The sequence below is a fragment of the Pantoea endophytica genome, from assembly GCF_002858935.1.
In the GTDB taxonomy this organism is placed as follows: domain Bacteria; phylum Pseudomonadota; class Gammaproteobacteria; order Enterobacterales; family Enterobacteriaceae; genus Pantoea; species Pantoea leporis.
The window spans coordinates 115344-171306 of the sequence record NZ_PJRT01000005.1; the positions used below are offsets into that span (position 1 = coordinate 115344).

The window sequence follows — 55963 nt, forward strand, 5'->3', positions numbered from 1 at the left end:
ATCTGATTAAACAGAGCGGCAAAGACAATCTTGGCGTGGTGGTGGATTTCTGGCACCTGCATGCCGGCGGCGGCACCACGCCTGCTGAAGTGGCGCGCATGGATAAAGATCTGATTTACGGCGTGCATTTCTGCGATGGCCGCGCGGCCAAGCCGGGTGAAGCCTGGGATGAGTGGGTACAGCGCGACTACGCACCAGGCCAGGGCGATGTGGATATTGCCGCCTGGGTGGCGGCGGTAAAAGCTACCGGCTACGACGGCGTTTGGTCACCGGAATTATTAAGCCCGCAAAACTGGGAAGACGATTTATGGGATATTTCCCGTCACTGCTATGAAGATATGAATAAATATATTCATTAACATAAAGGGAGCCCGATAAACGGGTTTCCCGTAAATACGGTCACCATAAATGGCGACCGTATATTTACCCTACCTCTGAAAAAACAATAACGAACGCAGATTCGTCGCTAGCGCCTGCGCGCTATTTGCGCACGGTCATTGCGTCTGAAATATCTGAACGTCGTGCTCTGTCAATATTCATCTATTGAAGTTTAAGGGATAAAAAGTATGAACCGAAGAGAAGCGCTCTTTTCGCTCAGTGGAATTGTGGCATCCCTCGCCGTCGCGCCGCAGCTGCGGGCGAAAGAGCTGCACAATGTCCCGCTGGAAACCCAACTCAGCACCGATCACCTGCCGCAACCGGCATGGCAAGACGGTTATCAGGTGCTCACCAATCCGCTGGATCGCCTGAATCTGGCAGCCATTTTTGACCGCCTAATCCCCGCCGATGACCTTGGCCCTTCCGCCAGTGAAGCGGGCGCGATTGAATTCCTCGATAACCAGTTAGCCGGTGATTATGGCTCTGGCGCGGCGCTCTATTTGCAGGCGCCGCTGCATCCGGAAAATGAAGCGGCATTGATGGGCAGCCCGCAATTTCTTACCCCGCCAAAAGCGCGCTACTTAACCGGTTTAGCCGCGCTGGAAAAGTGGGCGCAGCAACAGCATCAGGCTTCATTACATACCTTATCAGCTGAACAGATCGATACATTCCTGACAGCAATGGAAGACGGCAAGATCGATTTAGGAAAAGACGTGAATAGCCAGGCGCTGTTTGAATTAATGCTGCAAAACGCGCGCGAAAGCTATTTAGCGGATCCGATTTATGGCGGAAATAAAAATATGGTGGGTTGGAAGATGATCGGTTTTCCCGGCGCACGCTATGACTATCGCCCTTATATCGAACGCCGCAACGAAAATCTGGCGCTTATTCCCGTCAGCCTCATTCCTAACGATTAAATAGCCGGAGCTGAGTCAATGTCATTAGTTAGAAATAAAGCTGACGTGGTCATCGTCGGCTTAGGTTGGGCCGGTTCGGTAATGGCGGAAGAGCTTACCCGCGCGGGACTTAACGTGGTCGCCATTGAACGCGGTGCCTGGCGCGATACTTCGACCGATTTCCCGGTCGCCATTGATGCCGATGAACTGCGTTTCCACACGCGCCGCAAAATCCTGCAGCCGATGAGCGTGGAAACCACCACCTTCCGCAACCGCAGCGATCAGCTAGCAGCGCCGGTGCGTAACTGGTCAGCGTTTCAGTTTGGCTGGAACGTTGGCGGTGCAGGCACGCACTGGGCCGGCATGTCATGGCGCTTTACGCCGTGGGATTTTGAAGTGGCGAAGCAAACCCGCGAACGTTACGGCGCGAAAAAGATGCAGGGTTTGCAGCTGCAGGATTGGGGCGTGACCTACGACGAAATGGCGCCGTTCTACGATCGCTTCGAGCGTATTGCGGGCACTTCCGGTATCGCGGGCAATCTCAACGGCCAGCCACAAAAAGGCGGCAATATCTTCGAAGGCCCACGTTCGCGCGACTATCCAACCCCGCCGCTGAAAGATACGCACTGGATGAGCAAGTATCGCAAAACCACCGAAAGCATGGGGTATCACCCGTTCACGGTGCCGGCCGGTAATCTGTCGCAAGCTTATGTCAATCCGCTCGGCGTCAGCATGGGTCCGTGCACCTATTGCGGCTTCTGCGACTTCCACGGCTGCGGCAACTTCTCCAAGTCATCGCCGCAAGCGTGCATTCTGCCGGTACTGATGCGACGTCCAAATTTCACGCTGCTGACCGAAACCGAGGTGTTGCACGCCGTAAAGCATGACGACGGTAAAACGGTGAAAGGTGTGAAATTTATCACCCAGGATGGCGTGGAGGGCTTCCAGCCGGCGGATATCGTCTGCATCACCGCTTATCAGATGGATAACGTGCGTCTGATGCTGCTCTCCGGCGTGGGTGAACAATACGATCCGCTGACCGGTCGCGGCACCATTGGCCGTAACTACAACTATCAAACCTGCTCCAGCGTCACCGGCTTCTTCGATAACGAATTTATGAACCCGTTCATCGGCGGCGGCGCATTGGCGGTGCAGATTGATGACTTCAACGGCGATAACTTCGACCACAGCGATCTCGATTTCATCGGCGGCGCGGGCATCATGGGCTTCTCCACCAACGGTCGTCCAATTCAGAACATGAACGGCCTGCGTCCCGGCACCAAACGCTGGGGCAGCGAGTGGAAAGCGGGCTACAAGCGCGATTACCAAACCGCCGGTACCATCTTCTGTCAGGGCACCTCGATGCCGATGCGCGAAGCCTATCTCGATCTCGATCCCAACTACAAAGATCGTCACGGCCAGCCGCTGATCCGCACCACATTCGACTGGAACCAGAACGATGTGCGCATGGCGAAATTCGTTACCGATCGCGCCATCGACATCATGAAAGAGACCGGCGGCCAGCATATCGTGGTGGATAACCAGGCGGAGAAGAGCTGGAATCCGTACCAGCAGCACAGCTCGCACACCATTGGTGGCGCGGTGATGGGCAGCGATCCCAGCACCTCCGCACTCAATCCCTATCTGCAAAGCTGGGATGCGCACAACCTGTTTGTGGTCGGCGCATCCGCCTTCCCGAACAACGGTGGTTATAACCCGACCATCACCATTGGTGCGCTGGCGGTGCGTGCTGCGCAGGCGATCCACCAGAAGTACATCCATAATCCGGCACCGCTGGTGGGGGCGTAATCATGGCGAAAGCAAAGAAGATAACTTATACGCTCGCCGCATTGGCGGTGATTGCGGGCATCGCGGCGTCGGGCCGTTTGTGGGTGGTGTTAGACAGCGCGCGCTCAAACGTTGCCGACGACAACGTGCAGTTGGCCGATTTCCACAGCAATGACGATGCCGCTATTAAACGCGGTGAGTACGTGATGCGCCTCGCCGACTGTGCCGCCTGTCACAATGCGGACTTCTCCGGCGGCTACACAATCGATACGCCTTTTGGCGCGCTGCAAACCTCGAACATTTCACCAGACAGTGAAACCGGCATCGGCAACATGACCGAGCGCGATTTCTTTAACGCGGTGCGTCAGGGACGCGGCGAACACGGCTTCCTCTATCCGGCGATGCCGTACACCGCTTATACACAGATGAGCGATGATGATATGCACGATCTTTGGGCCTATTTTTCGGCACAAAAACCGGTGCACAACGCCATCGATGAAAATGCGGGCATGAATTTCCCCTACAACATTCGCCTGGCAATGGCTGGCTGGAACCTGTTGTTCTTCGATAACAACGCGTTCAAGCCGCAAACCGCGCAGAATGATGAGTGGAATCGCGGTAAGTATATTGTTGATGGTCCGGCGCACTGTAGCGTTTGTCACACCGCGCGCAACGCGCTGGGCGGCGAAATCAGTAGCCACTATCTGCAAGGTGGCAATCTGGGAAGCTGGTACGCGCCGGATATCTCGCCGAATCCTCATGCTGGCATTGGCAAATGGAGCGACGCGCAGATCGCTGACTACCTGAAAACCGGTTCGAACGGTGCAAGCGTGGCGGCGGGTCCAATGGCCGAAGCGGTCGAGCACTCGACGCAGTATTTTAACGATCGTGATTTGCACGCTATCGCCACTTATCTGCGCAGCTTACCGGCTTCTTCCACGCCGCAAGCCGCCGGATTCGTGATGGATAAAACGCGTCACGATCGGGCCGCACTGCGCTATGAAGTGGATTGCTCGGCTTGTCACGGGTTGTCGGGTGAAGGTATCACCGGCATGGTGCCCGCCTTTGCGGGCAATGGCGCGATGCAGAACGATCCCACCAACATGATCCACGCACTGCTGGACGGTGCCCGCGCGCCGCACACCGCAGGCCGCCCAACGTCCGCAGGCATGCCGGCATTCTCCTGGAAGCTTAACGATCAGGAGATGGCAGATGTACTGAACTACGTGAGGAATTCGTGGGGTAATCAGGCTACCGAGGTGAAAGCCAGCCAGGTCGCCGATCTGCGCAAAGCCACCGGCGCAGGCGCTAAGCTGAAAGTACCGGTGATGAAATAGCGTTTCTTCACCGAGCTTCTGGTTACCTTTCAGAGTCGTTGCTGGTCGCTAACCAGCAACACTTTCAGGATACAAGGGTTGCCATTTATGGCGACCTTTTTATCGATGCCTCAACGCAGCAGCTGAGTAATCCCCCACAGCGCTAACGCATGATCGTCTGCAGACGGTAAACCGCTGATGGTGACTGCACCAATAATCGCGCCCTGAGCAGTGAGCAGCGGGAAAGAACCACCGTGATCGGTGTAATCTTCCTGGCGGATATTGCGCTGCTGCGCCATACGCTCGCCCTTCTGTTCATTCAAAAGCCCCACATACATCGAAGAGTGGCCGGTCAACAGCACGGTATTACGCTTACGACGCATCCATTCCAGATTTTCTGGGGCGGATCCTGGCAACGCCGCCAGAAACAGCACCTGACCAAACGCATTGACTTCAATAGCCACAGGCGCATTGTCTTCACGCGCGCGCTGCTGGATGCTTTGGCCGATTTGCCACGCTAAATCGAAATCAAACTGCGGTAAACGATGCTCGGCTTCCTGCTGCTGCAAGGTTTCTAAGGACGGCAGCGATGACATGATAGAATCCTCTCAATTTGAAATAAATTTTCCATATTTTATATCATGGAATGAATTTTTCGCATGTGATGAGGTTCTCACTTCAGATTGTGCTAACCGGAATCGCACCGTAATGCACCGCGAGCCACACCGTTGGGCCCTTTCTGTCGGTCCAGTTGACGCGATGGCGGCAGCCAGCTGGGATCTCGACAAAATCACCGACCTGCATGTGACGCTCCTGCGTTTCCCCTTCCAGCTGCAATCCTGCCGATCCTTGTAACACCAGCACCCATTCCCCTTGCGTCTGGCAGTACCAGAAATCGGGCGGACTGGCTTGTCCGGTAGAAACGATGCGTTCAATATGCAGATTGGGCTGCGTCAGCAGCGCTTCAAACGTCTCTGCGTTGCCGTTCTGTGCGGCGGCGGGGAAATCGCGAAACAGGTTAGTTATCATCGCGCGGGCTCGACATTTAATGAAATCAGCCCGCACTGTAACGCAGGCTTCACCCAGAAGGCTCACAGAATTTTGCGCCGCCGATTGACGCGCTGCGCGCTAATCACCATCATCCTGGCCAATATTGGTTACACGGAGTGTGAAGGTGTCGGAACTCAGTAATGCATTGCTAGAAGAGATTGTCAGCGAAGTTCGTCCGCTCACCCAGCAGGGAAAGGTGGCGGATTACATTCCGGCGCTGGCCGACGTGGATGCCGATCAGCTCGGCATCGCCATTTGCACGCCCGACGGACGCTGTTTTCAGGCGGGCGATGCCGCGACGCGCTTCTCCATTCAATCGATCTCCAAAGTGCTGTCGCTCAGCGTGGCGCTTACCTTGTATGAAGAGGGTGAAATCTGGCAACGCGTCGGCAAAGAGCCGTCGGGACAGGCATTTAACTCGCTGGTGCAGCTGGAGCTGGAACAGGGCAAACCGCGTAATCCGTTTATCAATGCCGGTGCGTTGGTGATGTGCGATCTGCTGGAAAGCCGCCTGACAGCACCACGCCAGCGCATGCTGGAAATTGTGCGCCGTCTGGCGCAGCAAAATGACATCCATTACGACCGCGTCGTCGCGCGCTCCGAATACGAACATTCGGCGCGCAACGCTGCCATCGCCTGGCTGATGAAATCCTTCGGCAACTTCCATAACGATGTCAGCAAAGTGATGGAAACCTATTTTCACTACTGCTCGCTGGCGATGAGTTGCGAAGAACTGGCGCGCACCTTTCTCTATCTCGCCAATCATGGCCGCACGCAGGATGATGAATCGGCGGTGATCTCACCGCGCCAGGCACGTCAGGTGAACGCGCTGATGATGACCAGCGGCATGTACGATGGTGCCGGGGAATTCGCCTGGCGCGTGGGCATGCCGGCGAAGTCGGGCGTCGGCGGCGGCATTGTTGCGGTGATCCCCGGTGACATGAGTATCGCCGTCTGGTCGCCGGCGCTGGATCATTCGGGCAACTCTTTAGCGGGCACCGCAATGCTGGAGAAACTTACCGAGCGATTGGGAAGATCGATTTTTTAGACAATGTGGTTAGTGCGATCCGAAGAATGCGCGCAATTGGTTTGCCAGATAAGGCACTCCGGCTTCGCCAGTTGCTGCCATGACCGTCAATTCGACTAATTCAGGCCGGTCATGTACGCGTATTCCATTACGCTTTAAAAACAACATGGTTACGTTAAGCGAGGTTCTCTTATTCGCATCGGCAGAAATATACCCGCGTGAGATTGCCACCCACAAGGTTGCTGTAAGCTCAAAAATATCCTGAATCCCTTCGTAATATTCACGATTAATAACGCGGGCAACAATAGCTTCTGCTCTTCCGGGATCGGGCATTCCTGCAACACCGGCATAACGCTTTAAAAGGTAATCGTGAAGTGCGATAACCTCCACAGCAGAAACGTGAATCATCTATCTGTTAACGCTTTATTAGATGCATCAAACTCACCCATTAACTCTGCGAATTCAGCATCCAGTACGGCTTTTCGATACGCCTCGAAACTGGCTTTGCTGATGACAACCGCTGAGTCACCGCTGCGTCGAGTAATTTCAACGGCCTCGCCTGCAATCGCCTGGTCCAAATCCTGAGATAAATTCTCTCTGGCGCTGGTATAAGTAAACTTGTTCATAATACCTCCAACATGTACAGGTGAAAGGTACTTCTCTTGACCTTTGTCATCAATGGTATTTTCCTGACGCGATATTATGTTTCCGCTCTGTTTTTATCAGGTTGCATTAACGTTAACAGCCGCATCTCTTTAAGTGACTATTTTCAAAAGGTGCGAATTTTTTCTTAAATAGCCTCTATTTTTTAACCCATCAACGTCAATCGCGTTACACTTCCGCCTCATTTACGGAATCATCCACTAGCAACCATGACGTTTACACACCACTTCCGCCAGCGTTTGACTGCCTGCGTCGCCATTGTGGCGGTGCTGCTGCTGTTCGTTGCGCCGATTGTGTCGAAAACGTTGATGGAGCGTCAAAGCCAGCTGCTGGCGATGCCGCAGCACAGCATGATGGATAGCTCAATGAGCCATCATGAAATGATGATGGCGGATATGCCGATGCCCGGCATGAGCCATCACATGATGGACGACGGCGAGTTTGCCTGCGGCTATTGTGATCTGCTGGTGCATGTCCCGCTCCTGATGTGGGTGTTTATTCCGTTTATCTGGCTGATCATGGTGATCTCGCGCGCCCCGCCGCTGCCCCACGTGGTTGCGCCGATTGTGCGTCGCGTTAGCAGCATTCATCGTCCGCGCGCCCCGCCTGCACCGCTTTCCTACTGACCTCATTTATTGCAGCGCACGCTCAGCCTGAGCGATGTGCTAAGACAATTTCTTTTTGGAAGGAAGACGGCTTTGTCTGCTGCTCACTCTGCAGCACCGCGCGGCGCGGTGCTTAATTTGCTACGTCGCTTACATTTTTATATTGGTCTGTTTGTCGCCCCGTTCATCTTTGTTGCGGCGCTCAGCGGCACGCTTTATGTGTTGACGCCCCAGCTGGAAAACCTGATTTATGCCGATGCGCTAACCGCTGAACCTCAAGGCAACGCGCAGCCGCTGTCGGCACAAATCAGCGCAGCCCGTGCCTATGCGGGCGAAAATCAGCACATCTACGCCGTGCGTCCTGCGCCGGGCACAACGGATACCACGCGCGTGCAGTTCAGCGACGCCACGCTCGGTGCATCACTGTCGCGCGCGGTGTTTATTGATCCCTACAGCCTGAAAGTGAAAGGCGATATGCCGGTTTACGGCACCAGCGGTGTGTTGCCGCTGCGCACCACCATCGACTTACTGCACAGCAGCCTGCTGCTAGGCGATTTCGGTCGTAACTACAGCGAACTGGCGGCGTCCTGGCTGTGGGTGGCCGCTCTCGGCGGCGTGGTGCTGTGGCTGGGAACGCGTCCGAAACGTAAGCTGAAGCAACCGCGCAGCGGTTTCGCCTTCAGCCGCCACTGGCACATTACGCTCGGTCTGACGCTGGCGATCGGTTTGGTGTTCTTCTCGGTGACCGGCCTGACGTGGTCGCAGTGGGCGGGCGGCAATATCGATCGCATGCGTACCGAACTGAACTGGCTGACGCCACAGGTGAATACCTCGCTCAACAGCGATGCGCCTGCTGCACCGGCCAATCCGCACGCCGATCACATGCCGGAAAGAGATATGCGGGGCATGAGTATGCCGATGTCGTCGATGACCAAACCAACGGCAGCGCCCGCCAAACCGGCGCGCAATAACGCCGCTGATGCCGACTGGGATCGCGTGCTAAATGCGGCGCGTCAGGATGGACTGAGCGCGGCGAAGCTCGAACTGCGTCAGCCGAAAAGCGCAGATAACGCGTGGGCGGTGACGGAGATCGATCGCAGCTGGCCTACGCGAGTTGATGCGGTGTCAGTGAATCCGCATGATTTCAGCGTGGTGGATCACGTCTACTTTGCCCGTTTCCCGCTGGTGGCGAAGCTGACGCGCTGGGGCGTGGATGCGCATATGGGCGTGCTGTTTGGTTTACCCAATCAGCTGCTGCTGGCGTTCTTTGGCCTAGGTTTATGCAGCATGATCGTGTTCGGTTATCGCATGTGGTGGATTCGTCGGCCAAAAGATGTCGACGCGAATCCGGCACAGACCCTAACCGAAACCTGGATGGCGTTACCGCATTACGCCAAAGTCGCCTGGTTAATGGTGGCGCTGGCGCTGGGTTATGCGCTGCCGGTGATGGGCGCGAGTTTGCTGGCGTTCCTGCTGCTGGACATCCTGCGCTGGCGCAAACAGCAACGCGCACCGCTCGATGAAGCCGCGCTGTTGGCTTCACAGCAATCTCCGCTGGGCATTATTCGCGCGCGATTTGCCGTGAAGCGTAAAGAGATGCGCTACTTCCTGCGCGGTTTGTTTATCCTGGCGCTGATTGTCGGCACGGTGATGAGCAATGCGATTATCGGCGGCGTTATCGATCAATATGGCATTCCGTTCAGCCATTGGTCGCTGACCATGTACATCACGCAGGGCTTTATGATTGCGTTGTACACCACGGTATTTACCGCGCTGACGTCGATTCCGCTGTGGTATTTCTTCCTCGGCGAAAAGGATGATCGGGGATAAGTGCGTGGAGTTTAACGGTGCGCAGGAATGCGCACCGTACGGCCTGAGATCGCCATTTATGGCGATCTGGTCATTGAGATTTAAAAATCGGCTTTCAACACTACGCGGTAATTGGCTTTGCCCGCGCGTACGTGATCCAGCGCTTCATTGATTTTAGACATCGGGAACTCTTCCACCTGCGGTGCGATATCCGCACGCGACGCCAGTTTCATCAGTGAACGCAGCTGGCCTGGCGAACCGGTAGAGGAACCGGTCACCGCGCGATCGCCCATAATCAGGCTGAACGCTGGCACTTCGAACGGCTTCATCACTGCGCCGACGGTGTGGAATTTACCGTGCGGAGCCAGCGCCTGGAAGTACGGTGCCCAGTCAAGATCCACCGCTACCGTGCTGATGATCAAATCAAACTGACCGGCCAGCGCATTCAGCGCCTGCGGGTCGCGGCTGTTCACCACGCGGTCCGCACCCATCGCTTTAATTGACTCGGTTTTGCTGGCGTTGGAGCTGAATGCCGTCACTTCCGCACCCATTGCACGCAGCAATTTAATCGCCATGTGGCCCAGGCCGCCGATGCCGATCACGCCGACGCGGCTGGTGGCGGTGACATGATGCATCAACAGCGGTTTGAACACGGTGATGCCGCCACACAGCAGCGGACCCGCCGAGGTGTAATCCATCGCTTCTGGCAGCGGGATCACCCATTGCCAGTCGGCGCGCAGATGGCTGGCAAAACCGCCTTTGTTCATGATGGTTGGCACCGAACCGTTCTCACAGTTAACGTGCTCGCCATTGATACAGGCATTACAGTGCTGGCAGCTTTTCGCCGTCCAGCCGATGCCCACGCGCTGGCCCACTTTCAAGCCTTTATTCTGCGCCGCATCGCCTAACGCGCTGATGCGACCAATCACTTCGTGGCCGGCAATCACCGGGAACGAGGAGATGCCCCACTCGTTATCAATCATCGACAAATCTGAGTGACAAACACCGCAGTAATCGACCTCAACCTGCACCTCTTCAGCAGCCAGTTCACCGGCTTCATACTCATGAGGCACCAGCGCTTCACCCGCGTTCAAGGCGGCATAACTTTTGATTTTCATTACTGTCCTCTGTATCCACGTTTTTGACAGGGCAAGTCTAGCAGAGCGTGTTTCCCGCTCTTGACCATTAATCCGTCACTTAGCCGCTTTAACGCGATTAAACCGCCGAAAAGCATCAAGGGTTAAAGCGGATCGTGATTAAGCGGCGTGCGGTACGCTACGCGCGCCTCTTCAATCAGTTGGCTGGCGGTCACCGTGGGCGGCAAGCGCGTCAGCACTTTGCTCGCTTGCCAGTAACACAACACCATAAGTTCATCGGATTCGCTTTCCGCCATCTCCAGCAGCCGCTCGCGCAAAGTGGGAACGTCCAGCGTTTGGTGTTCATCCATTAACTCGGCAATGGTTTCATTAAGAACCTGATGAATGATTTTCCAGGAGAGATTGGCAAACACATTGAACCTCGATGCTCTTAACGTTTGGCTCCAGGCAAATGAATCAAAAATGCTACAAGTAAGAAGATTGAAACAGGATTAACTATAGCCGCTTATTTTCTGTGCAAGGCGGTTGCAGGCTGAGTTTCTTGTAGCTCGCGGATCTATAAAACGATTTTCCTTTCGCCACATTTGCAGCAATCGAATGGCTTTGTAACAAAAAAGCACAAGCCCACGCTGGCTGTTCGCGCCGCGCTTTGCCAAAGTAAGACAACTTTATCGCTGCAACAGGGAATGACCATGAGCCAATCCACCGCATTACACGCCGATCCGCTGGTTTGGGGCCACGGCCCGAAAGTGTTTGAGGTATTTCTGGAACCCACCTGCCCGTTCTCCGTGCGCGCATTCAACAAGCTGGACGCGTTGCTGCAACGGGTGGGCGAAGAGAAGATGACATTAAAAATTCGTTTGCAATCACAGCCGTGGCATATGTATTCCGGCGTGATTGTGCGCTACATCCTTGCCGCCTCGACCTTGCCGGAGGGCAAAGCAGCCGCCAAAAAGGTGCTGCAAGCGGTGGCGGATCATCGTGAAGAGTTCGAGTTTACCGATCACAGCCACGGCCCGAATATGGATGCCACGCCGAATCAGATCCTTGATCGTCTGGAGCAATACAGCGGCGTTAACGCGCGCGAACCTTTTCTGCGTGCCGAGCTGCAGAATGAGATCAAATGGCACAGCAAATACTCGCGGCAAAACGGTATCCACGTTTCACCAACCTTCATCACCAATGGTTTGGTGCAGCTGGATATCGGCAGCGGCGACGAGATTGAATCCTGGGCGAAACGCATCCTCGCTTAACGCCTTTGGCCCGTTGCGGCGGGCCTTTAGTATGATTTCGCGATAGATTTTCGCTTGCACTGCTTGCCTTAACTCCGACAATCGCTATCTGTCTAATTATGCTGTCACAGGCACGCGATCGGGCACGGTTGCTTGTCGAACTGCTGCTGTTTACCTCGCCGATGCCGCTAGTCTGTTTTGCACTGTCGCGCCGTAACTAACCAGGTCGCCATCAATGGCGACCTGGTGCGTATTACTGAATGACTTTCAACGCATCCACCGCGCAGGCTTCATCCAAATGGCCGCCCGGTGCGCCGCCGATGCCGATTGCGCCAATCACCTGGTCGCCGCTTTTCACCGGCACACCGCCCGCCAGCAGCAGGAAGCCTGGAATATCACGCATGTTCTGCGCACCAGCATTATTCTGTGCGGCTTCCATCACTTTACCGCTTGGGTTTTTGGTGCTCAGCGCGGTATAGGCTTTCATCTGGCTGGCTTCAACGGTGTGCGGACCGGCGTTATCCATGCGCTGCACCGCTTTCACCAAACCAGCACGATCCACCACGGTCACCGTGACGTTGTAGTTTTTCGCCGCACACGATTGAACCGCGGCGCTCGCCAGCTTCTGTGCGTCAGCAAGGGACAGGTTGGATTCGGTTAATGCAGCGTGGCTGCCGAAGGATACCAGGGCCGCCGCAGCGGCAATCAGAGAAAGGCGGATGTTCATGTGTCACTCCTGTTTGATAGTGAGTGACACTGTAAAGCGCGGCGGGCAAAAGAAATATTCGGGCGATTACCCGTTCGGCCAGGTAGTTATACCTGGTTCAACTGCTGCCAGGCGTGAATCAACTGTGCGAGATTATTGAGTTCCAGCTTGGCAAACACCGCCGCGCGATGCGCTTCCACGGTGCGCGGTGATAGCGATAAATCACGCGCGATCTCTTTGCTGGTTTGCCCGGCAATCATCAACTGCATCACTTCACTTTCACGCGCCGATAACAGCGCAAACCGCGCCTGCAAACCCTGCTGCGACTGCCAGCGATCGGCACGCTGCTCACTTTCGCTGAATGCCAGATGAATGGTCTCCAACAGCGGTTCTATCTCCAGCGGCTTGGTGTAAAACTCAAATGCGCCCTGACGAAATGCGCGACGACAGGCATCAATGGTGCCGTGACCGGTCATGATGATCACCGGCAGCAGCGGATGGCGATCGCCCTGCTCCGCCAGCCAACTCAGACCGCTAATGCCCGGCATGCGCACATCCAACAGCAAACAGCCGCGCAGCGGTTGTTGCGCCTGCGTAGCCGCTTCAAATGTGGCCAAATCGGCAAAATCGACCACGTCGTAATCCAGCGTTTTAAGCAGAAAACCGAGCGATTCACGCACGGATAAATCATCATCCACTAACCAAACCTTTGCGACCATTCCGTTACTCCGCCAGTTGGAAAATTAAGGTAATCTCCGCGCCGCCTGCAGCGCGATTTGCCAGCCGCAGCTGGCCGTTCATGCGTAACATCAAGCTCTCGACCAGCGTCATGCCTAATCCCATGCTATTGGCGCGCGAGCTGTAAAACGGCATGCAAGCCTGCGCTAATCCTTCCGCCGAGAAGCCGGGACCATTATCGCTAATGATGATTTTGATGCCGTGAGGAATAGGTTCAGATGCCATGTTCACCCATGCATCGGGACGTCCTTGCTGCATGTGAATGGCGTTCTGCAACAGGTTATGGAACACCTGTTCCAGCCATTGGGGATCGCTCAATACTTTTGCCTGACCGTGCTGCCACTGCTGACGCAGCGTGACATCGCCATCATCCAGTTCCTGTTGCAGCAGCACCGTCACGCGCCGCCAGATGGCTTCCGGATTCACGGCGGTCATCGCCACCGGACGTTCGCTCACGATGTCGCGAAAGCGTTGCAGCAACGCCGCGAGGCGCTCGGTTTGCAGGTTCATCGCGTTGAGTGCCTGCGGCAGATTCTCGTACTTGCCCTGTTTCAGCAGCAGCTCACTGCTGTGCAGCCAGGTGTTGATGGCTGTCAGCGGCTGATTAATTTCATGAATGATGCCAGCGGTAAACTCGCCCAATGCTTCACGTCGCGTCCGCTGGAAATAGTCCGCGCGCAGGCGCATCTCCACGTGCTGACGCCAGTGACGCAGCAGCCACCAGCCCAAACCGCCAATTACCAGCCACACCAGCAGCGCCAGCATAAATGGCAGCGCATGCAGCGCACGCCAGTCGGGATTGGCGCTGCCTTTCAGCAAGAATGGCTGATAGTGATTGATGAACGGCCGCTGCCATTGCCAGCGCGCGGTGTCCGAATAGTTCACCGTTTGCATGGCGGGCGGTGCGTGGATATGAAAAGCCAGCGCCAGCGCCACATCCGAGGTTTGCAGGGCAAAATGCAAATCGATCAGCATGCGAATCTGGCGGTAAGGATTGTAGAGCCAATAGCGACCACCGCTCACTTCTTCAAAACGCGGCGCGGTTAACGGACGATTTACGGTGTGTTCCAACAGGACAAGCTGGGGGAATTTGCTCTGCAAAGAGGCGAGTTCCTCATCGCCATTCAGCAGCGGCAACAGCGTTTCATTCTGCGTTTGATAGGCGGCGAGACGATTAAACTGCTGATTAAATTGCGCCTCGCCGACACGCTGCTGCTGCAAAATTTGATCGGTAAATAACGCTATCAAGGTAATCAGCGTTAACAGCAGCCAGACCAGCCAATACCTTTTCATCCATGGTCGGTAAGTGTGCGGCATAGAGTTCCGTGGTTATGCAGTAAAGAAGTACTCCAGTAAAGGAGGCCTGACTAAAGTCAAACGTTTTAACCCGCACCGTAGAGGGATTCAACGACTTTTCCCGGTCGTCGCGTGTTTTCAGAAGTGTGCCTGGCGCGTGATTGCTGCTATCCGGACCACCCGTTGCTAGAGCAATGGCTTCAATTAGGAAGAAATTTAGGTAAAACATGAGACGCAGAAGAAATGCACCAGCTCACTCTCGTTGCTGGTGCGAAGGGAAATGAAACTGTTGTTAACTATTGCGCTGTAAGTGACTACTCACAAATGCGCGACAGCGCGCGGAAAGGGGATCGCTGAACACCTGCTGCGGCGAACCGGCTTCCTCAATCTTGCCCTGATGCAGGAACACCGCTTTGTTCGAGACATCGCGTGCAAAGCCCATTTCGTGTGTGACGATGATCATGGTGCGCCCCTCTTCCGCCAGGCTACGAATCACGCGCAACACTTCGCCTACCAGCTCAGGATCAAGCGCGGAGGTTGGCTCATCAAACAGAATGGCTTTCGGCTGCTGCGCCAGCGCACGGGCAATCGCCACGCGCTGTTGCTGACCACCCGAAAGCTGCGATGGCCACGCGTTACGCTTCTCGTACAATCCCACTTTTTGCAGCAGCGCTTCGGCCTCTTCAATCGCCTCTTTACTGCTGCGCTTCTGCACATGAATTGGCGCTTCGATGATGTTCTGCAGTACGGTTTTGTGTGGCCACAGGTTGAAACCCTGGAAGACAAAACCGAGCTGCATACGCATCAGCTTGATACGGCGCTGCTGCTCGCGGCTCAGCTTCTCATCGGGATTATCGATAGTGACCACTTCGTCACCCACCGCGATTTCCCCGCCCTGCGGCACTTCTAAAAATGGAATGCAGCGCAATAAGGTACTTTTGCCAGAGCCGCTGGCACCAATCAGCGAAATCACGTCACCATCCTGCGCCGTCAGGCTAATATCGTGCAGCACTTCGTGCCCGCTATAACTTTTTCTGAGATGACTCAGTGCGATAGTGGGTTTACTCATGGACGTGCTCCAACGTGATAAGGGGACAAACGGCGCTCCAGCAGCGCCACCGCTTTACTCACCAGCACGGTCAGTAGCAGATAGATAATCGCCGCGCTGATAAACACCTCCAGCGCGCGAAAGGTCTCAGAGACGATTGAATCAGCAATGCCGGTCATCTCCATCAAACTGATGGTGCTGACCAGCGAGGTCGATTTAATCATCGAGATAATTTCATTGCTGTAAGCCGGTAATGCCTGACGCACCGCCAGCGGCAGCGTGATACGGCGCAGCGTGGTGAAGCGCGACATGCCGCTCACTTTGGCGGCTTCCAGTGACTGAACGCTCACCGCGTTAAGCCCGCCGCGCAGAATCTCGGAAGTGTAAGCCGCATCGTTAAGAATTAATGCAATCAAACCGCACCAATAAGGATCGCGCAGCAGCGGCCACATCACGCTTTCGCGCACCGCCGGCAAGCTACCAAGGCCGTAATAGATCATGAAGATCTGAATCAGCAGCGGCGTGCCGCGAAACACCCAGACATAAAAGCGCGTAACGTAGCTACCAAAGCGGTTCTGCCGCAGTAGATTGAGCAGCAGCGCCAATACGCCGCCGCCCAACAGTGACAGCAGCGCCAGATTCAGCGTCAGCGGCAGGCCGCGCAGCAGTGCAGCTAAGGTGTGCTGCAGGAAAGTGACATCCATCGTGGCTCCTTACAACCGCGCGCGTTGTTGCCCGCGCATGGCCACTTTTTCCACATAGCGGAAAACAAAATCGGAACAGGTGGTGATGATCAAATAGATCACCGCGCCAACGCTGTAGAAGAAGAACGGCATTTGCGTCGAGTTGGAGGCGGTGGAGATCTGGTTCATGGTTTCCACCAAACCGGTGACCGAAACCAGCGCCGACTCCTTGATCACCGATTGCCACTGATTGCCCATGCCCGGCAGCGCGGTTTTCAGCGCCTGCGGCACAATCATGCGGCGGAACAGCATCAAACGGCCCATGCCCGTAACCGTTGCGGCTTCCAGCGTCCCTTTCGGGATTGCGTAGAACGCACCGCGGAACACGCTACTTTGATATGCGCCGGAGATGAGGCCAATGGCAATCGCGCCGGCGACAAAGCCATTCACGTCGAACGGACCTTGCAAGCCGAGACTTTCCCCGACAAACGACACCACCTGACGTCCACCAAAATAGAACAGGTAGATCACCAGCAGCTCCGGCACACCACGAAACAGCGTGATGTAGCCGTTGGCGAGCCGCTGCTGCCAGCGGCCGCCAGCAATCTGCATCCAACACAGCAGGCTGCCAAGAATTGCGCCCAGCAGCCATGCACACAATGAAACGGTGACCGTTACCGTGGCGGCGTTAAGCAACACGCCGCCCCAACCTTCGTCACCAAAACCTAAGATTTGCCAATCAATAGCCATAAGCGCCTGGAATTACTCTTTAGGTGCGACGTTTTCGCCGAACCATTTTTCAGACAGCTGCTTCAGCGTGCCATCTTTGATCATGGAATTTAACGCCGAATCCAGCGCCGCTTTCAGCTCCGGATTGTTTTTCTGAATCGCGATAGCGGAACCCTGGCCCAACACGCCGCCCGAGAAACCGTAACCAGTGCTGTTCACCGTATCCGCATGCTTTTTCACATAGGCATTCAGGTTAGTGCGTGATGCCATTACCGCATCAACGCGGCCATTCAGCAGATCGGCGAAGGTTTCCGGGCCGGCCTGATACGTGCGAATCGTCGCCACATCCGCCAGATATTTGTTGAGGAAGTCCGCCTGAATGGTGGCAACCTGTACCGCGATGGTTTTGCCTTTGAATTTGGCTTTCAGTGCATCAATAGATTTGGTCATCGCGGCTTCGTCATCCGCCAGCACCACTTCGCCATTGCCTGGCAAAGTATCAACCGCGCTGCCCTTCAGGGTGACGAAACCTGAAACACTGACGGTGTACTGGCGGGAGAAATCTACCACTTCTTCACGCTTCGGCGTGACAGTCACGGCATCGATTACCGCGTCATATTTGCCGTCGACTAAACCCGGAATCATACCGGACCATTTCTGTGCCACGATTTCGTATTTGAAACCGGCTCGTTTAGCGATTTCAGCCACCATATCCGGCTCATAACCGACGATTTTGCCGTTCGGCGTAGATTGGTTAAATGGCGGATAAGCGGCTTCGGTGGCGAATTTCAGCGTGCCAAAATCTTTTGCCTGCACCAGAGCGGAAGAGGCAAGCAGCAGCATGCCCACAGAAGCGGTAAACAGTCCTTTACGCATCATCATAAAACCTCGAAGTTCGTTATTTTGAGAGTAAATCAATGGCTAAACGGGCTAATGCCTGCGTGCCGGCATGGATACTGCGCTCGTCGGGTTGGTAATCCGAATTATGCAGATGGTCGTCGCGTCCCGGTGCACCGGATCCAATGTGGATTTGGCAACCTGGCGCGCGCTCGGTAAACAGCGAGAAATCTTCGGCACCAAAGCTGGCGCTCGGTTTGGCGATAATCGCTTTACCAAACTGATGCGACAAAATCGGTTCCAGCACATCAATCAACGCATCGTCGTTCATCAACGGCGGTACACCGCGCTGATAATTGACCTCAACGCGCACATTCAGCGACAGCGCGACGCCCGCGCAGATACGTTTGAACGCCTCTTCAATGTGCGCACGCGCCGCCGGTGATTTGGCGCGCACAGTGCCCTGAATCAGGCAGCTATCGGAAATAATGTTGTGAGTGGTACCGCCATGAATATGGCCGATGGTCAGCACCGCTGAATTGGCGGGATCGAGTTCGCGCGAAATAATGGTTTGCAGCTGGCTCACCAGATTGACTGCAGCAATGATCGGATCGGTTCCCATGTGCGGACGGGCCGCGTGCGTTGATTTACCGTGCACTACCACATCAAACTCATCGCTGGAAGCGGTGCTGGCGCCACGCGTTAGGCCGATTTCACCGGCGGCCAGTTCCGGTTTGTTGTGCAGCGTGACGGCCAGATCGACGCCATCTGCGGCGCCATCAGCGATCATCGCTTCGGCCCCGCTATCGAGCGTCTCTTCTGCTGGCTGGAAAATCAAACGTAACGTGCCATGCAGCTGCGCGCGATAGTGCGGCACTATCGCCGCCACGCCGAGCATCGTCGCGGTGTGAATATCGTGGCCGCAGGCGTGCATTTTGCCGGGATATTGGCTGCTGAAAGGTAAGCCGGTTTGTTCGTGGATTGGCAACGCATCCATATCCGCGCGTAACAGCACGGTTTTACCGGGATGCGCGCCGACAATATCAACCATCACGCCAATTCTGCCAACGCCGGTTTGCGGCGTCAGACCCAGGCGCAGCAGTTCCTGCTCAACGATGTGGGCAGTGCGGACGGTGTCGAAACCCAGCTCCGGATGCGCGTGTATATCACGGCGGATGGCGATGAGATGCGCCTGCATGCTTTCACTTTTGGCGCTAATATCCCTGGCTAAAACATCTTTATGATCGGTCATATGCAAAGATCTTTTTCAGGCGTAAACCTGGCCTTTATGGCATTTTTATTAAAATTGACTCCGTATTTATTCACAGCCCCCGGCAGAATGCAACGCGCAATCCGTTGCTTTACTTGCTGAATTTTCGCGATATTTTGCTAATTCACTGCCTTGACAGGATAAAACCCCATGTCTGCATCATTAAGCAGTTATAACATTCATGATCCTGCGTGGATCATCAGTTTTACTGATTTCGTTATTGAACAAATATCAGCCGCTAACGTGCGCTAAAAGCCAATCACGCACCGCCATCACCGGCGCCTGCTGGCGCGGACGGCGCGGCCACACCAGATACCAACCGGCATCCAGGGGCATTTGCTGCGTAAACGCGGGCACCAACCGTCCGCTGGCGAGATCGTTCTGCACGAAATGCGGGCTGGTGAGCGCAATGCCCTGCCCGCTGATCGCCGCTTCCAGCGCCAGCGCGGTTTGATTGAAACGCAGGTGATGCTGATGATGCAGCGATAAATTCGGGAAGGTAAACGCGAGAAATGCAGGCCACAGATGGTGACCATCGTGCAACAAGGCGTAGCGCTGAAAGTTGTCGCTTGCTGCCGGATCGCCAAGCTCGGCTAACAGCGCAGGACTAACCACCGCTAATACCGTTTGGCTAAACAGCAAAGTGGCATCAAGACCCGCGCCAAACGGTGGCCTGCCATAACGCACCGCTAAATCGACGCCTTCATGATGAAACTGCACCAGCCGCTCAGAAGCCAACACGCGCAGATCGATATCCGGCCATGCGGTGGTAAAGCCCGGTAAACGCGGCAGCATCCAGCGGCTGGCAAAGGTGGGTGTAACGCTCAGCGTTAAGCGATTCGGTTCTGGTCGCAGCGTGCGCGTGGCTTCATCGATCAATTCAAATGCCTGACGAATGCTGACCGCATAGCCCGCACCCGCGCCGGTCAGCGCCAGCGTGCGCGGCAATCGATCAAACAATTTCAGTCCAAGGCTGGCTTCCAGACCACGAATTTGCTGCGCCACCGCGCCCTGTGTGACGCCTAACTCTTCTGCCGCCAGGCGAAAGTTAAGATGGCGCGTCACCGCTTCAAACACTTTCAACGCATTGAGCGGCGGTAGTTCGCTGAATCCCTGACTCATCCTGTAGTTTTCCTATCGTCAATTGGCAAACAGACTGACTCTCTGCTGCCAAAATTACCTTTTATACTGGTTTTAATCGATTTTTAATTAACAGGAAGATCAATGATGACAGTAGAAAAAGTTGCAATAATCGTCGCCGGTGGCAGCGGAATGGGAGCAGCAGCGGCTGAGAAACTGGCAAGCGATGGCTATAAAGTGGCAATCCTCTCCTCCTCCGGCAAAGGTGAAGCGCTGGCGGAGCGTCTGGGCGGTTTGGGCGTGACCGGTTCTAATCAGTCGGTAGCGGATCTGCAGAAACTGGTGGATCAAACGCTGGCGCGCTGGGGCCGAATAGATGTGCTGGTGAACAGCGCCGGTCATGGTCCGCGCGCGCCGATTTTGGCGTTAACCGATGAGCAGTGGCAGCTTGGCATGGAAACCTATTTTTTAAATGTGGTACGCGCCACGCGTCTGGTCACACCAATCATGCAGAAACAAGGCGGCGGCAGCATTATCAACATCTCCTCCGCTTGGACGTTTGAGCCAACCGATATGTTCCCGACCTCAGCGGTGTTCCGCGCCGGCCTGGCATCCTTCACCAAAATCTTTGCTGATGCCTACGCGGCCGATAACATCCGCATCAACAATGTGCTGCCTGGCTGGATCGACAGCTTGCCGAAAACCGATGAACGTCGGGATAGTGTGCCATTACAGCGTTACGGTACGTCTGAAGAAGTGGCGGCGACCAGCGCCTTCCTGGCTTCGCCTGGCGCAGCCTATATTACCGCTCAGAATATTCGTGTTGATGGTGGCGTGACGCGCAACGTTTAGCGAGTAAATGCGTAGTGTTCAGCCGCTCAGGGATCAGCGCCCTGCGCGGCTTTTCTTTTATTTATGGTTTACATTCCAGACCAAAAACAAGACTGGTCTCGTCGATTTCATTACCTCATAAAAGACAGAATAGTCTGATTCGCTGACAGGGATTTCTTACTTCAGCCAACGAACTTTCTTCTTAAATTCTGATTTGAGGTCGCAATGCAATCGATTTTACGTTCACGTTTCTCTTCTTTTCTGACAGTCGAACGCCGTGTAGTTTGGCAAATGATGTTTACCGGCTGCGCGATATTCTGGATTTTGATGGTCGTCGCCATCATGAGCATTCGCTAAGCTAATGCGCCTGTAATCGGCCGGACAGCTGCTCCGGCGGTAACAACTCAAACGCCCGCCTCATCTCCCGCGCCTCTTCTGCCGGACTGCGACCAAACAGCCTCTTGAACTCACGATTAAACTGCGAATCACTTTCATAGCCGACGCGCGCTGCGGCACCTGCGGCGGTAAGATTGTCGCGGATCATCATCAGACGCGCCTGATGCAATCGCAGCGATTTTAGATATTGAATCGGCGAGGTTTGCGTCACCGTTTTGAAATGCAGATGGAAGCGCGGCACGCTCATCCCGGCTTCATTTGCCAGATGCGGTACATCCAGCGGCTGACGCCAGTCGGCATGTATACGCTGCAAAGCCCGCGCGATACGACCAAAATGGCCTTGATAAGTTAACGCTGCACGCACCGCGCCACCCTGCTCGCCCATTAATACGCGAAAACAGATCTCTTCGACCCGCGCGGGTCCCAACACTTTGGCTTCAAGCGGATCGCTCAACGCTTCCAATAAACGCAGTGTGCTCTGCGCCAGGATTTCATTGATTGGTGTGGAGATGATGCCCGCCGGCGCAGCGGTTACCGCCGATTCACTGCTGGCCAGCTGCGCCACCAACCTCGCTACCATGGCAACATCCAGACGAATCGCGATGCCCAGCAGCGGCTCTTCTGATGTGGCTTCCGTCTCGGCAGAAAACGGCAGCGGCACTGACAACACCAGATAGTGCTGCGCATCATAGCGATACATCTTGTCGGCGAGGAAAGCTCGTTTTGATCCCTGGCAAATAATAATGATGCTCGGCTCATACAGTACCGGCGTGCGCGCCCACTGCCGATCGGCCCGCATAAAGCGCACGCTATCAAGCAGTGATTCGGTATAGCCTTCCTGACGCGCCAGCTGGCTGAGTAAAGCGCAGGTGCGCTGTTGCACGGATTGCGACATAAATAATTTCCACTGAGATATTCAGGCAAAGCATAGCCATCAAGCTGCTGTTTGCACAATGCACGCGAGAGGATCAGGCAAAGATGCGCCACAATCCGGTCTGTTACGCATTGCGTGATTTATCAACAATAGCCTCGTCAATTCAACGAGGGGTACACCATGAACACAGCCAAGAAAGTGATTATTTTGACAGGTGCCAGCAGCGGCATAGGCGAAGATATTGCACGTCATCTGGCGCAGCAAGGTCATCAACTGGTGCTTGGCGCGCGCCGCACCGATCGTCTGCAAGCGTTAAGTGAAGAGCTGCGCTTTGGCGGCGCGAACGTGGATTATCTCGCTACCGACGTCACCCAACGCGCTGATATCCAGCAGCTGGCCGATTTTGCACGGGAAAAATATGGCCGTATTGATGTGATGATCAACAATGCCGGCGTCATGCCGCTGTCACCCATGAGTTCAATGAAAGTCGATGAATGGGACTTGATGCTCGACGTCAATGTTCGCGGCGTGCTGTATGGCATTGCGGCGGTGCTGCCGACCATGCAGGCGCAGCAGTTTGGTCACATTATTAATATCGCCTCGGTTGGCGCGCTAACCGTTTCGCCGACCGCCGCCGTTTACTGCGCCACTAAATTCGCCGTACGCGCGATTTCCGATGGCCTGCGTCAGGAGTCGCAACATCTGCGGGTTACGGTGATCAATCCCGGCGTAGTCGAATCTGAACTGGCGGATAGCATCACCGATAGCACCGCGCGTGAAGCGATGAAAAGCTATCGCCAGATCGCGCTCCAGCCAGCAGCGATTGCCAACGCGGTGAGTTGGGCCATCGATCAACCTGGCGAAGTGGATACCAGTGAAATCACCGTGCGCCCTACTGCCAGCGCACATTAAGCAGTAACAACCGTGGCGATTTCAGGCTGAAATCGCCAGCTTTCACTCCTCGCGCTTGAGCCGCGCAGCGGCACTTTCTGTCGCCGCACGTCGACGAGCAATAAAATCCTGCATCTGGCTTTTTGCCTCGGCCAAACGCTGCGGCGAGGCGCTGCGCGGTGAACCCGAATGGAATGGCGGCGCCGGATCGTACTCCATCTGCAGCTGGATATTTTCTGCGATTTCACGTCCAAGCAGCTCTTCCGCTACGGTTAACGCAAAATCAATGCCCGAGGTGACGCCCGCGCCAGTGATGCGGTTGCGATCGCGCACAACGCGTTCGGCCACCGGCGTGGCACCGAGCAAGCTCAGCTGATCAAGCGAACCCCAATGCGACGTCGCGCGATATCCCTGCAACAATCCCGCAGCACCTAATATCAGCGAACCGGTACACACCGAAGTTACCCACTTGGCGTTCTCCGCCATACGACGGACAAAATCCAGCGTTTCGTCATCGTCCATCAGCGCAATTTGTCCGGGACCGCCGGGAATGCAGATCAAGTCGAGTTGCGGGCAATCGGTAAAGGTCACGGTGGGTACGATCGCCAGACCGCGATCCGACATCACCGGCTGGCGATCTTTCCAAATCAGATAATTGTTAGCGTTGGGCATGCGGGCAAACACTTCCCACGGACCGGTGAGATCGAGCTGCGTGAGGTTGGGGAACAGCATCAGACCAATATTAAAGGACATCTTTCGCTCCAGATCGCAGGAAGTTGTAAAAAATGCAGGCATTCAGCGGTTAAAGCCAACCGGCCTTTTTCAGCCGCCACCACATCACGCAGCAGATAACAACAGTAATGCCCACCACGGCGGGATAGCCAAAGTGCGTGTGCAACTCCGGCATATCGGGGAAGTTCATGCCGTACATACTGAAAATGATGGTGGGCACAATCAGGATCGCCCCCCAACCGGCGAGCTTTTTGTTTACTTCGCTTTGCTGCACCGACACCAGCGCCAGATTCACCTGCATCGCGCTGGTGAGCATTTCGCGCATGTCTTCCGCATCGATCATCACATGATGCGCGTGGTCCTGTACGTCACGCAGATAGGCGCGCAGATTTTTCGGGATGATATCTTCGTGGAAGCGCACCAGCTGCTGGCAGATTTCCGTCACCGGCAGCGCCGCATTGCGTAGCGCCAGCAGTTCACGGCGCAGATGATAGACGTTTTGCAACGCGTCGCTGTCAAAACGCGTAGTAAACATGCCCTGTTCCAGCCCGCCAATGCGATCGTTAAGTGATTCGGTGATTTTGCTGTAGTTATCGACGATGAAATCGAGGATGCAATAGAGCGCATAACCCGGACCTTCACACAGTAATGCGTGGTTCTTTTCGGCTTTGGTGCGGATGTCGGCATAACCTTCCGATGAACCGTGACGCACGGTGATCAGGAAGTTTTTGCCAAGGAAGAAGTGGGTTTCGCCGAAGGTGATGCGCTGCAAATCGTCCATGTGCGCGGTTTTTACCACAATAAATACCGAATCACCGTACTGCTCAATCTTTGGTCGCTGATGCGCTACCAGCGCATCTTCTATTGCCAGTTCGTGCAGGCTGAACTCCTGCTGCAGCGTCTGCATAAAGGCCGGTTCGGGTTGGTACAAACCCATCCAGACGAAGGATTTCTCTTCTTTTAATACTTCACTAATATCAGCGATGTCGACATGCTCTTCACGCTTACCGTGGCGATACGCTACGCAATTAATGACCATATTCGCGCCGTCCTTGTTGTTTTCACTTTTTTTCATTTTAGCCTTAAAGCTCGCGTACCATTTCGACGCAGGGAAGATCGGCTTGCGCCAGCGCTGAGGGATAAAGCGTCTCACGCACCACACGAAAACCGTGACGCAGATAAAAGCCGCTCGCGTTGGGCGTGGCGGCGAGCGTCAGTTTATCAAAACCCCGCTGACGCGCTTCATCGATGATTACCTGCATGATGGCGCTGGCATAACCTTTGCCGTTGCAGGCGGGCAGCGTGAAGATCGCTTCAACGCTGCCGTTGTGCAAGTCAAGAAATCCGGTCGCGGCCACGCCATATTCAGCATCCTCAACCACATAAAACGGATGGCTTCTGACCGCCTCGAAATAGCCGGACGGTAACGCATCGGGTGTCCATGCGCTGATAACATCAGCGGGATAAACACCTCGGCAACCGTGGCGAATGGCAAGGTTGCGGATGCGCCACAACGTGGCCGTTTCATCACAGCGGGCTAAACGCGGTTTCATACGTTTTCCTCTATGCTAGTAATCCGTGGAGTATCACAGTAACAAAACTCATCAGGAAGATAACGCCGGTTCCGGCTACAAAAGGTTACGACAATGCAACTCACTTCATCACGTTTGTTTCTTCGTCCGGTTGAACCCACCGATGTTCAGCGCCTGTTTGCCATCTATGGCGATCCCGCTACCAATATGTTCAATCCGGCGGGTCCGTTTCCCGATTTAGCCTTTGCAGAGGAGGTGTTAAATCGCTGGCTGGCGCACTGGCAATCCTTTCCCTTTGGTAACTGGGCAATTTGCCTGCGGGAACAGCCGGATGAGGTTATCGGATTTGGTGGTTTATCGGTGCGCGAGTTTGCTGGCAAGCCGGTAAACAATCTTGGCTATCGTCTGGCGAAAGAGGCGTGGGGAAAAGGTTTCGCCACCGAGTTTGCACGAAGGGTTATCGCTTATGGCTTCGATGAATGCCAGCTTCCGGTTATTGATGCGGCGGTGCGTCAGGATCATATAGCATCACAGCAGGTACTGGAAAAGGCGGGACTGCGCTGTTACGGCCAGGTTCACGATGTTCCGGGCGCGCCCGCCAGTTTGGTATATGAATTACGCGCGCAAACCTGGCGCGATCAGGGCACGCCGAAGTAACGTAGCAACGCGGTCATTAGCGCGGCACCGATAATCACCAGTATTAGCGGTGTGCGGCGCCAGGCCAAAAACACCGCAAACAGCACGCCGGCGATGCGCGCCACGCCGGCAAAATGCGTGCCTTCAAACAGCGCGGTGGTAACGGCCACCGCCAGCAGCAAAACGGTGGCAGCATCGGATAGCATATTGCGTGCGCGATCCGACATCTGCATGCGGCTGCCCAGGCGATAACCGGCGAAACGAATCGCATAAGTGCCTACCGCCAGCAGCGCGATGCCGCCAATGATCAGATTATTTTGCATTTTTACGCTCCCGCCAGCTCAGTAATCCCAACAGTGAAAACAGCACCGGCATGCCCGCTGGCACAAACGGTGTCGCCAGCACAGACAGCGCGGTGCCGAGCGTAGCGGGGATCAGCGTACGACGCTGACGCAGCGCCGGGAATATCAGGGCAATCAGGATCGCTGGGAACACCGCATCCAGACCAATGGCCGATACGTCGGGAATAAAGCGCCCGATCACCGCACCGCCAATGACCGACAGCGGCCAGATGGTGAAAATACCTAATCCGCAAATCCAGTACGCGGCACGACGTTGCGCCAGTTTTGGCTGGGAAATACCAAACACCACGCTTTCATCATTCATGATGTGGCATCCCAACAAACTGCGGCTGCCTTTACCAACCAGATCTTTCACCGCAATGCCAAACGGCAGATGACGCGCGTTGACCAGCAAACCCGCCGCCGCCGCCGTTAACGGACTGCCGCCGCCAGCCACGATGCCGATAAACAGGAATTCCGACGCGCCCGCCAGCACCAGCGTTGATAGTGCAATCGGCACCCACAGCGGAAACCCTTCCGCTGCCGCCAGCGAACCGTAAGAGAGCCCGACAATGCCGTCGGCAAGACAAACCAGGAAAATGGCTTTTATTACTCCGCGATCAAGCGGTACTACACCCAGACGCATCACAATTTGATCTCATATCGAACAGGAAAGCCGTTATAATGAACGCGCCAGAATCGTTTTACAAGACGAACAAATCGTTCGATATAAAGAACAGGAGAGGGTTTGACTACGCCAATTGATATTATTGCTGTCGGATTACTGCGCGAACGTCAGCGCGCGGGGCTTTCACTGACAGAGGTGGCGCGTCGCGCCGGTATCGCCAAATCTACGCTGTCGCAGCTCGAAGCGGGCAATGGCAATCCCAGCCTTGAAACGTTGTGGGCGCTGTGTGTGGCGCTGAACATTCCTTTCGCGCGTTTGATGGAGCCGGAAGTGAAGCGATTGCAGGTAATTCGCCGTGGCGAAGGCATGATCGTCTCGGCGGAGATGGCGGATTATCAGGCAGCTTTGCTGGCAAGTTGCCCGCCCGGCGGACGCCGCGATCTCTATCTGGTCACCAGCCAACCGGGCGCGCCGCGCGATTCAAAACCGCATCCGCCGGGCTCGGTGGAGCATGTGATTATCGCGCGTGGCCGGGCGCTGGTTGGGCCGCGCGATGCGCCGGTCGAACTGCATCCCGGCGACTACATTTGCTATCCCGCTGACGAACCGCATGTGTTCGAAGCCTTAGAGGCGGATACCATGGCGGTGCAGTTGTCGGAGCAGAATTGAGTGTCGGTGGGTCAGGTCGCCATAAATGGCGCCACTATGGAATTGCAGAGTGACCATCAGAATTTCCTATTATTAAATCCGATGATTCGCGTGCGGCGCGGTGGCATGCTGTGGTTTTCGCCGCTAAGAATCAGGAACATATGGACATTATTCCCGCCCGACCTCATCACGCCGCTGCCATTCAGAAAATCTACGCCTGGCATGTGCTGCACGGCACCGCGACCTTTGAAACTGAACCACCTTCGGCGAGCGAAATGCAGAATCGCGTGCAGGATGTGCAGCAGCGCGGCGGTTTTTGGCTGGTGGCGCAGGAGGATGATCAGGTGTTGGGTTACTGCTATCTGGCGCCGTATCGCCCGCGCTATGCCTATCGCTTTACGCTGGAGGATTCGATTTACCTCGATCAGCAGCAAACCGGCAGAGGCATTGGTCGCGCACTGTTGCAAAAAGCCATTGCGCTGGCGGAAGCGGCGGGATTTCGCCAAATCATCGCGATTGTTGGCGATAGCGCGAATGCCGGATCGCTGGGATTACACCGGGCGCTCGGTTTTGAGCACACCGGTGTAATGAAATCGGTGGGATTCAAACATGGCCGCTGGCTGGATACCGTAGTGATGCAGCGTTCACTCGGTCACGGCGACAGCCAGCCGCCAGAACGTTAAGCGACTGCCTCCATCGCGATCATACGATGCGTGCCCTTTTCCAGCAGATCGCGATCGTGGCTCACCAGCAACACCGCGCACTGCTGCTCGCGCGCCAGCGAGGTGATGAGCTGGATGGTTTGCTGCTGCACCAGCGGATCCAGACGCGATGTAGGTTCATCGGCAAACAGAAATACCGGATCCAGCAGCATCACGCGTAACAGCGAGAAGCGCTGCAGCTCGCCGCCCGACAGTGAATCGGGACGACGCGTCAGCAGTTCCGGCGTCAGCGCCAATTGCTCCATCAGCGCATCCCGCCGCGTGGAGGCGATGCGATGACGGCGCAACACATCGTCCAGGCTTTGCGCCAGCGTGCGTGTCGGTGGGAACAGCGCAGACGGATCCTGATAAATCTTCTGGTATTTCAGCCCATCGACCGCCGCATGCCGCGTCACCTTGCCTTGCTGCGGCGTTAGCAGGCCGAGCAGCACATCGCCAAAGCTACTTTTACCGCTGCCGCTGGCACCGTGTAATCCAACGATTTCTCCGGCGTGCAGCCTGAAGTCTTGCGGCACGCCGAGCGATTTACCGCCGCGCTGCAAGCGGATGCCCTCAGCGCTCACCACCGGTTTACTGCCCATAACGGTTTGTTGCCGTGCAGGCCAGGCGGTGGGATCGGCGGCGAGTAATTCACGCGTATAGCGCTGCTGCGGTTCATGTAACACCTGTTCCGCCCTGCCCTGCTCGATCACCTTGCCTTTATGCATCACGATCACCTCACCGCTCAACTGGCGGGCCAGCGCGATGTCGTGGGTGATGGTGAGCAGTGTGCCGCCGTCGGCCACTTCCCGGCGCAGTAAGGCCGCTACCTCATCACGACGCGCCACATCCAGCCCTTTGGTTGGTTCATCGGCAATCAGTATCTCCGCGCCACCTGCTCGTGCGGCGGCAAAGGCGGCGCGCTGCGCCATCCCGCCGGAGAGTTGCCACGGAAAACGCGGCGCCGCATCCTGTAAACCAAGCTGTTGTAAATCGCGCTGGGCCGACAGTGCGCTGGTGGATTTCGCCTGTCCGCGTACATAACGATAGCCTTCCGCAATCTGCTGAAGCACTGACATGGTGGGATCCAGCGACAGCCACGGCTCCTGCGGCAGCGACGCTAATGTGCGGCCCCATAATTCACGCAACAATTCGGCATCCTGTGGCAGAGTGAAACATTGTTCGTTGATGATCAGCGTGCCGCTGGCCTGTAAATCGTCAGGCAAAATGCCCATGATCGCTTGTGCCAGCAGGCTTTTACCTGAACCGGTTTCACCCAGCAAGGTCAGCGGTTGTCCGGGCTGCAGGGTGAAATCAACCGGTTCCACCAGCGTAGCGCTGGCGGTTGTGACGCTGATGCCGATAACCTGTAATCCTTTCATTTACGCTCCTCTTTCATTAACAGATTCAGGCTGATCAACAGCAGAAACAGCGCGATTACCGGCTGCATTAGCAGCCACGGTGCTTCCCAGGCAAACGGCAGCAGTTCGGTCATCATCAAACCCAGTTCTGGCGTCGGCGGACGTACGCCGACGCTGATAAAGCCAAGCGCGGAGACCGCCATGATGGCGCTGCTGAACGAGAACAGAGTCAACGTGGTTAATACCGGCGCTAACGCTGGCCACAGGTGTCGGCGGAAACGGTAGAACGCCGAAAAACCGAGCAACTTTGAGGCCTGCATGCCGGGTGCCTGCACAATCGGGCGCAGGGTTGCGCGCGTGACGCGGAAGAACTCCACCCACAGCACCAGCGAAATCCCCAGCCACAACATGCCGGGAGAATCCGGCGCAATCGCCGCTAACAGCAGTACCAGCAGCAATCCCGGCAGCGCCAGACACATATCGCCGAGCATGCTGAGCAGACGATCCAGCCAGCCGCCATACAGTGCGCTGAATACGCCAGCCAGCACGCCCGCAAGCAGTGCGCTCATCACACAGAGCGCCGCGAGACCCAGCGAAAGGCGCAACGCGGCACTGAGGCGCGGCAGCATGTCGCGACCAAGATGATCAAACCCGAGAAGATTGGCGCCGCTCGGCGCGTGCAGCATCTGCAGCAGATCCTGTTCCAGCGGATCGCCGTGATGAATCAGGGGCAGCAGGAAGGCGAAACCAAGCAGCAAGCACAACAGCAGCAGGCCGATAAGACGCGAAAATGAAATTGTCATGCGCGCGTTCCTCTGGGATCAAGCAGATGACAACCCGCATCCACCAGCATATTCAGCAGCACGAACAGCAGTCCGAGCGTCATGGCGCTGGCCTGAATCACCGGCACATCGCGGGCGAAGATGGCATGCACCAGCGCGTGACCAATGCCAGGCCAGGCAAACAGCGTTTCTACCACCACCACACCTTCCACCAGCCAGACAAACTGCATGCCGAACCAGGTCAATACCGGCGATGCGAGGTTGCGCAATCCATGACGACGCAATAGCGTTGCGGGCGCTAATCCTTTCTGCGCGCCCCAGCGGTAATAGCCCGAGCTGACAACCTGATACGTGGCTTCACGCACCACGCGCACGCCCACCGCGGTTAACGACAATGCCAGCGTCAACGATGGCAACATAAAATGACGCAGCTCGCCATGCCCGGCGCTGGGCAGCCAATCGAGCTGCAGCGCCAGCAGGACAATCAGCAGCATGCCCAGCGCAAAATGCGGCACCGATTTCAGCAGCGCGCTCAGCCAGAATAACGCGCGGTCGAGCTTGCCATTGGCGTGACATCCCGCCCAAATACCCAGCGGCAAAGTGAACAGAATCGTCAGGAAAAGCGATGAACCTGCCAGCGCCAGCGTTTGACTCAGCTGCCAGCGCAGTTCATCCATCACCGGTTCGCCGGAGACCAGCGAGCGACCAAAGTTGAACTGCATCAGATCGAATAGCCAGTGCAGCAACGCGCTGCCCTGCTGCAGCGAGTCACTTAGCTCCTGCTGCACCCGCGCCACCGCACTGGCATCCACCCGATCGTAGCCATAACGACCGCTGGCAATACGCCATGCCATATCGCCGGGCAAGGACTGCACCAAAAACCAGGTGAGTAGTCCCACCGCCAACACCACAAAAGCCGCCTGCGCTACGCGCCAGCCAAGTAGTTTGAACATTATTGCTCCCACTGCATCTGACGCAGACCAAAGTGGCGTTCAAACGGATCGAGCGTGACGTTTTTCAGCTTGCTGTTAATCGCGGCCGATTGCTGATACCAGGCAATCGGGATCACTGGCAGATCCTGCTGTAACGAGGCAGTGATCAGGTTACGTGCCTGCGCACGTTCTGCCGTGTCAGTGGATTGCGTTAAGGTGTGCAACGCCGCGCTAAAACCGGCCGGATGCCAGTTCATCGCGCCCCAGTCGCCGCCCTTTTCCGCATAATCCTGCAGTAACGTGCCGGTGGGATCAGGCGTGAGTGCAAAGTTGCGGGAAAACAGCGCCAGTTGTAGACGATTGCTGTGATGCTGCGCCGGAATTTCGCTGGCGTTGGTGGAGTTGATCTTCACTTCAATGCCGACTTTACGCAGCTGCTGCTGGATAACCATCGCCATCAGCGGCAGTTCGGGACGATCGGGGAAGGTCAACAGTGTCACACTAAAGCGCTGGCCGTTACGTGCTAACACGCCATCTGAACCCATTTTCCAACCCGCCGCCTGCAGTTGCTGTGCCGCCTGCTGCGGATTGAATTGCAACGGTTGCAGTGCGTTGTTGTGCCATTCACCCATATTCGGCGGGAATAACTGAGTGGCCGCGCCCGGATAACGCAATACCGCCATCGCCAGCGCGTTACGGTCAATCGCCATGCTGATCGCTGCACGCACCGGCTGTTCGGCTAACAGCGGATCGCCCGCATTGAGTTTCAGCATCAGCGTGCGCGGCACCGGAATGGCCGGCAGTTGTAGCGCTGGCTTGCGCGATAAACGCTGACGGCTGGCAGCATCCAGGTTGAATACGTAATCCGCGTCGCCGCTTTCCGCCAGCAAGGCGCGGGTTTCGGCGCGTCCGGAAGAGAGATAGCTGGCGGCCGCAATCGCCGGCTTTTCGCCCCAGTAATCGTCAAAACGTTTTACTGCCAGCGATTGCGGTGGCTGGAATGACGTCAGCATAAACGGGCCGCTGCCGATGATGCGGGTGATGTTATCCTGCGCATCCCAGCTAGCCAACGCCAGAATCTGGGAACGGCTCTCTGCTAAAACCGAAAGCAGCGGCGTAAATGGTTCGCTCAAGGTGATGGTGACGCGTTGCCCTTCCCCGCTGATAGCGGTGATCGGCGTTTTATCCAGCAGACCCGCTTTGCTGCGCGCGGTGTTGAGTGATTTCACCACCGCGGCCGCATCCAATGGCGATCCATCATGGAAGCGCACGTTGGGACGCAAATTTAATTGCCATTGCAGTCCATCTGCCGATACCTGCCAGCTTTGCGCCAGCGCCGGAATGGGCTCGGCGCGTTCGTTTACTTCCACCAGCGTTTCCACCACATCCATTCGCAACAATATGTCGCCGGAGAGCGCGGGATCGGCGCCTTTGATTTCAAACGGTGCCGCAATGCGCACCGTTTTATCCTGATGTTCAGCCGCCATTGAGGCGTAAGAAGCCAGGCCTAACGCCGAAGCGATAAGCAAATTTTTCATTGATTTCATTAAGATTTCCGACTGAAGCCGCTACAAATTATGTGAGTTAATTACGTTATAACATAACAATACACATTTCAACACAGATTGCTGGCAAAGACAGGTGATTGACGCTGCGCGCAGTGCTTTTGCTGCGCTATGCTGAAAACGAACGTTTACTTTATGGAGCAGCAGAGATGCCAGAAATCGTTGTGTATGCGGCAGAAGGTCGCACGATTGAGCAGAAAAAGAAGTTGTTGAGAGCCGTCACCGCGGCGGTGGCTGATTCGTTTGAGATCGATGCTAATTCAGTAACGGTTTCCATCATCGAAACGCCAAAACATCATAAGTCGAAAGGTGGCGTGCCGTTTGATGAGCGCTAGAATAGCGCTAAGTTAGGCTTAAATCTGAACAGAAATAACAGGCATAGAGTGCAAGACAAAACTAAAAAATTTGCGAATTTATAATGCTCACTCTATGCCTGATTGCTCTAATTAAAGTCAAATTTGTCAATAGCATTTAAAACATTATCGACCAATAATGCATCTTCTCCAACAACAAAAGTTGATGTGAAAATTTGATGACCATTCCTATAACCTGGCGACCATAATTTATTGTTATCAGAGATATCGCGATAAATACCAATCAACGGTTTGTCATACATAGCTGCAACATGTACAACTGCCGTATCAGGTGATATGACCAGATCGGCTAAGTTTATCGTTGCCATAGCATGATAAAAAGAGGGCACATGATAAACGTAAGCGCCGTGGAAGAAGTCATTGATGAATTTTTTTTTATAATCCAGGACTATAATATCTGCATCTTTATTTTTTGATAAGACACCACTAATTATTTCTTGTGTTTGTTGGGGTGTTAAATTCCTATCATTGTGGCTTGCGTACATGTTTATAATAACTTTTTTACTCTCTTTTTTAAAAAAATCGATTGCTTTAACTTCATCTGTGATTGATTGCTTATAATACACTTCGTACCTTTGCTGCGAAGCACCTGGGACGCCAAGGTAGTTAATAATACGAGCATAAATTTCTTTTACATGATGTTCATAGTGATTGAACCTAATATTTACGTCGTAATGCGATAGCCACTTTTCTTTATTGAAACCTAATGAAATTTTGGGTGAGATAGCTTGTATCATATGCGGCATATATAGCCCTGTATCCCAAATACCCGTATCAATCATCAAATCATAGTTATTTTCTTTCAATGTATTAATTAAGTCATCGGGAATAGCATGGTTATACCTATCTTGATAATCCATTTCTTCCGTTAAATAAATTTTCCTGATAAAAGGGTTATCTGAGAAAATCATTTCATTTGCTTTAATCGCTAAAACATCAATACTTATCCCAGCTTCATGCATTGTTCGAAGTATGCAGGTTGATACGATTGCATCACCAATTTTACCTTCATTTCTAATCATCAGCACTGTACGTACTTCCGATGGTGAAATTTTTACTGATGGCTCTCGATGCCATTTTTTTGTCGCTTTATACAAAGCAATTTTATACTTCAACCTTTTCTTGAAATAATTTCTTTTTCTATTTAATTCTCTAATTTTTTTTATAAATTTCATATCTTTAACGGGTCTGGAAATTTTAAGTATTGTACTATTTGTTAACTCTAAGATAAAGAGCCCAAAAATGGTTCGCGACCGCTTAAAAGTCAGTATCATAACGCTTTCATCCGCTTACCGGATTAGGTGAACACGCACATTATGACCGACCAAACTCCACTATTTTCGCGGCTTACTTCTACCCTTGCTGATGACAGCCGCACGCCGCTGTACAGACGCTTTGCCACTGCGATCAAAGATGCGGTGCGTGATGGTTTGTTAGTGCATGAAGAGATCCTGCCGAGTGAGCGTGACTTCAGCCAGTCGCTGAACATTTCGCGCATTACTGTGCGTAAAGCCATGGATGCGCTGGAAAAAGAGGGCGTGGTATTGCGCTCTCGAGGCTACGGTACGCAGATTTGCAGCCAGTTCGAGTACTCACTGAAAGAGCCGAAAGGCTTGTCCCAGCAAGCAGTGTTGCGTGGTAAAAAGCCCGATACCGTGTGGATTAACAAAAGCAAAATCCAATGCGACGCAGCAATCGCAGAGAAATTGGGGCTGAACAAAGGCAGCGAAGTGTATCTGCTGAAGCGCATTCGTTATGTCGATCAACAACCGGTGTCGGTGGAAGAATCCTGGGTACCGGCGCGCTATATCACTAATGCGGATGAGATTGGCATTTCGCTTTACGACTATTTCCACCAGCAACAAATTCTGCCGGTAAAATCGCAAAGCAGAGTGAGTGCTCGCATGCCTAATGAGGCGCTGCAGCAGCAGATCGCCCTACCCGATAACGTACCTGTTTTGGTGATCAAGCAGCTGGCGTTAGATGCGCAGGGCAATCCGCTGGAGTACAGCATTAGCTACTGTCGTAGCGATATGTATGTGTTTATTGCGGAGTAAGGCGCTGCTGCCAGTAAGCTGTTAGTGTGGCGCGATCGGGCGCGCAATCCCCGCCGCGTTGTGACACCACATAAGATGCCACCGCGTTGCCCAGCGCTACGCTTTCTGCCAGCGACCAACCCGAAGCTAATCCCGCCAGTAATCCACCCGCGTGGCTATCGCCTGCGCCGATGGTATCGACCACTTTTGTCGGCAGCGCCGGCATCCAGCCCTGTGTTTCCGCGTTAACGAAACCGGCGCCTTCGCTATCAAGTCGCACCACCATCGCGCCATCGAATCGCTGCTGCCAGCACGTCATTAACTGATGCGCATCAAAGGGTTCCGTTTGATTCAAATGTTCATGCCACAGCAGTTCGGCTTCCTGTCTGTTCACTGTAATCAGTGGATGGCACGCCATAACGCGTTCGAAATGCGCATCACCGATATCCGCCAGACGCGGACCGAAATCCACCAGCAACTGATACGGCTGGCTTTGCTGCTCCAGCCAGGCGATCAGCACATCACCGCTTTTGCTGGTGAGCTGATAGCCGGAAAGGTAGATCCAGCGATTGGCCGGCTGCGGCAACGTGTTCAGCAGCGCTGCATCCCACTGATTTTCCACGCCGCTGACTGACAGAAAGGTGCGCTCACCGTCGGGCTCCACTAACGCTAAACACCAGCCGTTATCGCCTTTCGCCGTTTCCAACACGCTGTGAATGCCATATTCCGTCAGCTTCTGCCGCACAATGCTGGCCCAAGTGCCGTTGCCGAGCGGCAGCGCATTGATGGACGGGATGCCAAGCCGGTGCAGCGCAATCGCCACATTCAGCGCACAGCCGCCCACGTTGACGCCCTGCTGGTGGAGCTCAATATCGCTGCCACGATGGGGCAACGAGTAAGCATCAGCAATCACATCCACTACAGCCGCACCAATCACAAGCACTGGCAGACGGCTTTCAAGTCTCTGCAGATCATCAGGCGTCAACATAAGCGGCCTCGCGCTGCTGGCGGAAACGCGTGAATGCAGCGCTATAACGAGTAAAATTCAGCCCGTTAGCGGCATCCAGCTCGGCTTTCAAGGCAACGTCGATGCTGTCGATGCCGTGCAGCGCGCCGCAAATGGCCACCGCCATCGCGCCGATGGTATCGGTATCGCCGCCGAGGTTAGCGCAAAGGATCGCGCAGCGATTAGGATCGGTCTCGGCCAATTCCACCATCGCAATCGCCGCCGGTACCGATTCAATGGTGCCGGTGCCGGTGCCCACCAAATCGTAAATCTGCTGCATGGTGGATTCCACGCCCCTGCCCTGCGCGACCACGCTTAACGCCAGTTCGAGGCGTGCCGCCATTGATGCGCTAAAGGTGGTGACACACTTTTCCTGCGCCGCGCGAGCGATCGCGGGCAGTTCATCGCGGATCGTTGCCCAGCTGGCACCGTCAATGGCGCGTGAAACTGCCCACGCAATCACCGTCGCGCCGGAAATTGCGACATCCGATTTATGCGTTGGGCTCGACGCCAGTGCGACGGCATTGATGAAAGCCGGTAAATCGCGTGCTGGCAGCAGACAGCCGAGCGGTGACACACGCATCGCTGCGCCGTTAGTCGTGCCGTTATTTTCCAGCTGCGACACTGGCGTGCCGGCTTTCATGGCGTTGAGCGCGATTTTTGAGGTCGGTCCAAGCACGTTTTTGTTGAAGGCATCAAACGACTCAGCCCACTGCAAAATATTCGCGCCGATGGTTTCCACGTTGATCTCTCCATCGTGCGAGACGATCGCATCAGCCAATGCCAGCGCCATCGAAGTGTCGTCGGTAAAGGCCGCCCGGCCAAAGTAGCAGGCGGCGTTGTTCTCAGCCGGACCGGGCAGGAAGCGATCGATCCAGCCAAAGTGTTGCTTCACGAGTGAGCGCGGCCACAATTCCGATGGCATGCCCATCGCATCGCCCAGCGCCTGGCCGTAAAACGCGCCTAAAATCCGTTTTTCTTGCGTTGTCATCGTCATGGTGAAATCCCTTATTTATGGCTGTCAGCGGTTGCTGAATTTTCGAAAGCGGTAAGTTCATCGCTGCGTTTTTTGCCGTCGCGGAACAGGACGATAAAGGCGATGGTGATCATTACGATCATCACGCTGCCAAACATCCACATGCCGGCCCAGTTGAAAGTCTGCCCGTTGCGGGGTTGGTCGTAGGCGAACATTTCCTGCATCAGATAGCCGCCAAGGCGATAACCGAGCAGGCTGCCGATGCCCTGACAAGCCAGCGTGATCAGCCCTTGCGCAGCATTACGCATCGCCACTGGCGCTTTCTTATCAACATAGATGTAAGCGGTGATGAAGTAGAAATCGTAGCTGACGCCGTGCAGCAGAATGCCCATGAACAGCAAGCCGTAAGTCAGCATGTTTTGATCGCCACCGAACACGAAGAACACGTAGCGCAGTGCGGCGGTGGTTAATCCCAGCAGCAGCACTTTGCCGATGCCAAAGCGTTTGATGAAGAACGGCAGCGCCAGCAGGAAGAAGATTTCCGAAACCTGGCCGAGCGTCATCCAACCGGTGGCGTGCGGTAAGCCGACTTCCGTCAGATAGCCTTCGGCAAAAATGTAGTAAAACGCCAGCGGCATGCTGAAAAGGAAGGAGCAGACGAAGAACACGAGGAAGCTGCGATCCTTCAGCAGATGCAGCGCATCCAGACCAAGCGCGACGCGCAGGCTGAATTTGCCGGTGCTTTTCGGCTCGGTGGCGGGCAACGTCAGGGCAAAAATTCCCAGTAACAGCGAGCTTGCGGCGGTGATCAATAACGGCACGTTGCTGGCTGAGATATCGCCATAGCCCAGCAGCGGCGGCAGGAAACCACAAACGATGCCGGACGCGATCCAGCCAAGGGTGCCCATGACGCGAATGCGCGGGTAATCACGCTCCACATCCGCGACGTGCGAAAACGCGATGCTATTGGTCAAGGCGATGGTGGGCATGTAAGTGAGCGCATACAGCAATAGCAACGGGAAGAAACCGCCGAAATGCGTTTGCTGAGCTGCGAAGAACATCAGAATCGATCCGACGATTGTTAGCAGCGACAACACTTTCTGCGCCTGGAAGAAGCGATCGGCCAGCGATCCGACAAGGATCGGCGACAGGATGGCGGCTATCGAAGTACAGGCGTAGCACCAGGCTATCTCAACCGGCGAGAAGCCGTTTTTGCTGAGAAATGCCCAGAGCGGTACAAACCAGGCGCCCCAGATAAACCACTCAAGAAACATCATGAACGACAGTTTTGGGATTGTTGTTTTCATTTAAAAGGACTCCCCGGTGTAGGTGGAGGCAAATCTAACACCGGAAATAATACCTTTATAATACCATTGGTGGATTTTTTGAACTGGTCCACAACATTTTAAATGATGGGCAACGGTATGAGATGCGAGGTATCTGGAGGCGGAGGATGGGAATAAGGGCGCGCCTGACGCGCCCTGTGATACTTAGCGGCGGTTTTTCCATACCGTCTGAATATTGCAGAATTCGTGGACGCCAAAGCTCGACAGTTCACGACCATAGCCGCTCTTCTTCACGCCACCAATCGCAACTCGCGGATCTGACGCACCATTGCCATTGATAAATACCGCGCCGGTCTCCAGTTTTTCCGCCAGTTCGTTGGCCAGCGCTTCGTTGCCGCTCCACACTGTTGCACTCAGCCCGAATTCGCTGTCGTTCGCCAGCTCAAGGGCATGTTGTGCATCACGAGCGACACTAATTGCTGCGACCGGGCCAAAGATTTCCTGCTGGAAAGCGGTCATGGCTGGCGTGACATCGGCGAGGATCGTCGGTGCGTAATAATTGCCTGGGCCGTCAATTTTATGGCCGCCTAATACCAGACGTGCGCCTTCCTTGATGGTCTGCTGCACCTGATTATCCAGCTCGTCACGAAGATCGTAACGCGCCATTGGTCCGATGTAGGTATCTTCTGCCAAAGGATCGCCGATCTTCAATGCCTGTACCGCTGCGCTGAAACGCGCCTCAAACGCTTCTGAGACGCTTTCTTCAATGATGAAGCGCTTGGCTGCCATGCAGACCTGTCCTGTGTTCTGATAGCGTCCTGTGACCGCTGAGGCTACTGCAGCATCCAGGTCTGCATCCGCCAGCACAATAAAAGGATCAGCGCCGCCCAGTTCCAGCACGGTTTTCTTCAGTACCGCACCGGCTTGTGCTGCAATTGCGCCGCCTGCACGCACGCTGCCGGTTACCGCTACAGCGGCAATACGTGGATCTTTGATCGCGGCCGAAACGCCATCGTTATCGACGTTGATCACGGTAAAGCCGCCTTTAGGCAGTTCAGTGGCGTCAAATAGCGACTTCATGAGGTTGGCGGATCCCATTACGCTCGGCGCGTGCTTGAGCACGTAGGTATTGCCCGCCAGCAACATGCTGACTGCGCCGCGCAGAACCTGCCAGTAAGGGAAGTTCCATGGCATTACAGCAAGGATCACACCAAGCGGGCGAAATGACTGCCACGCTTGCTGGTTTTCCACCAATGTTGGTTTGTCGGCAAGGATCGCCGGACCGTTCTCTGCATACCAGTCACACAGATTGGCGCATTTCAGTACTTCAGCACGTGCCTGAGCGATCGGTTTGCCCATTTCCAGTGTGGCCATGGTTGCCAGCTCATCCTGACGCTGGCGGATCTGTTCAGCCAGTTGACGCAGCACTTTCACTCGCTGTGGCATTGCGGTATAGCGCCACTCTGCATAGGCATCAGCACTTTGCTGCAATGCGGCTTCCAACTCGGCTGCGCTCTGTAGCGGATAGCTTGCGAGGATGTCGCCGGTAGTAGGGTTGCGGGAGATAACGTTGTCAGTCATGAAATATAACCTCGTCATAAGTGATGTATTGTTCGATGAAGTTCACTTTACGCCGGGATAAAGTTTCTTAAAAATGAATAATAATGAGGAAGTTGTTCATTTATGAAGAAGCAGAAGGATCCTGATCGCACATAACTGATGATTTGGTGGGATCAAAGGGGATGTTATTGCAATGGAGCTGTTTTAAACATTTTGCCGGTCTAAAGCCGCGTCAGTCCGGGCGTTATTAAGTTATACAGTGAATAGATCTTAAAGAAAGATCATATAGAGATCTTAAAGAGATCCTAAGAGATCCCCGATCGTCGCAGGCCGCACCCCACAAGGGCTCAGAAGGTGATCGCGTTCACTATAATGAGTAAAGTGTTCACTGGAGTCAGTAGTTTATTCACTATAGAGAGTAGAATGTTCACTATAAACAGTGTTAATGTTCACTGTAATCAGAAAACGACCCTTTTCATCCACAGAATGAAGATCTCAGGCTATGGCAGATAAAGAGAGTGAAAACAAGGCGTTACTCGAGCCTTTTCTGTCGGTGACAAAAAATAGCGGTGAAGTTATTCAACTCCATCCCAATAAAAATAACACCGTACAACCGGTCGCTTTAATGCGCCTGGGTCTGTTTGTTCCTACATTGAAGTCCACCGCGCGCGGTAAATCAGGCGCAATGGCATCGACCGATGCAACGAAAGAGCTAAAGAACCTTTCTTTAGTGAAATCGGAAGGTTATGAAAAGATTACCATTACCGGCGCAAGGCTGGACATGGATAATGATTTCAAAACCTGGGCCGGTATTATTCAGTCTTTCTCGCGTTATCCTTCTAAGGGCGACACCGTGACGCTGCCATTTATCGATTTCGTCAAGATGTGCGGGATCCCATCGGCAAACTCTTCGGCTGCGCTACGTAAGCGCTTAGATGCCTCTCTGCGACGCATTGCTACCAATACGTTGTCCTTTGAAGGTAATGGCAAAGCCTATCACACTCACCTTGTTCAATCGGCGTATTACGATCGTGAAAAGGATCTGGTGCGTATCCAGGCCGATCCAAAGTTGTTCGAGCTCTACAACTTCGACCATAAAGTGTTACTGCAGCTGCGAGCCATTTCGCGTTTAAAACGTAAAGAATCGGCTCAGGCGTTGTATACCTATCTCGAAAGTTTGCCAACGAATCCGGCGCCCATCTCTCTGGCGCGTTTGCGTATGCGTTTAAATCTGGGCTCGAAAACCACCACGCAAAACCACGTGGTGCGACGTGCGATGGAGCAGCTCAAAGAGATCGGTTATCTCGACTATTCGGAAGTGAAACGTGGCCGTTCGGTGTTCTTCATCATTCACAGCAGGACGCCAAAACTCGACGGCATCAGCAATCTCGAAAGCATCGATTCGCTGGAAGATATTGAGTTCGATGAATGATGTTGCCCGCTTACTGTAATCAGCAATTCTCCTCAAGCTGTGTCACTTTTTGAGCAAAAGTGACACATGCTCCTCCGCCAACATTCACTGCAATCAGCGGTTCTCGCGTGATTCACTGTAATCAGCAACGTTCACTGTAATCAGAAACCTTCTGCTTTTGTAGTGTCTTCTGCGATGTTTTGCACCACGTTGTAGGCTTTCTAAGCGACTTATAAAGATAGTGAGCACTTACAAGGGCGGTGGCGTAGTACTCAACTTCCTTTTTTCACTGCCTTTCTACTGATCACAGTGAACGTTTGTTGGAGCGCTCGCTATCACTGATTACAGTGAATGCGAATTAGAGGCTGCATACTGAATACAGTGAACGATCAACTGCAACTTAATGATTTATAAATATTAAAAACGCCTGTTTCGAACTGATTCACTGTAATCAGCAATTTAACTGTGAATACAGCCAGTAAAAGTGACAGGGTTGGTTACTAAGCTGATTACAGTGAACGTTTGGTTTGCCTTCTCACTACAGCGAACTGAAACGTGAGACGTTCGTGCTGACGCTCATATACTGCTTGAACAACATGTCACGCTGTCACTGATTACAGTGAACATTACCAACTCGTCCCCTGCCCTGCCAGGTTTGCAGCATGAAACAAACTCGCTCAGCGCGTCTTTTTTTTACTGAATACAGTGAACGTTGGGCGTTTTAATTAGCAGCGTGTATTTACTGATTACAGTGAATGTTGTTGACGACATTGTGGATATTTCGCTGTATCGCATATGGCGATTCCGGGCATATCAGCTTGTAGGCAAATAACACTCTACTGATTACAGTGAACGTTCGTCTTATCATGCTTATCACGCTGTACTGATTACAGTGAACGTTCTGTACAGCGTCATAACTTTTACTGATTACAGTGAATGTTATCTCGGTCTGGCCAATTTGATTTACTGATTACAGTGAACGTTTTATCGCAGTGCGACAACGTCTACTGATTACAGTGAATCTTTGCCGATGAAGAGTACAAGGCTTTTACTGATTACAGTGAACGTTTGGCGTTATGTGAAAACGTCTTCAGGATTTGCTGATTACAGTGAACATCTCACCAGCATGGCACTTATCGTTGCTCTCTCGCCAGCTTTTTACTTCCACGCATCATTTACTGATTACAGTGAATCTTCAGCCACCGCTCGCTGATTACAGTGAACCTTTTACTGATTGCAGTGAACGTTGGTCATCGACGAATTTTTGCTGGCTGATTACAGTGAACGTTCAAGCAATTTCAGCCGCCACAACCCTTCTCCTTTCTCTACATAAAGCATACAGAGTAGAAATCAGATACTGACTACAGTGAATCTTTCTCCCAATCAACAATAAATCAGCCGTTCAATATTGAACAAAAAAACAATATGGCTAAATTATGAACGCTGATTACAGTGAATCTTTGCGTTAAATCGCTCTTAATCAAGGTCTTTTCACATAACTTATTCTTCCTGAGCAGAAGAGATATATTTGCCTCGTGTGCTGGATTTATGTATAAAGTCATAAATCCTACATGTGTGGAGCAAGTATGGCTAACGATGAGAAGCAAGTTCTGAAGGTCGCACAACGTTCAGAAAGAATGCTGATGAGCCTGACTGAACAGATTCAGGCGCAGAAAGAAGAATTGCGGGAAAACACGTTCTATCAGGTTTACGCTAAAGCGGCGTTAGCCAAACTGCCCAAATTGACGCGTGCGAGCGTGGATTACGCTGTCAACGAAATGGAAGAAAATGGTTATCCGTTCGATAAGCGTGCAGCGGGCAGCTCAACCAAGTATGCGATGTCGATCCAGAATATCATCGATATCTATCACCATCGCGGTGTGCCCAAGTACCGCGATCGCCACCATGAAGCCTTTAGCATCTTTGTTGGCAACCTCAAAGGCGGCGTTTCGAAAACGGTCTCTACCGTTTCGCTGGCACACGCATTACGTGCGCATCCGCATCTGCTATTTGAAGATCTGCGTATTCTGGTCATCGATCTGGACCCGCAATCTTCCGCCACCATGTTCCTGAACCATCAACGTTCAGTGGGATTAGTAGAAGCGACCGCCGCACAGGCGATGCTGCAGAACGTCAGCCGCGAAGAGTTACTCAACGAGTTTATCGTTTCCTCGATTATTCCGGGCGTCGATGTGCTGCCGGCGTCAATTGATGACGCCTTTATTGCCTCGCGTTGGGAAGAGTTGTGTGCCGCTCACCTGCCCGAACAAAACATCCACGCGGTGCTGTATGACAATGTAGTGGCCAAGCTGAAGAAAGATTACGACTTTATCTTTATCGACAGCGGCCCGCATCTTGATGCCTTCCTGAAGAACGCCATTGCTGCTTCAGACCTGCTGATGACGCCAGTGCCGCCCGCGCAGGTGGATTTCCACTCCACGCTGAAGTATTTAACGCGTTTGCCGGAGTTGATTGGGATCATAGAGGAATCGGGCGCAGCCTGCCGTTTGCAAGGCAACATTGGCTTTATGTCTAAACTGTCGAATAAAGCGGATCACAAGCTGTGTCACAGCCTGGCGAAAGAGATATTTGGCGGCGACATGCTTGATGCTGCGTTGCCGCGTCTGGATGGCTTTGAGCGCTGCGGAGAGTCGTTTGATACGGTTATCTCAGCCAACCCATCAACCTACGTGGGCAGCACCGAAGCCTTAAAGAATGCGCGTTCAGCGGCGGAAGATTTCGCGAAAGCCGTATTTGACCGTATTGAATTCATTCGCCTGAACTGAGGTTACTATGAGCGCAAAAAGAATCACTATTGGCCGAACCTTCAGCCAGACACCATTGCAGACTGAGGAAAGCGCCGATGGCCATTCTCAGACATTTATTCTGGCGACGGGTAAACGCGCCCTGTTCACGCTGGAGCACATCCCGGCGAAGGAAATTGAAGAGAAAACCTTCGTTAAGATGGAAACCAATGGCCGCGATCAGTCTGGCCTGACGCCAGAATCGCTGCGCGACATCATTCGCACCATCAAATTGCAGCAGTTTTCCCCGGCGATTGGCGTAAAGCGTGACGATCGCATTGAGATTCTCGATGGTTCACGCCGTCGTGCAGCGGCTCTGCACTGCAAAACTGGGCTTGATGTGTTGGTTACAGACGTGGCTATCTCGGCGGAAGAAGCGCGTCGTTTAGCCCAGGATATTCAGACCGCGCGCGAGCACAATCTGCGTGAAGTGGGCATGCGTCTGCTATCGCTTAAAGAGAGTGGATTGTCGCAGAAAGAGATTGCGCAAAGCGAAGGCTTATCGCAGGCCAAGGTAACGCGTGCATTGCAAGCGGCAAGCGTGCCGCTTGAGCTGGTAACGCTGTTCCCGAATCATTCAGAGCTGACCTATCCTGACTATAAATCGCTGCTGCAGGCGTATGAGAAGCTGCAGGAAACCGGACAAACGGTTGATGCCCTAATCGATACTATAGGTATGGATGTTGATACCGTATGCGCGCGCGATGGATTGGCGGAAGACGAAGTGAAGAATGGCATTCTGCGTTTAGTGCGTAACGGCAGCCAAACGCTGATTCAGTCACCGGCAAAAGATAAAACCGTGGCGACGCCATTATGGAGTTTCGCCGATAAAGACCGCTTTGCGCGTAAGAAAACGCGCGGACGCATGTTCAGCTACGAGTTTAATCGCCAGTCAAAAGAGTTGCAGGAAGAGTTGGATAAAGTGATTAACGAGACGCTCAATAAGTATCTTAATCAGTAATTGAAATGCCGCCTCCGGGCGGTTTTTTTATGCCCTTCTCAATGCCTCGCCAGCGCAATTTCATCGCTAACTGTATGAAATGTAGCTTATCGCCGCGGGAATTTCAGCCTGAAATCGCCACTGTTTTAGCCAGCAGCTCAAGGTATCCATTAATAAATCACCAATACCGATTAACTGACTGCAGCCAATTTAACCAGCTGTGCGCGAAAGCGACAACAGCCAGCAACAGCAGAATTGCCGTCCAGCCAGCGAGTGAAATGTCATCTGCTCGCCTAATCGATTTCATCTCTATTGTTATGAAATTTAAGGATTTTTAGCTAAAATTTCAGGCTGAAATCGCCAATTAACTTTTAGTTTCAGCCACCCTCAAAAATCCCTAAGCGAGATTAGCCAGATGATATTCAATGATTTATCCACAGAAAACGTGGATAACTTTCAAGATTCACCTTACTCAATTAACGTTAAAGCTGATGAAAATTGCCAGACCGCATCGCGCACGCGCACAGGTTTATTAATCAGCCCCAACGCATAAAAGCGATCGGCGATGGTCTGCTGCTCTTTGATTACTTCGAAGGCCATCGCACGTGTTTTGTGGCTGCGGCGAGTCAAGGCACGTTCAACTGATGCGATTTCCAATCCAAGCTCCTGAGCCAATAACATTGATGCTTCGTGGCGATGGCTATCGATGAACAAACCCGTTTGTTGCAAACTCTCCACCAGCTGTCTGAGGATGTCATGGTGCTGTTCAACGTAATCACGCCGCGCCAGATAGAACTGATGATTACGTACGCGCCCATCACCATTGACCAAAACTCGCAGCTCGGGATTGCTTTCCGCAGCGCTGAGCAACGGATCCCACATCATCCAGGCATCAACCGAAAGATAATCACTGGCGGTGAGCGGATATTTCGGCGGCGTATACACCACTTTGAGTTCATCCAGACCAATGCCCGCTTCCTCCAGTAACTGCAGCAGTAGCCAGTGGACGTTCGAGCCTTTATTAACCGATATGCGCTTACCGCGCAGATCGTTGATGGTGCGAATATCGCTGTCATGCAGTACCACAATGCCAACGCTGCTTGGCGCTGGCGGCTCCCAGGCAATATAAGTCACCGCATTGCCACTCGCCTGGGCGAAGATCGGGGGTACTTCACCGGTCGTACCAAAATCGATTTCGTTGTTTTGCAGCGCATACAGCAGCTGTGGCCCGGCGGGAAACTCACTCCATAACACGCTAATGCCTTGCTGAGCGAAACAGTGTTCGAGGCTCTGACGGGCTTTTAACACCCCGAGATTGCCAAACTTCTGGTAGCCAATGCGCAGCTCACGCTCCTGCGTCCCGTGTGTATGAGATGTCGACGTAGTTACCGGCGCTTTTCGCCGTCCTTTAATCATTCCCTGATTCGCCAGATGCGTGCGCAATGTGTGGCGGCTGATACCTAATAGCGCCGCAGCCTGGGTTTGATTGTGATCTGTCATCGATAGCGCATTGCTAATAAGGCTGCTGATAACGCGATCAAACAGTTGTTGCGGCTGACTGGTTAGCTGCTGCTGAAGAAAACTGTCGAGCGTTGAATCGTTTGACTCGTTAAAGCCATGTTCACTGTAACCAGCAAGTCGCAACTGTGCGGGTGTCAGCGTCTCTTCGCGGCTCAGCAATACGGCGTTATGTAGCGTGTTCTCCAGTTCACGGATATTGCCCGGCCAGCTGTATTCGCGCAGCGCTTCAAGCGCATCAGCAGAAAGACGCCGTGCCGGGCGCCCTAAACGTCGTGCGTAGAGGGCGAGGAAGTGCTGTGCCAGCAGCGGAATGTCTTCACGGCGCTGACGCAGCGGCGGTAATGGCACCACCGCAATATTCAGGCGATAGAACAGATCTTCGCGAAAGCGTCGCTCGCGAATCGCCTGCGCCAAATCCACATGCGTAGCCGCGATAACCCGCACATCCACCTTGATTGCTTTTCGCGAGCCCACGCGCGTAATCTCACGCTCCTGCAGCACACGCAGCAATTTAACCTGCAGTGAAGGGCTCAGCTCGCCAATCTCATCCAGCAGCAAGGTGCCGCCTTGCGCTGATTCAAACCAGCCGGGATGTGACTGCGTCGCGCCGGTAAAAGCGCCTTTCTCATGGCCAAACAACTCGGCTTCAGCCAGGCTTTCCGTCAGCGCGCCGCAGTTAACCGCGAGGAAAGGGCCGTGACGTCGCTGGCTGTGATGATGCAGATAGCGCGCCACCACTTCTTTACCTGTGCCGGTTTCGCCGACAATCAGCACGGTGGCATCTGTGGGCGCGAACTTATCCAGCAGCGATTGAAACGCCAGAGAAGCGGGATCGACTAAGCGCGGTGAATCGGTGGGATTATAGGTGGTTAACATGGCATTGAGTCCTGTAACGAGCATATCGTTAACCTAAATGCTCACGCTGACTATTAACACCATGTAAAAAGCATAAGCAGTTGCATATGCAGCAATTGCTGTTGCGCCAGAGTCGCAAATGCAACTGTTTTGGTTGACGGCGACAAGGCTAACCGCCTGAAATACGGGGATTCGCGCCCGTTAACAACCTGGCACGCTTTCTGCTAACAGCTATATAACCAAATAAGCAGTTCAAAATGATCATTTTTTAATAAAGTTATATAGGAAAAGCATAATGGCCGATTCCGCGAACGATAAAATTAATGTCTTCTGGTTTTTACCGACGCACGGTGATGGACGCTACCTCGGCACCACGCAAGGCGGACGCCCGGTCGATTTACCCTACTTGCAGCAAGTGGCGCTCGCCGCCGACAATCTTGGCTTCTACGGCGTATTAATTCCTACCGGCAAAAGCTGTGAAGATTCCTGGCTGGTGGCCTCGGCGTTAGCGCCGATCACCAAACGTCTGCGCTATTTAGTGGCGGTGCGTCCTGGCCTGCAGCCGCCAACGCTGGCAGCCCGCATGGCGACCACGCTTGATCGTCTGTCTGAAGGGCGTTTACTGATTAACGTGGTGACCGGCGGCGATCCGATTGAGAACAAAGGCGACGGCATTTTCCTCAACCACAGTGAACGTTATGAAGTCACCAAAGAGTTCCTCGACGTCTACAGTCGCCTGATGCGCGGCGAGAAAGTGGATTACGAAGGCAAACACATTCACGTTGAAGGCGCAGAAGTGCTGTTTCCGCCGGTGCAGGAAAAGGGGCCGCCGCTCTATTTTGGTGGTTCATCTGAGGCGGCGATTGATGTAGCAGCGGAACAGATCGATACCTATCTCACCTGGGGCGAGCCGCCAGCGCAGGTTGCCGAGAAGCTGGAAGTGGTGCGCGCACGTGCAGAACAGCGCGGACGTAAGCTGGAATACGGCATTCGTTTGCATGTGATTGTGCGCGAGACCGAAGAAGAAGCCAAAGCGGCGGCAGATAAGTTGATTGGTCATCTTGATGAAGAGACCATCGCGCAGGCGCAGAAAATCTTTGCGCGTATGGATTCCGCCGGTCAGGCACGAATGAGCGCGTTGCACAACGGCTCGCGCGACAACCTCTATATCTCGCCGAATCTGTGGGCGGGCGTGGGTCTGGTGCGCGGAGGCGCGGGCACTGCGCTGGTCGGCAGCCCGGAGCAGGTGGCTGAGCGTATCCGCGAATATCAGGCGCTGGGTGTCACCAACTTCATTCTGTCCGGTTATCCGCATCTGGAAGAAGCGCATCGCGTGGCCGAATTACTGTTGCCGCTGCTACCGCTGGCTAACGCACAGCAGCAGCGTGAACGCACCATTAACACCGGCCCGTTTGGTGAAACCATTGGCGGCGATAAGCGTCCGTCAAAACAGACGAGCGCCAGCTAATGCAGGAGAAGGCAATGGCACGGGTAATCATTGTTGGCGGTGGCTTTAGCGGCACAGCGCTGGCGATTCATCTCGCACGAACCTCATCGAGCAGATTACTGATTACAGTGGTCGAACCGCGCGCCAATCTCGGCGGCGGCGTTGCCTATTCCACGCAGGAGCCTGCGCACCGCATCAACGTACCCGCTTCGCGCATGCAGTTGAGCGGTGAAGAGCAGGGCGCGTTTGACCGCTGGTATCGCCAACAGCCGGAATGTTCACTGGACTCAGTAGCACACTGTGAAGACGGCGCGGTCTATCCGCAGCGCAGCCTGTTCGGTCGCTATCTGGCAGAACAGTTTGCGCAAGCTGCGCAGGCGTATCCGCACGTCACGCTGCGCCATGTTCAGGCCAGCGCCGTGGCCTGGGAAGGCGAGCAGCTGTTGCTCAGCAACGGCGAAATGTTGCGGGGTGATGTACTGGCGTTAGCGATCAGTCATCCGCCACCATCGTTGCCGCGTGCGCTGCAACCGTTCTCGGCGCATCCGGCGCTGATTGCCAATCCGTGGCAGCACGGCGTATTAGACGCCATCGATCCTCAATCCTCGGTGGCGATTATCGGTACCGGCTTGAGCATGGCGGACGTGGTGGCTTCGTTGAGCACCAGACAGCATCGTGGCCCGTTAATCGCCTTCTCGCGCCGTGGGCAGCTCTCGCGCGATAACCTGAGCGGTGAATGGCCTGAATGGACATTAGCCCCGCAGGATGCGACCAGCGCGCGTCTGTGGCTGCGACATATCCGCGCCGAGGTTGCGCGTGCCGCTGAGCAGGATTTGCCGTGGCAGCGCGTGCTCGATCAGGTGCGCGTGCAAGGTCAGGATATCTGGCAATCGCTGCCGCTACGTGAACAGCAACGTTTTGTCCGTCATTTGCGCTCGTGGTGGGATGTGTATCGCTATCGCATCGCGCCGCAGGTGTCAGCGGTGATCAGCGCACGACGTCAGCAGGGCAGTTTGAAGGTGCTGGCCGCGCGCCTTAGCGAAATCTCCGATGTCGGCATCCAACTGCAAATCACGCTACGCACGCGCGAGGGCGCCAGCGAAACCCACCGCCTCGATCATCTGATTGTCACCACCGGTCCCGGCCATGAAGCCTTAACTGCCAGCCAGCCGCTGCTGCAGTCGCTCAGCCGGCAAGGGCTAATCCGTGCTGACCTGCTCGGTTTTGGTATTGATGTCGACAGCCAGTCGCACACGCTCAATGTTACCGGCCAACCCAATGCGCGCCTGTTTGTCGTCGGTCCCGCTGCGCGTGCGCGCTTCGGTGAACTGATGGGTTTGCCGCAGGTTGCCGATCACGCCGCCGCTGTGGCGAAACATATTTTACAAGAACTGCAAATCGCTCCCGCCGAGCGATGTCCCCCTTCAGCGCTTTAATCTCTCAACATCCTAAAAATTAACTGACGAACGCCGGGTCGTAACACGATCACGGCCTCGCTATGGAGATTGCTATGCCATCGCAACGTGAAATTCGCTTGAATGCATTTGATATGAACTGTGTCGGACACCAGTCGCCGGGCCTGTGGGCGCATCCGCGTGACCGTTCCTGGCAATATAAAGATCTGGAGTATTGGGTCGATTTGGCGCGCCTGCTGGAGCGCGGCAAATTTGACGGCCTGTTTATCGCTGACGTGCTCGGCGTTTACGATGTACTCAACGGCAACGGCGATGCGGCGATCCGCCAGGCGACGCAGGTGCCGGTCAACGATCCGTTAGCGCTGATTACGCCAATGGCGCTGGTGACCGAACACCTCGGCTTTGGTCTTACGGCGTCGCTGTCGTTTGAGCATCCCTATCCGTTTGCGCGCCGCTTATCCACGCTCGATCACCTGACCAAAGGCCGCATCGGCTGGAACATCGTCACCTCGTATCTGGAGAGCGGGGCACGCAACATTGGGCACAAAACCCAGACCGATCACGATAGCCGCTACGATTACGCCGACGAGTATCTGCAAGTGGTGTACAAGCTGCTGGAAGGCAGCTGGGAGCAGGATGCAGTATTGCGTGACCGCGAACGCCGTATCTTCAGCGACCCGCGTAAAATCCATCCCATCAATCATCAGGGCACCTTCTTCAACGTGCCGGGCATTCACCTGTGCGAACCATCACCGCAGCGCACGCCGGTGCTGTATCAGGCGGGCGCATCGAGTCGTGGCAAACAGTTTGCCGCAGAACATGCCGAATGCGTATTTGTTGCCGCGCCGTCGAAAGTGCTGCTGAAGAAAACCGTCGCCGATATTCGCCGCCGCGCGGCGGAAGCGGGGCGCGATCCTTACAGCATCAAAATCTTCAATCTGCAAACCGTGATTGTTGGCGAAACCGATCTGGCGGCGCAGGCGAAATGGAAAGAGTACACCAGTTGGGTCAGCTACGAAGGCGCGCTGGCACTGGTATCAGGCTGGACCGGTATCGACTTCGGCCAGTATCAGCCGGATCAGGTGCTGAAATATATCCACACCAATGCCATTCAATCGGCGGTCGAAACTTTCTCCACCGCCGATCCCGATCGTCAGTGGACGGTAAAAGCACTGGCGGATTGGGTCGGCATCGGCGGTTTTGGTCCGCTGATTGTCGGCAGCGCGGAAACCATCGCGGATGAGTTGCAAAGCTGGGTTGAAGAGACCGACGTAGATGGCTTCAACTTCGCCTACGCATTGACGCATGAAACCTTTGAAGATGTGGTGGAGCTGCTGATCCCGGAGCTGCAAAAGCGCGGCGTCTACAAAAAAGAGTACGCGCAGGGCACGTTGCGCGAGAAGTTATTCTCCGCCGGCCCGCAGCTGCAAGCACCGCATCCGGGCGCGGGCTATCGCGTTAAATCCTCCACGCCGCAGGAGGTCTCATGATCGAAATAGAACAGCTCAGCAAACACTATCGCGCGCCCGACGGCCGCATCACCGAGGTGCTGAAATCCATCAGCCTGCAAGTACCGCAAGCCAACATCACCGCGGTAGTTGGGCCGAGCGGCGCGGGTAAATCGACGCTGGCGAAGTGCATCAGCCTGCTGGAGCAACCGAGCGCCGGCAGCATCCGCGTTAACGGCAGCGATCTCTCTCGTCTGAATGGCGAAGCGCTGCGTCAGGCGCGTCGCTCAATTGGTACCGTATTCCAGTCTTCCGCGCTGCTGCAACGCAAAACCGCGTGGGAGAATATCGCCTTGCCGCTGCACTATCTTGGCGTGGTGGATCGCGATATCGCCGCGCGCGTGGGCGAACTGCTCGATAGCGTCGGCCTCAGCCACAAAGCCAAAGCCTATCCTGGCCAGCTTTCCGGTGGTCAGCGGCAGCGTATTGGTATCGCGCGTGCGCTGGCGTTGCGCCCGTCGGTGTTGCTGGCAGATGAAGCCACTTCAGGGCTCGATCCCGAAGCCACCGTCACCGTGCTAGACCTGCTGAAAAAACTGCGTGATGACTACAAGCTGGCGATTGTGCTGATCACCCATGAAATGGACGCGGTGCGTCAGGCGGCAGATGCGGTAGCGGAAATTCGCGACGGCCAAATCGTGCAGTATGGCGTGGTGAAAGAGCTGCTGGCGCAACCCGATTCGCTATTGGGGCAGCGCCTGTTCCCGTTGGCAGCGCAGGCGGGCGATGCCGAGCTGGTGTTGCAGCTCAGCTATCGCACCGATGTGCCGGTTGTCAGCGACTGGATTTCGCGCCTCAGCCAGCAGTTTGGTCTGCGTATTGATCTGCTCGGCGCGCACGTTGAGCAGGTGAATGGTCTGCAAGCTGGCCGCCTCAAGGTGGGCATTCACTATCAACAGGAACGCGTGCCGCTGGCGCGTTTGCTATTGCAGTTGGAACAGCTGGGCTTAGTTGCCAGCGTTTCGGGCAGCGTGTTGCCATTGCGGGAGGCGGTATGAGCGTATCAGTGATGAGTCAGGATACGCCGTGGCCAGAAATCCCGGCGCTGATGCTGCCCGCTCTGGGCGAAACCGCGTTGATGGTGGCGATCGTGATGCTGTTCGTGGTCACCTTCGGCGGCATCGTCGGCGTGGTGCTGTTCAACACCTCGGTGCGCGGTCTGTTTCCGCATCGCGGCATTAATAGAGTGTTGAGTTGGATCGTCAACATGGGCCGTTCGCTGCCGTTTCTGGTGCTGATGGCGGCCATCATTCCGTTCACCTTCTGGCTAACCGGCACCACCATCGGCATTCCCGCCGCCGTTGTGCCGATGATCGCCGCGGGTATTCCGTTCTTTGGCCGTTTGGTGGACAACGCGCTGCGTGAGCTGCCCGGTGAAGTCACGGCGGTGGGCTTGGTGTGCGGCGGTTCGCGCTGGCAGATCATCCGCTCGGCACAACTTAGCGAAGCGCTGCCGGCGATTGTGGCGGCAGTGACGCTCAACCTGATCTCAATGATTGAGTACTCCGCCATTGCCGGCACCATCGGCGCGGGCGGTATCGGCTATCTGGCGGTGGTGTACGGTTATCAGCGCTTCGACAACCACATCATGATCGCCACCATCGTGGTGCTGATCGCCTTAATTCAAACCATTCAATTTCTCGGCGACCGTTTGGTCACCGCATTACGCCATCCTCAGGGGACATCGTTATGACAACACAAGATTTCGAGCTGCGTAAAACCCGCCGCTGGCCGTGGCTGCTACTGATTATAGTGGTCGTTGTACTTGCAGCAGGCGGCTGGTTCTGGCGCAGCCAACAGGCGCAGGCGGTGGTCTTTGGCACCACGCTGAAGGTGCATTTTGAACCGGCGATGGCGGGCGAGCAGAAGCTGATTGAATACGTTGGCGAGCACATCGCGCCCGATTACGGCCTGAAGCTGGAGGCGGTTGGCGTGCAGGATCCGGTGCAAGCCGACCGCGCGGTAGCGGAAGGGCAGTATGCCGCCACCGTATATCAGCATCAGTGGTGGCTAAAGCAAGTGGTGGATGCCAACGGTTTTGCGCTCACCTCAACGCTGCCGCTGTTCCAGTGGGCGTTTGGCATCTACTCCGATCGCTACACATCGGTGGCGGATCTGCCGCAGGGCGCGACCATCGTGGTGCCGGATGATGGCGCCAATCAGGGCCAGGCATTATGGTTGCTGGCGCGTCAGGGTTTAATCACGCTCGATCCCAACGTCGAGCCGCGCACGGCCAAACTGAAGAACATTGTCGGCAATCCGCACGGTTTCGTGTTTAAAGAGCTCGATTTGCTGACCATGCCGCGTGCGCTCAACTCGGTGGATGCGGCGATTGGTTACGTTTCGCAATTTGATGCCGGTAAAGTGCCGCGCGAAAAAGGCATTCTCTTCCCGCCTGCGCCGCGCACTTTCGCCTCACAGCTGGTGATTGGCACGCCTTATCTGGACCAGGAAAACATTGAGAAGCTGAAAAAAGCCTTCTCCGATCCGCGCGTCCAGCAGTGGTTGAAGACCACCGACGATCCGCTGGTAAAAGGCGTGTTGGTGCCGGTCTCAGCCGAATAAATTGTTGTTGTTTGAACACCCGGACGCGTCAGGCGTGTCCGGGTTTTTGTGTTGGCTAAAAACCATTTATCTAATTGATTTTAATGTAAATTTATATCAAGAATTGTTGTTTTGGCGCAGGAAGAAAAACGCTTATAACAACCTCACCTGCACTACAAAACAACAACGTGAGGCGTTATGAGTTCTCTTCCTTTAGAAAACACCATTCCGGTTTCCGAACCGGTACGTTCGGTCAGTGATGTGGCAAGGCTGATCAACACTCGCACCAAAAATGACAACTACGCGCGCATGATTGTGTTCCTCGCGCTCGGCGGCGTGTTCCTCGACGCCTACGATCTCACCACGCTGTCGTACGGCATCGATGATGTGGTGCGCGAGTTTCAGCTCTCGCCGCTGCTCACCGGCTTAGTCACTTCCTCAATTATGGTTGGCACCATCGTCGGCAATCTGGTGGGCGGGTGGCTGACGGATAAATATGGCCGCTATTCGGTGTTCATGGCCGACATGCTGTTCTTTGTGGTTTCAGCGATTGCGGCGGGGTTAGCGCCGAACGTGTGGGTGCTGATTGGCGCGCGCTTCCTGATGGGCGTGGGCGTCGGCATCGATTTGCCGGTGGCGATGTCATATCTGGCGGAGTTCTCCAAATTCGCTGGTAAAGGCAACAAGGCATCCCGACTCGCAGCCTGGTGCCCGATGTGGTACGCCGCCTCAACGTTGTGCTTCCTGCTGATCTTCGCGCTCTACTTCCTGCTGCCGAAAGAGCATCTTGACTGGCTGTGGCGCGCGTCGCTGCTGTTCGGTGCGGTACCGGCGCTGCTGATCATCGCGGTGCGCAGCAAATTCATGAACGAATCGCCACTATGGGCGGCGAATCAGGGCGATCTGAAATCCGCGGTGCGCATCCTGCGTGATTCCTACGGCATTCACGCCCACGAAGCGGAACACGAAGCGCCACCGGCTGCTGCGGCACCGAAAGTGAGTTTCCGCGTGCTGTTTGAGAAACCGTGGCGCGAACGCACCATCGTCGCGGGCGTGATGAACATCTGTATCTCGTTTGAATACACCGCCATTGCCTTCTTCCTGCCGTCGATTCTGGCGCAGTTCCTCGGCGCGGGCGTGTTTGAAACCATCTCGGCATCGCTGGGACTCAACGCGCTGTTC

The 55963-nt window shown here is 54.6% G+C and carries 56 protein-coding genes (2 of these 56 only partly in view); 25 read left to right on the forward strand and 31 right to left on the reverse strand.

Annotated elements, in window-relative coordinates:
- The 4 genes from PZBJ_RS03005 to PZBJ_RS03020 all read left to right on the forward strand — a co-directional run.
- Positions 1–359, forward strand: partial view of a sugar phosphate isomerase/epimerase family protein gene (locus PZBJ_RS03005; RefSeq protein ID WP_101761125.1) — the final stretch only. Its footprint begins 466 nt before the window's first position; only the last 359 of its 825 coding nucleotides appear in the window; its start codon lies off the left edge, out of view; it ends in the stop codon at positions 357–359.
- Positions 360–566: 207 nt separating this feature from the next.
- The gene (locus tag PZBJ_RS03010; RefSeq protein ID WP_101761126.1) at positions 567–1295 is read left to right on the forward strand and encodes a gluconate 2-dehydrogenase subunit 3 family protein; all 729 of its coding nucleotides are present in this window, start codon (positions 567–569) and stop codon (positions 1293–1295) included.
- 18 nt (positions 1296–1313) lie between these two features.
- The gene (locus tag PZBJ_RS03015) at positions 1314–3083 is read left to right on the forward strand and encodes a GMC family oxidoreductase (protein ID WP_101761127.1); all 1770 of its coding nucleotides are present in this window, start codon (positions 1314–1316) and stop codon (positions 3081–3083) included.
- A gap of 2 nt (positions 3084–3085) precedes the next feature.
- Complete coding sequence (locus PZBJ_RS03020) at positions 3086–4399, forward strand: cytochrome c (RefSeq protein ID WP_101761128.1); 1314 nt, start codon at positions 3086–3088, stop codon at positions 4397–4399.
- A 110-nt stretch (positions 4400–4509) separates the two neighbouring features.
- Here PZBJ_RS03020 and PZBJ_RS03025 read toward each other — a convergent pair whose 3' ends face one another.
- Positions 4510–4974, reverse strand: a complete 465-nt coding sequence (locus tag PZBJ_RS03025; RefSeq protein WP_101761129.1) for a heme-degrading domain-containing protein — start codon at positions 4972–4974, stop codon at positions 4510–4512.
- 82 nt (positions 4975–5056) lie between these two features.
- Positions 5057–5407 carry a cupin domain-containing protein gene (locus PZBJ_RS03030; RefSeq protein WP_101761130.1) on the reverse strand — a complete coding sequence of 117 codons (351 nt, stop codon included), beginning with the start codon at positions 5405–5407 and terminating at the stop codon, positions 5057–5059.
- A gap of 145 nt (positions 5408–5552) precedes the next feature.
- Here PZBJ_RS03030 and glsB point away from each other — a divergent pair, with 145 nt between their 5' ends.
- Positions 5553–6476, forward strand: coding sequence for a glutaminase B (gene glsB, locus PZBJ_RS03035; RefSeq protein WP_101761131.1), 924 nt, complete (start codon positions 5553–5555; stop codon positions 6474–6476).
- Between the two features lie 9 nt (positions 6477–6485).
- Here glsB and PZBJ_RS03040 read toward each other — a convergent pair whose 3' ends face one another.
- Both PZBJ_RS03040 and PZBJ_RS03045 read right to left on the reverse strand, forming a co-directional pair.
- Positions 6486–6863 (reverse strand): type II toxin-antitoxin system death-on-curing family toxin, encoded by a 378-nt coding sequence (locus PZBJ_RS03040; RefSeq protein ID WP_101761132.1) that lies wholly within the window; start codon positions 6861–6863, stop codon positions 6486–6488.
- Positions 6860–7081 (reverse strand): type II toxin-antitoxin system Phd/YefM family antitoxin, encoded by a 222-nt coding sequence (locus tag PZBJ_RS03045; protein ID WP_101761133.1) that lies wholly within the window; start codon positions 7079–7081, stop codon positions 6860–6862. The genes PZBJ_RS03040 and PZBJ_RS03045 overlap by 4 nt, the downstream gene beginning before the upstream one ends.
- 246 nt (positions 7082–7327) lie before the next feature.
- On the opposite strand from PZBJ_RS03045, the gene PZBJ_RS03050 reads away from it, so the two are divergent.
- Together PZBJ_RS03050 and PZBJ_RS03055 are read left to right on the forward strand one after the other, a co-directional pair.
- On the forward strand, positions 7328–7744 hold the full coding sequence (locus PZBJ_RS03050) for a DUF2946 domain-containing protein (RefSeq protein WP_101761134.1): 417 nt from the start codon (positions 7328–7330) through the stop codon (positions 7742–7744).
- 72 nt (positions 7745–7816) lie between these two features.
- Complete coding sequence (locus PZBJ_RS03055) at positions 7817–9553, forward strand: DUF2534 family protein (protein ID WP_101761135.1); 1737 nt, start codon at positions 7817–7819, stop codon at positions 9551–9553.
- 80 nt (positions 9554–9633) lie between these two features.
- Here PZBJ_RS03055 and ahr read toward each other — a convergent pair whose 3' ends face one another.
- Positions 9634–10650 carry an NADPH-dependent aldehyde reductase Ahr gene (gene ahr, locus PZBJ_RS03060; protein WP_008108001.1) on the reverse strand — a complete coding sequence of 339 codons (1017 nt, stop codon included), beginning with the start codon at positions 10648–10650 and terminating at the stop codon, positions 9634–9636.
- Between the two features lie 122 nt (positions 10651–10772).
- Positions 10773–11042 carry a hypothetical protein gene (locus PZBJ_RS03065; RefSeq protein ID WP_101761136.1) on the reverse strand — a complete coding sequence of 90 codons (270 nt, stop codon included), beginning with the start codon at positions 11040–11042 and terminating at the stop codon, positions 10773–10775.
- 279 nt (positions 11043–11321) lie between these two features.
- On the opposite strand from PZBJ_RS03065, the gene PZBJ_RS03070 reads away from it, so the two are divergent.
- A complete protein-coding gene (locus PZBJ_RS03070; protein ID WP_101761137.1) occupies positions 11322–11882 on the forward strand; it encodes a thioredoxin in 561 nt (186 codons plus the stop codon).
- Positions 11883–12114: 232 nt separating this feature from the next.
- Here PZBJ_RS03070 and PZBJ_RS03075 read toward each other — a convergent pair whose 3' ends face one another.
- The 9 genes from PZBJ_RS03075 to PZBJ_RS03115 form a co-directional block, all read right to left on the reverse strand.
- Positions 12115–12588, reverse strand: a complete 474-nt coding sequence (locus PZBJ_RS03075; RefSeq protein ID WP_101761138.1) for a GlcG/HbpS family heme-binding protein — start codon at positions 12586–12588, stop codon at positions 12115–12117.
- 86 nt (positions 12589–12674) lie between these two features.
- A complete protein-coding gene (locus tag PZBJ_RS03080; RefSeq protein WP_101761139.1) occupies positions 12675–13286 on the reverse strand; it encodes a response regulator transcription factor in 612 nt (203 codons plus the stop codon).
- 4 nt (positions 13287–13290) lie between these two features.
- Complete coding sequence (locus tag PZBJ_RS03085) at positions 13291–14598, reverse strand: sensor histidine kinase (protein WP_240632868.1); 1308 nt, start codon at positions 14596–14598, stop codon at positions 13291–13293.
- Between the two features lie 295 nt (positions 14599–14893).
- A complete protein-coding gene (locus PZBJ_RS03090; protein ID WP_064741357.1) occupies positions 14894–15670 on the reverse strand; it encodes an ABC transporter ATP-binding protein in 777 nt (258 codons plus the stop codon).
- Positions 15667–16353 carry an ABC transporter permease gene (locus PZBJ_RS03095; protein WP_101761141.1) on the reverse strand — a complete coding sequence of 229 codons (687 nt, stop codon included), beginning with the start codon at positions 16351–16353 and terminating at the stop codon, positions 15667–15669. The genes PZBJ_RS03090 and PZBJ_RS03095 overlap by 4 nt, the downstream gene beginning before the upstream one ends.
- A gap of 9 nt (positions 16354–16362) precedes the next feature.
- Positions 16363–17082 (reverse strand): ABC transporter permease, encoded by a 720-nt coding sequence (locus PZBJ_RS03100; RefSeq protein WP_101761142.1) that lies wholly within the window; start codon positions 17080–17082, stop codon positions 16363–16365.
- Between the two features lie 12 nt (positions 17083–17094).
- Positions 17095–17943 (reverse strand): transporter substrate-binding domain-containing protein, encoded by an 849-nt coding sequence (locus PZBJ_RS03105; RefSeq protein WP_176970607.1) that lies wholly within the window; start codon positions 17941–17943, stop codon positions 17095–17097.
- A gap of 16 nt (positions 17944–17959) precedes the next feature.
- Entirely contained in the window at positions 17960–19150 is a 1191-nt protein-coding gene (locus tag PZBJ_RS03110; RefSeq protein WP_101761144.1) for a M20 metallopeptidase family protein, read from the reverse strand.
- 249 nt (positions 19151–19399) lie between these two features.
- Positions 19400–20290, reverse strand: a complete 891-nt coding sequence (locus PZBJ_RS03115; RefSeq protein WP_101761145.1) for a LysR substrate-binding domain-containing protein — start codon at positions 20288–20290, stop codon at positions 19400–19402.
- 105 nt (positions 20291–20395) lie between these two features.
- On the opposite strand from PZBJ_RS03115, the gene PZBJ_RS03120 reads away from it, so the two are divergent.
- Positions 20396–21100 (forward strand): SDR family oxidoreductase, encoded by a 705-nt coding sequence (locus tag PZBJ_RS03120; protein ID WP_101761766.1) that lies wholly within the window; start codon positions 20396–20398, stop codon positions 21098–21100.
- A 337-nt stretch (positions 21101–21437) separates the two neighbouring features.
- Here PZBJ_RS03120 and PZBJ_RS03125 read toward each other — a convergent pair whose 3' ends face one another.
- Entirely contained in the window at positions 21438–22370 is a 933-nt protein-coding gene (locus PZBJ_RS03125; RefSeq protein ID WP_101761146.1) for an AraC family transcriptional regulator, read from the reverse strand.
- 159 nt (positions 22371–22529) lie between these two features.
- Here PZBJ_RS03125 and PZBJ_RS03130 point away from each other — a divergent pair, with 159 nt between their 5' ends.
- Positions 22530–23261: an SDR family oxidoreductase gene (locus tag PZBJ_RS03130; RefSeq protein ID WP_101761147.1), complete on the forward strand. Its 732-nt coding sequence runs from the start codon at positions 22530–22532 to the stop codon at positions 23259–23261.
- Between the two features lie 42 nt (positions 23262–23303).
- On the opposite strand, the gene PZBJ_RS03135 is transcribed toward PZBJ_RS03130, so the two are convergent.
- From PZBJ_RS03135 to PZBJ_RS03145, 3 genes are read right to left on the reverse strand one after another with little or no spacing between them, the layout of a single operon-like run.
- Positions 23304–23993: a DJ-1/PfpI family protein gene (locus PZBJ_RS03135; RefSeq protein ID WP_101761148.1), complete on the reverse strand. Its 690-nt coding sequence runs from the start codon at positions 23991–23993 to the stop codon at positions 23304–23306.
- Positions 23994–24042: 49 nt separating this feature from the next.
- Positions 24043–25011, reverse strand: coding sequence for a magnesium/cobalt transporter CorA (gene corA, locus PZBJ_RS03140; protein ID WP_101761767.1), 969 nt, complete (start codon positions 25009–25011; stop codon positions 24043–24045).
- A gap of 43 nt (positions 25012–25054) precedes the next feature.
- On the reverse strand, positions 25055–25525 hold the full coding sequence (locus PZBJ_RS03145; protein WP_101761149.1) for a GNAT family N-acetyltransferase: 471 nt from the start codon (positions 25523–25525) through the stop codon (positions 25055–25057).
- Positions 25526–25618: 93 nt separating this feature from the next.
- On the opposite strand from PZBJ_RS03145, the gene PZBJ_RS03150 reads away from it, so the two are divergent.
- Positions 25619–26161 (forward strand): GNAT family N-acetyltransferase, encoded by a 543-nt coding sequence (locus PZBJ_RS03150; protein WP_101761150.1) that lies wholly within the window; start codon positions 25619–25621, stop codon positions 26159–26161.
- On the opposite strand, the gene PZBJ_RS03155 is transcribed toward PZBJ_RS03150, so the two are convergent.
- Together PZBJ_RS03155 and PZBJ_RS03160 are read right to left on the reverse strand one after the other, a co-directional pair.
- A complete protein-coding gene (locus PZBJ_RS03155) occupies positions 26143–26463 on the reverse strand; it encodes an AzlD domain-containing protein (protein ID WP_008109204.1) in 321 nt (106 codons plus the stop codon). The genes PZBJ_RS03150 and PZBJ_RS03155 overlap by 19 nt on opposite strands.
- Positions 26453–27127 carry an AzlC family ABC transporter permease gene (locus PZBJ_RS03160; protein WP_101761151.1) on the reverse strand — a complete coding sequence of 225 codons (675 nt, stop codon included), beginning with the start codon at positions 27125–27127 and terminating at the stop codon, positions 26453–26455. The genes PZBJ_RS03155 and PZBJ_RS03160 overlap by 11 nt, the downstream gene beginning before the upstream one ends.
- Before the next feature lie 102 nt (positions 27128–27229).
- On the opposite strand from PZBJ_RS03160, the gene PZBJ_RS03165 reads away from it, so the two are divergent.
- Together PZBJ_RS03165 and PZBJ_RS03170 are read left to right on the forward strand one after the other, a co-directional pair.
- On the forward strand, positions 27230–27778 hold the full coding sequence (locus PZBJ_RS03165; protein ID WP_061719009.1) for a helix-turn-helix domain-containing protein: 549 nt from the start codon (positions 27230–27232) through the stop codon (positions 27776–27778).
- Positions 27779–27918: 140 nt separating this feature from the next.
- The gene (locus tag PZBJ_RS03170; protein WP_101761152.1) at positions 27919–28440 is read left to right on the forward strand and encodes a GNAT family N-acetyltransferase; all 522 of its coding nucleotides are present in this window, start codon (positions 27919–27921) and stop codon (positions 28438–28440) included.
- Here PZBJ_RS03170 and PZBJ_RS03175 read toward each other — a convergent pair.
- From PZBJ_RS03175 to PZBJ_RS03190, 4 genes are read right to left on the reverse strand one after another with little or no spacing between them, the layout of a single operon-like run.
- The gene (locus PZBJ_RS03175; protein WP_101761153.1) at positions 28437–29840 is read right to left on the reverse strand and encodes an ABC transporter ATP-binding protein; all 1404 of its coding nucleotides are present in this window, start codon (positions 29838–29840) and stop codon (positions 28437–28439) included. The genes PZBJ_RS03170 and PZBJ_RS03175 overlap by 4 nt on opposite strands.
- Entirely contained in the window at positions 29837–30622 is a 786-nt protein-coding gene (locus tag PZBJ_RS03180) for an ABC transporter permease (RefSeq protein ID WP_101761154.1), read from the reverse strand. Before PZBJ_RS03180 ends, PZBJ_RS03175 begins: the two co-directional genes overlap by 4 nt.
- Positions 30619–31554: an ABC transporter permease gene (locus tag PZBJ_RS03185; RefSeq protein ID WP_101761155.1), complete on the reverse strand. Its 936-nt coding sequence runs from the start codon at positions 31552–31554 to the stop codon at positions 30619–30621. Before PZBJ_RS03185 ends, PZBJ_RS03180 begins: the two co-directional genes overlap by 4 nt.
- Complete coding sequence (locus tag PZBJ_RS03190; RefSeq protein WP_101761156.1) at positions 31554–33080, reverse strand: ABC transporter substrate-binding protein; 1527 nt, start codon at positions 33078–33080, stop codon at positions 31554–31556. Before PZBJ_RS03190 ends, PZBJ_RS03185 begins: the two co-directional genes overlap by 1 nt.
- 98 nt (positions 33081–33178) lie before the next feature.
- Here PZBJ_RS03190 and PZBJ_RS03195 point away from each other — a divergent pair, with 98 nt between their 5' ends.
- Complete coding sequence (locus PZBJ_RS03195; RefSeq protein ID WP_225608259.1) at positions 33179–33433, forward strand: tautomerase family protein; 255 nt, start codon at positions 33179–33181, stop codon at positions 33431–33433.
- A 107-nt stretch (positions 33434–33540) separates the two neighbouring features.
- On the opposite strand, the gene PZBJ_RS03200 is transcribed toward PZBJ_RS03195, so the two are convergent.
- Positions 33541–34746, reverse strand: a complete 1206-nt coding sequence (locus PZBJ_RS03200) for a glycosyltransferase family 9 protein (protein ID WP_101761157.1) — start codon at positions 34744–34746, stop codon at positions 33541–33543.
- 42 nt (positions 34747–34788) lie between these two features.
- Between PZBJ_RS03200 and PZBJ_RS03205 the strand changes: the two genes are divergently transcribed.
- Positions 34789–35529 carry a GntR family transcriptional regulator gene (locus PZBJ_RS03205; RefSeq protein WP_101761158.1) on the forward strand — a complete coding sequence of 247 codons (741 nt, stop codon included), beginning with the start codon at positions 34789–34791 and terminating at the stop codon, positions 35527–35529.
- On the opposite strand, the gene PZBJ_RS03210 is transcribed toward PZBJ_RS03205, so the two are convergent.
- The 4 genes from PZBJ_RS03210 to PZBJ_RS03225 all read right to left on the reverse strand — a co-directional run bounded on the left by PZBJ_RS03210 (position 35516) and on the right by PZBJ_RS03225 (position 40357).
- Complete coding sequence (locus PZBJ_RS03210; protein WP_101761159.1) at positions 35516–36496, reverse strand: PfkB family carbohydrate kinase; 981 nt, start codon at positions 36494–36496, stop codon at positions 35516–35518. The two genes, PZBJ_RS03205 and PZBJ_RS03210, sit on opposite strands and share 14 nt — an antisense overlap.
- Positions 36483–37511, reverse strand: coding sequence for an ADP-ribosylglycohydrolase family protein (locus PZBJ_RS03215; RefSeq protein WP_101761160.1), 1029 nt, complete (start codon positions 37509–37511; stop codon positions 36483–36485). Before PZBJ_RS03215 ends, PZBJ_RS03210 begins: the two co-directional genes overlap by 14 nt.
- Before the next feature lie 11 nt (positions 37512–37522).
- Positions 37523–38797 (reverse strand): nucleoside permease, encoded by a 1275-nt coding sequence (locus PZBJ_RS03220; protein ID WP_101761161.1) that lies wholly within the window; start codon positions 38795–38797, stop codon positions 37523–37525.
- Between the two features lie 183 nt (positions 38798–38980).
- On the reverse strand, positions 38981–40357 hold the full coding sequence (locus PZBJ_RS03225) for an aldehyde dehydrogenase family protein (RefSeq protein WP_101761162.1): 1377 nt from the start codon (positions 40355–40357) through the stop codon (positions 38981–38983).
- 481 nt (positions 40358–40838) lie between these two features.
- Here PZBJ_RS03225 and PZBJ_RS03230 point away from each other — a divergent pair, with 481 nt between their 5' ends.
- The 3 genes from PZBJ_RS03230 (at position 40839) to PZBJ_RS03240 (ending at position 45512) form a co-directional block, all read left to right on the forward strand.
- Positions 40839–41768 carry a RepB family plasmid replication initiator protein gene (locus PZBJ_RS03230; protein ID WP_101761163.1) on the forward strand — a complete coding sequence of 310 codons (930 nt, stop codon included), beginning with the start codon at positions 40839–40841 and terminating at the stop codon, positions 41766–41768.
- A 1565-nt stretch (positions 41769–43333) separates the two neighbouring features.
- Positions 43334–44533 carry an AAA family ATPase gene (locus tag PZBJ_RS03235; RefSeq protein ID WP_101761164.1) on the forward strand — a complete coding sequence of 400 codons (1200 nt, stop codon included), beginning with the start codon at positions 43334–43336 and terminating at the stop codon, positions 44531–44533.
- A 7-nt stretch (positions 44534–44540) separates the two neighbouring features.
- Positions 44541–45512 (forward strand): ParB family protein, encoded by a 972-nt coding sequence (locus PZBJ_RS03240; RefSeq protein WP_101761165.1) that lies wholly within the window; start codon positions 44541–44543, stop codon positions 45510–45512.
- Between the two features lie 447 nt (positions 45513–45959).
- On the opposite strand, the gene PZBJ_RS03245 is transcribed toward PZBJ_RS03240, so the two are convergent.
- Positions 45960–47888 (reverse strand): sigma-54-dependent Fis family transcriptional regulator, encoded by a 1929-nt coding sequence (locus PZBJ_RS03245; RefSeq protein WP_101761166.1) that lies wholly within the window; start codon positions 47886–47888, stop codon positions 45960–45962.
- A gap of 274 nt (positions 47889–48162) precedes the next feature.
- Between PZBJ_RS03245 and ssuD the strand changes: the two genes are divergently transcribed.
- From ssuD to PZBJ_RS03280, 7 genes are all read left to right on the forward strand, one after another.
- Positions 48163–49335 (forward strand): FMNH2-dependent alkanesulfonate monooxygenase, encoded by a 1173-nt coding sequence (gene ssuD, locus PZBJ_RS03250; RefSeq protein ID WP_101761167.1) that lies wholly within the window; start codon positions 48163–48165, stop codon positions 49333–49335.
- A gap of 14 nt (positions 49336–49349) precedes the next feature.
- Positions 49350–50750, forward strand: coding sequence for an FAD/NAD(P)-binding protein (locus PZBJ_RS03255; RefSeq protein ID WP_420818492.1), 1401 nt, complete (start codon positions 49350–49352; stop codon positions 50748–50750).
- 74 nt (positions 50751–50824) lie between these two features.
- Positions 50825–52219 carry an LLM class flavin-dependent oxidoreductase gene (locus tag PZBJ_RS03260; RefSeq protein ID WP_101761169.1) on the forward strand — a complete coding sequence of 465 codons (1395 nt, stop codon included), beginning with the start codon at positions 50825–50827 and terminating at the stop codon, positions 52217–52219.
- The gene (locus PZBJ_RS03265; RefSeq protein ID WP_101761170.1) at positions 52216–53235 is read left to right on the forward strand and encodes a methionine ABC transporter ATP-binding protein; all 1020 of its coding nucleotides are present in this window, start codon (positions 52216–52218) and stop codon (positions 53233–53235) included. Before PZBJ_RS03260 ends, PZBJ_RS03265 begins: the two co-directional genes overlap by 4 nt.
- Complete coding sequence (locus PZBJ_RS03270) at positions 53232–53930, forward strand: methionine ABC transporter permease (RefSeq protein ID WP_101761171.1); 699 nt, start codon at positions 53232–53234, stop codon at positions 53928–53930. Before PZBJ_RS03265 ends, PZBJ_RS03270 begins: the two co-directional genes overlap by 4 nt.
- Positions 53927–54802 (forward strand): MetQ/NlpA family ABC transporter substrate-binding protein, encoded by an 876-nt coding sequence (locus tag PZBJ_RS03275; RefSeq protein ID WP_101761172.1) that lies wholly within the window; start codon positions 53927–53929, stop codon positions 54800–54802. The genes PZBJ_RS03270 and PZBJ_RS03275 overlap by 4 nt, the downstream gene beginning before the upstream one ends.
- Positions 54803–54979: 177 nt before the next feature.
- Positions 54980–55963 carry the 5' portion of an MFS transporter gene (locus tag PZBJ_RS03280; RefSeq protein ID WP_101761173.1) on the forward strand. It continues 456 nt past the right edge of the window, so only the first 984 of its 1440 coding nucleotides appear in the window; its start codon is at positions 54980–54982; its stop codon lies beyond the right edge, outside the window.

What these genes read in the sequence shown, in the direction of transcription:
- PZBJ_RS03010 (WP_101761126.1), top strand. Translation starts at nt 567, where the DNA reads ATGAACCGAAGAGAAGCGCTCTTTTCGCTCAGTGGAATTGTGGCATCC.
- PZBJ_RS03015 (WP_101761127.1), top strand. Translation starts at nt 1,314, where the DNA reads ATGTCATTAGTTAGAAATAAAGCTGACGTGGTCATCGTCGGCTTAGGT.
- PZBJ_RS03020 (WP_101761128.1), top strand. Translation starts at nt 3,086, where the DNA reads ATGGCGAAAGCAAAGAAGATAACTTATACGCTCGCCGCATTGGCGGTG.
- PZBJ_RS03025 (WP_101761129.1), bottom strand. Translation starts at nt 4,974, where the DNA reads ATGTCATCGCTGCCGTCCTTAGAAACCTTGCAGCAGCAGGAAGCCGAG.
- PZBJ_RS03030 (WP_101761130.1), bottom strand. Translation starts at nt 5,407, where the DNA reads ATGATAACTAACCTGTTTCGCGATTTCCCCGCCGCCGCACAGAACGGC.
- PZBJ_RS03040 (WP_101761132.1), bottom strand. Translation starts at nt 6,863, where the DNA reads ATGATTCACGTTTCTGCTGTGGAGGTTATCGCACTTCACGATTACCTT.
- PZBJ_RS03045 (WP_101761133.1), bottom strand. Translation starts at nt 7,081, where the DNA reads ATGAACAAGTTTACTTATACCAGCGCCAGAGAGAATTTATCTCAGGAT.
- PZBJ_RS03050 (WP_101761134.1), top strand. Translation starts at nt 7,328, where the DNA reads ATGACGTTTACACACCACTTCCGCCAGCGTTTGACTGCCTGCGTCGCC.
- ahr (WP_008108001.1), bottom strand. Translation starts at nt 10,650, where the DNA reads ATGAAAATCAAAAGTTATGCCGCCTTGAACGCGGGTGAAGCGCTGGTG.
- PZBJ_RS03070 (WP_101761137.1), top strand. Translation starts at nt 11,322, where the DNA reads ATGAGCCAATCCACCGCATTACACGCCGATCCGCTGGTTTGGGGCCAC.
- PZBJ_RS03075 (WP_101761138.1), bottom strand. Translation starts at nt 12,588, where the DNA reads ATGAACATCCGCCTTTCTCTGATTGCCGCTGCGGCGGCCCTGGTATCC.
- PZBJ_RS03080 (WP_101761139.1), bottom strand. Translation starts at nt 13,286, where the DNA reads ATGGTCGCAAAGGTTTGGTTAGTGGATGATGATTTATCCGTGCGTGAA.
- PZBJ_RS03085 (WP_240632868.1), bottom strand. Translation starts at nt 14,598, where the DNA reads ATGAAAAGGTATTGGCTGGTCTGGCTGCTGTTAACGCTGATTACCTTG.
- PZBJ_RS03090 (WP_064741357.1), bottom strand. Translation starts at nt 15,670, where the DNA reads ATGAGTAAACCCACTATCGCACTGAGTCATCTCAGAAAAAGTTATAGC.
- PZBJ_RS03095 (WP_101761141.1), bottom strand. Translation starts at nt 16,353, where the DNA reads ATGGATGTCACTTTCCTGCAGCACACCTTAGCTGCACTGCTGCGCGGC.
- PZBJ_RS03100 (WP_101761142.1), bottom strand. Translation starts at nt 17,082, where the DNA reads ATGGCTATTGATTGGCAAATCTTAGGTTTTGGTGACGAAGGTTGGGGC.
- PZBJ_RS03105 (WP_176970607.1), bottom strand. Translation starts at nt 17,943, where the DNA reads ATGATGATGCGTAAAGGACTGTTTACCGCTTCTGTGGGCATGCTGCTG.
- PZBJ_RS03110 (WP_101761144.1), bottom strand. Translation starts at nt 19,150, where the DNA reads ATGACCGATCATAAAGATGTTTTAGCCAGGGATATTAGCGCCAAAAGT.
- PZBJ_RS03115 (WP_101761145.1), bottom strand. Translation starts at nt 20,290, where the DNA reads ATGAGTCAGGGATTCAGCGAACTACCGCCGCTCAATGCGTTGAAAGTG.
- PZBJ_RS03120 (WP_101761766.1), top strand. Translation starts at nt 20,396, where the DNA reads ATGACAGTAGAAAAAGTTGCAATAATCGTCGCCGGTGGCAGCGGAATG.
- PZBJ_RS03125 (WP_101761146.1), bottom strand. Translation starts at nt 22,370, where the DNA reads ATGTCGCAATCCGTGCAACAGCGCACCTGCGCTTTACTCAGCCAGCTG.
- PZBJ_RS03130 (WP_101761147.1), top strand. Translation starts at nt 22,530, where the DNA reads ATGAACACAGCCAAGAAAGTGATTATTTTGACAGGTGCCAGCAGCGGC.
- PZBJ_RS03135 (WP_101761148.1), bottom strand. Translation starts at nt 23,993, where the DNA reads ATGTCCTTTAATATTGGTCTGATGCTGTTCCCCAACCTCACGCAGCTC.
- corA (WP_101761767.1), bottom strand. Translation starts at nt 25,011, where the DNA reads ATGGTCATTAATTGCGTAGCGTATCGCCACGGTAAGCGTGAAGAGCAT.
- PZBJ_RS03145 (WP_101761149.1), bottom strand. Translation starts at nt 25,525, where the DNA reads ATGAAACCGCGTTTAGCCCGCTGTGATGAAACGGCCACGTTGTGGCGC.
- PZBJ_RS03150 (WP_101761150.1), top strand. Translation starts at nt 25,619, where the DNA reads ATGCAACTCACTTCATCACGTTTGTTTCTTCGTCCGGTTGAACCCACC.
- PZBJ_RS03155 (WP_008109204.1), bottom strand. Translation starts at nt 26,463, where the DNA reads ATGCAAAATAATCTGATCATTGGCGGCATCGCGCTGCTGGCGGTAGGC.
- PZBJ_RS03160 (WP_101761151.1), bottom strand. Translation starts at nt 27,127, where the DNA reads ATGCGTCTGGGTGTAGTACCGCTTGATCGCGGAGTAATAAAAGCCATT.
- PZBJ_RS03170 (WP_101761152.1), top strand. Translation starts at nt 27,919, where the DNA reads ATGGACATTATTCCCGCCCGACCTCATCACGCCGCTGCCATTCAGAAA.
- PZBJ_RS03175 (WP_101761153.1), bottom strand. Translation starts at nt 29,840, where the DNA reads ATGAAAGGATTACAGGTTATCGGCATCAGCGTCACAACCGCCAGCGCT.
- PZBJ_RS03180 (WP_101761154.1), bottom strand. Translation starts at nt 30,622, where the DNA reads ATGACAATTTCATTTTCGCGTCTTATCGGCCTGCTGCTGTTGTGCTTG.
- PZBJ_RS03185 (WP_101761155.1), bottom strand. Translation starts at nt 31,554, where the DNA reads ATGTTCAAACTACTTGGCTGGCGCGTAGCGCAGGCGGCTTTTGTGGTG.
- PZBJ_RS03190 (WP_101761156.1), bottom strand. Translation starts at nt 33,080, where the DNA reads ATGAAATCAATGAAAAATTTGCTTATCGCTTCGGCGTTAGGCCTGGCT.
- PZBJ_RS03200 (WP_101761157.1), bottom strand. Translation starts at nt 34,746, where the DNA reads ATGATACTGACTTTTAAGCGGTCGCGAACCATTTTTGGGCTCTTTATC.
- PZBJ_RS03205 (WP_101761158.1), top strand. Translation starts at nt 34,789, where the DNA reads ATGACCGACCAAACTCCACTATTTTCGCGGCTTACTTCTACCCTTGCT.
- PZBJ_RS03210 (WP_101761159.1), bottom strand. Translation starts at nt 36,496, where the DNA reads ATGTTGACGCCTGATGATCTGCAGAGACTTGAAAGCCGTCTGCCAGTG.
- PZBJ_RS03215 (WP_101761160.1), bottom strand. Translation starts at nt 37,511, where the DNA reads ATGACGATGACAACGCAAGAAAAACGGATTTTAGGCGCGTTTTACGGC.
- PZBJ_RS03220 (WP_101761161.1), bottom strand. Translation starts at nt 38,797, where the DNA reads ATGAAAACAACAATCCCAAAACTGTCGTTCATGATGTTTCTTGAGTGG.
- PZBJ_RS03225 (WP_101761162.1), bottom strand. Translation starts at nt 40,357, where the DNA reads ATGACTGACAACGTTATCTCCCGCAACCCTACTACCGGCGACATCCTC.
- PZBJ_RS03230 (WP_101761163.1), top strand. Translation starts at nt 40,839, where the DNA reads ATGGCAGATAAAGAGAGTGAAAACAAGGCGTTACTCGAGCCTTTTCTG.
- PZBJ_RS03235 (WP_101761164.1), top strand. Translation starts at nt 43,334, where the DNA reads ATGGCTAACGATGAGAAGCAAGTTCTGAAGGTCGCACAACGTTCAGAA.
- PZBJ_RS03240 (WP_101761165.1), top strand. Translation starts at nt 44,541, where the DNA reads ATGAGCGCAAAAAGAATCACTATTGGCCGAACCTTCAGCCAGACACCA.
- PZBJ_RS03245 (WP_101761166.1), bottom strand. Translation starts at nt 47,888, where the DNA reads ATGTTAACCACCTATAATCCCACCGATTCACCGCGCTTAGTCGATCCC.
- ssuD (WP_101761167.1), top strand. Translation starts at nt 48,163, where the DNA reads ATGGCCGATTCCGCGAACGATAAAATTAATGTCTTCTGGTTTTTACCG.
- PZBJ_RS03255 (WP_420818492.1), top strand. Translation starts at nt 49,350, where the DNA reads ATGGCACGGGTAATCATTGTTGGCGGTGGCTTTAGCGGCACAGCGCTG.
- PZBJ_RS03260 (WP_101761169.1), top strand. Translation starts at nt 50,825, where the DNA reads ATGCCATCGCAACGTGAAATTCGCTTGAATGCATTTGATATGAACTGT.
- PZBJ_RS03265 (WP_101761170.1), top strand. Translation starts at nt 52,216, where the DNA reads ATGATCGAAATAGAACAGCTCAGCAAACACTATCGCGCGCCCGACGGC.
- PZBJ_RS03270 (WP_101761171.1), top strand. Translation starts at nt 53,232, where the DNA reads ATGAGCGTATCAGTGATGAGTCAGGATACGCCGTGGCCAGAAATCCCG.
- PZBJ_RS03275 (WP_101761172.1), top strand. Translation starts at nt 53,927, where the DNA reads ATGACAACACAAGATTTCGAGCTGCGTAAAACCCGCCGCTGGCCGTGG.